At 63.2% G+C, this 45,324-nt stretch carries 36 protein-coding genes, 1 pseudogene and 2 riboswitches (1 of these 39 cut by a window edge); of the genes and pseudogenes, 16 read left to right on the top strand and 21 right to left on the bottom strand.

All coding sequences use genetic code 11. The features are described 5' to 3' along the window. The 3 genes from MON38_RS21965 to MON38_RS21975 form a co-directional block, all read right to left on the bottom strand. Nucleotides 1–39 carry the 5' portion of a DUF5686 and carboxypeptidase-like regulatory domain-containing protein gene (locus MON38_RS21965; protein WP_241938306.1) on the bottom strand. It extends 2,508 nt beyond the left edge of the window, so the window shows 39 of its 2,547 coding nt (coding positions 1–39); its start codon is at nucleotides 37–39; the stop codon falls past the left edge of the window. A gap of 219 nt (nucleotides 40–258) precedes the next feature. Continuing rightward, a complete protein-coding gene (locus MON38_RS21970) occupies nucleotides 259–567 on the bottom strand; it encodes a hypothetical protein (protein WP_241938307.1) in 309 nt (102 codons plus the stop codon). Further along, entirely contained in the window at nucleotides 564–1,157 is a 594-nt protein-coding gene (locus tag MON38_RS21975; RefSeq protein ID WP_241938308.1) for a hypothetical protein, read from the bottom strand. Before MON38_RS21975 ends, MON38_RS21970 begins: the two co-directional genes overlap by 4 nt. Before the next feature lie 665 nt (nucleotides 1,158–1,822). On the opposite strand from MON38_RS21975, the pseudogene MON38_RS23060 reads away from it, so the two are divergent. From MON38_RS23060 to MON38_RS21990, 3 genes and pseudogenes are all read left to right on the top strand, one after another. Beyond that, nucleotides 1,823–2,572 (top strand): annotated as a pseudogene (locus MON38_RS23060) (7TM diverse intracellular signaling domain-containing protein); the annotation flags it as partial. Between the two features lie 997 nt (nucleotides 2,573–3,569). Then, the gene (locus MON38_RS21985; protein ID WP_241938310.1) at nucleotides 3,570–5,069 is read left to right on the top strand and encodes a hypothetical protein; all 1,500 of its coding nucleotides are present in this window, start codon (nucleotides 3,570–3,572) and stop codon (nucleotides 5,067–5,069) included. A 115-nt stretch (nucleotides 5,070–5,184) separates the two neighbouring features. After that, nucleotides 5,185–6,609 (top strand): T9SS type A sorting domain-containing protein, encoded by a 1,425-nt coding sequence (locus MON38_RS21990; RefSeq protein WP_241938311.1) that lies wholly within the window; start codon nucleotides 5,185–5,187, stop codon nucleotides 6,607–6,609. A 126-nt stretch (nucleotides 6,610–6,735) separates the two neighbouring features. On the opposite strand, the gene MON38_RS21995 is transcribed toward MON38_RS21990, so the two are convergent. The 14 genes from MON38_RS21995 to MON38_RS22060 form a co-directional block, all read right to left on the bottom strand. Beyond that, a complete protein-coding gene (locus MON38_RS21995) occupies nucleotides 6,736–8,070 on the bottom strand; it encodes a family 1 glycosylhydrolase (RefSeq protein ID WP_241938312.1) in 1,335 nt (444 codons plus the stop codon). A gap of 97 nt (nucleotides 8,071–8,167) precedes the next feature. Then, nucleotides 8,168–9,850 carry a GMC family oxidoreductase gene (locus MON38_RS22000; protein WP_241938313.1) on the bottom strand — a complete coding sequence of 561 codons (1,683 nt, stop codon included), beginning with the start codon at nucleotides 9,848–9,850 and terminating at the stop codon, nucleotides 8,168–8,170. 124 nt (nucleotides 9,851–9,974) lie between these two features. Further along, entirely contained in the window at nucleotides 9,975–10,580 is a 606-nt protein-coding gene (locus tag MON38_RS22005) for a gluconate 2-dehydrogenase subunit 3 family protein (RefSeq protein ID WP_241938314.1), read from the bottom strand. Nucleotides 10,581–10,752: 172 nt separating this feature from the next. Beyond that, the gene (locus MON38_RS22010) at nucleotides 10,753–10,899 is read right to left on the bottom strand and encodes an MFS transporter small subunit (protein ID WP_241938315.1); all 147 of its coding nucleotides are present in this window, start codon (nucleotides 10,897–10,899) and stop codon (nucleotides 10,753–10,755) included. 34 nt (nucleotides 10,900–10,933) lie between these two features. After that, nucleotides 10,934–12,349 carry an L-lactate MFS transporter gene (locus MON38_RS22015; RefSeq protein ID WP_241938316.1) on the bottom strand — a complete coding sequence of 472 codons (1,416 nt, stop codon included), beginning with the start codon at nucleotides 12,347–12,349 and terminating at the stop codon, nucleotides 10,934–10,936. 310 nt (nucleotides 12,350–12,659) lie between these two features. Continuing rightward, nucleotides 12,660–13,505, bottom strand: coding sequence for an SDR family oxidoreductase (locus tag MON38_RS22020; RefSeq protein ID WP_241938346.1), 846 nt, complete (start codon nucleotides 13,503–13,505; stop codon nucleotides 12,660–12,662). A 203-nt stretch (nucleotides 13,506–13,708) separates the two neighbouring features. Continuing rightward, on the bottom strand, nucleotides 13,709–14,899 hold the full coding sequence (locus tag MON38_RS22025) for a PA14 domain-containing protein (RefSeq protein WP_241938317.1): 1,191 nt from the start codon (nucleotides 14,897–14,899) through the stop codon (nucleotides 13,709–13,711). 68 nt (nucleotides 14,900–14,967) lie between these two features. Beyond that, nucleotides 14,968–15,408, bottom strand: a complete 441-nt coding sequence (locus MON38_RS22030) for a putative signal transducing protein (RefSeq protein WP_241938318.1) — start codon at nucleotides 15,406–15,408, stop codon at nucleotides 14,968–14,970. 94 nt (nucleotides 15,409–15,502) lie between these two features. Further along, nucleotides 15,503–16,066, bottom strand: coding sequence for a hypothetical protein (locus MON38_RS22035; protein WP_241938319.1), 564 nt, complete (start codon nucleotides 16,064–16,066; stop codon nucleotides 15,503–15,505). Nucleotides 16,067–16,125: 59 nt separating this feature from the next. Beyond that, nucleotides 16,126–16,632, bottom strand: coding sequence for an energy transducer TonB (locus MON38_RS22040; protein WP_241938320.1), 507 nt, complete (start codon nucleotides 16,630–16,632; stop codon nucleotides 16,126–16,128). Between the two features lie 683 nt (nucleotides 16,633–17,315). Then, complete coding sequence (metF, locus tag MON38_RS22045) at nucleotides 17,316–18,272, bottom strand: methylenetetrahydrofolate reductase [NAD(P)H] (protein ID WP_241938321.1); 957 nt, start codon at nucleotides 18,270–18,272, stop codon at nucleotides 17,316–17,318. A gap of 94 nt (nucleotides 18,273–18,366) precedes the next feature. Next, on the bottom strand, nucleotides 18,367–22,065 hold the full coding sequence (metH, locus tag MON38_RS22050) for a methionine synthase (protein ID WP_241938322.1): 3,699 nt from the start codon (nucleotides 22,063–22,065) through the stop codon (nucleotides 18,367–18,369). A 72-nt stretch (nucleotides 22,066–22,137) separates the two neighbouring features. Next, a riboswitch (SAM riboswitch) is annotated at nucleotides 22,138–22,246 on the bottom strand. A gap of 375 nt (nucleotides 22,247–22,621) precedes the next feature. Continuing rightward, a complete protein-coding gene (locus MON38_RS22055) occupies nucleotides 22,622–23,851 on the bottom strand; it encodes a molybdopterin molybdotransferase MoeA (protein ID WP_241938323.1) in 1,230 nt (409 codons plus the stop codon). A 160-nt stretch (nucleotides 23,852–24,011) separates the two neighbouring features. Further along, entirely contained in the window at nucleotides 24,012–25,079 is a 1,068-nt protein-coding gene (locus tag MON38_RS22060; protein WP_241938324.1) for an SDR family oxidoreductase, read from the bottom strand. Between the two features lie 278 nt (nucleotides 25,080–25,357). Here MON38_RS22060 and moaC point away from each other — a divergent pair, with 278 nt between their 5' ends. The 4 genes from moaC to MON38_RS22080 all read left to right on the top strand — a co-directional run bounded on the left by moaC (nucleotide 25,358) and on the right by MON38_RS22080 (nucleotide 30,243). Next, nucleotides 25,358–25,849, top strand: a complete 492-nt coding sequence (moaC, locus tag MON38_RS22065) for a cyclic pyranopterin monophosphate synthase MoaC (protein ID WP_241938325.1) — start codon at nucleotides 25,358–25,360, stop codon at nucleotides 25,847–25,849. Nucleotides 25,850–25,857: 8 nt separating this feature from the next. After that, nucleotides 25,858–27,060 (top strand): NTP transferase domain-containing protein, encoded by a 1,203-nt coding sequence (locus MON38_RS22070; RefSeq protein ID WP_241938326.1) that lies wholly within the window; start codon nucleotides 25,858–25,860, stop codon nucleotides 27,058–27,060. A 70-nt stretch (nucleotides 27,061–27,130) separates the two neighbouring features. Further along, a complete protein-coding gene (locus MON38_RS22075; RefSeq protein ID WP_241938327.1) occupies nucleotides 27,131–29,383 on the top strand; it encodes a S41 family peptidase in 2,253 nt (750 codons plus the stop codon). A 167-nt stretch (nucleotides 29,384–29,550) separates the two neighbouring features. Continuing rightward, entirely contained in the window at nucleotides 29,551–30,243 is a 693-nt protein-coding gene (locus MON38_RS22080; RefSeq protein ID WP_241938328.1) for a porin family protein, read from the top strand. Nucleotides 30,244–30,338: 95 nt separating this feature from the next. Here MON38_RS22080 and MON38_RS22085 read toward each other — a convergent pair whose 3' ends face one another. Together MON38_RS22085 and MON38_RS22090 are read right to left on the bottom strand one after the other, a co-directional pair. Further along, nucleotides 30,339–30,761, bottom strand: a complete 423-nt coding sequence (locus MON38_RS22085) for a molybdenum cofactor biosynthesis protein MoaE (RefSeq protein ID WP_198069992.1) — start codon at nucleotides 30,759–30,761, stop codon at nucleotides 30,339–30,341. A 91-nt stretch (nucleotides 30,762–30,852) separates the two neighbouring features. Next, complete coding sequence (locus MON38_RS22090; RefSeq protein ID WP_241938329.1) at nucleotides 30,853–31,095, bottom strand: MoaD/ThiS family protein; 243 nt, start codon at nucleotides 31,093–31,095, stop codon at nucleotides 30,853–30,855. 144 nt (nucleotides 31,096–31,239) lie between these two features. Here MON38_RS22090 and moaA point away from each other — a divergent pair, with 144 nt between their 5' ends. The 8 genes from moaA to MON38_RS22130 all read left to right on the top strand — a co-directional run bounded on the left by moaA (nucleotide 31,240) and on the right by MON38_RS22130 (nucleotide 41,396). After that, nucleotides 31,240–32,277 (top strand): GTP 3',8-cyclase MoaA, encoded by a 1,038-nt coding sequence (moaA, locus tag MON38_RS22095; RefSeq protein WP_241938330.1) that lies wholly within the window; start codon nucleotides 31,240–31,242, stop codon nucleotides 32,275–32,277. Between the two features lie 76 nt (nucleotides 32,278–32,353). Then, nucleotides 32,354–33,148: an alpha/beta hydrolase gene (locus MON38_RS22100; RefSeq protein WP_241938331.1), complete on the top strand. Its 795-nt coding sequence runs from the start codon at nucleotides 32,354–32,356 to the stop codon at nucleotides 33,146–33,148. Between the two features lie 369 nt (nucleotides 33,149–33,517). Then, complete coding sequence (locus MON38_RS22105; protein WP_241938332.1) at nucleotides 33,518–36,094, top strand: hybrid sensor histidine kinase/response regulator; 2,577 nt, start codon at nucleotides 33,518–33,520, stop codon at nucleotides 36,092–36,094. Nucleotides 36,095–36,137: 43 nt separating this feature from the next. Then, nucleotides 36,138–37,301: an MFS transporter gene (locus tag MON38_RS22110; RefSeq protein WP_241938333.1), complete on the top strand. Its 1,164-nt coding sequence runs from the start codon at nucleotides 36,138–36,140 to the stop codon at nucleotides 37,299–37,301. 251 nt (nucleotides 37,302–37,552) lie between these two features. Next, nucleotides 37,553–37,930, top strand: a complete 378-nt coding sequence (locus MON38_RS22115) for a cupin domain-containing protein (RefSeq protein ID WP_241938334.1) — start codon at nucleotides 37,553–37,555, stop codon at nucleotides 37,928–37,930. A 7-nt stretch (nucleotides 37,931–37,937) separates the two neighbouring features. Further along, complete coding sequence (locus tag MON38_RS22120) at nucleotides 37,938–38,729, top strand: SDR family oxidoreductase (RefSeq protein ID WP_241938335.1); 792 nt, start codon at nucleotides 37,938–37,940, stop codon at nucleotides 38,727–38,729. A 148-nt stretch (nucleotides 38,730–38,877) separates the two neighbouring features. Then, a complete protein-coding gene (locus tag MON38_RS22125; RefSeq protein WP_241938336.1) occupies nucleotides 38,878–40,449 on the top strand; it encodes an MDR family MFS transporter in 1,572 nt (523 codons plus the stop codon). A 187-nt stretch (nucleotides 40,450–40,636) separates the two neighbouring features. Further along, nucleotides 40,637–40,861, top strand: a riboswitch (cobalamin riboswitch). Nucleotides 40,862–41,009: 148 nt separating this feature from the next. Beyond that, nucleotides 41,010–41,396, top strand: coding sequence for an acyl-CoA thioesterase (locus MON38_RS22130; protein ID WP_241938337.1), 387 nt, complete (start codon nucleotides 41,010–41,012; stop codon nucleotides 41,394–41,396). Nucleotides 41,397–41,488: 92 nt separating this feature from the next. Here MON38_RS22130 and MON38_RS22135 read toward each other — a convergent pair whose 3' ends face one another. Together MON38_RS22135 and MON38_RS22140 are read right to left on the bottom strand one after the other, a co-directional pair. Next, nucleotides 41,489–42,664, bottom strand: a complete 1,176-nt coding sequence (locus MON38_RS22135) for a putative sulfate/molybdate transporter (protein WP_241938338.1) — start codon at nucleotides 42,662–42,664, stop codon at nucleotides 41,489–41,491. 132 nt (nucleotides 42,665–42,796) lie between these two features. Next, nucleotides 42,797–44,083: a cation:dicarboxylate symporter family transporter gene (locus MON38_RS22140; RefSeq protein WP_241938339.1), complete on the bottom strand. Its 1,287-nt coding sequence runs from the start codon at nucleotides 44,081–44,083 to the stop codon at nucleotides 42,797–42,799. Between the two features lie 187 nt (nucleotides 44,084–44,270). Between MON38_RS22140 and fdhD the strand changes: the two genes are divergently transcribed. After that, complete coding sequence (gene fdhD / locus MON38_RS22145; protein WP_241938340.1) at nucleotides 44,271–45,140, top strand: formate dehydrogenase accessory sulfurtransferase FdhD; 870 nt, start codon at nucleotides 44,271–44,273, stop codon at nucleotides 45,138–45,140. Nucleotides 45,141–45,324 lie beyond the last annotated feature (184 nt).

Below are 45,324 nucleotides of genomic sequence, written 5' to 3' on the forward strand. Positions count from 1 at the left end.
CAACAGGCAAGCCAGGAGCAGCGGAGCAAGAAATTTCATACGAAGTATAAAAGAACCAAATGCCAGAAATAAATAGAGAAGGTCCGGCAATTTACGCAAAGCACAAGATGCTTTAACTAGTTCCGTGCCCTTTTTTTAAAAAATTAACAATGATGATTTTAAACCCTTCGGGGCGGCAATTGTCGCGCCTGGCTGAACGGTGCTTCTTGCACGGTGAATGCTCATTTAACCGCCCTAAACGGTGTGGTGACCAAATACTCACGCTGGCATCGGCCCCGGCCCGGCCAGGCCGATGGTGGTGCCGCGGGGCAGCTCGCGCAAGCCTGCCACGTCGAGGAGCAGGCCGCGCGTTGGGACGTCGTCGTCGGGGCGGCTTACTTCTTCCACGGTGGCGAAACCTGGCTGGCAGGTGCCATCGGGCAGCCGAACAACGACTGCGAGCGCCGTGTGCAGGCCGCAGGCCGCGAGGTAAGGGGTAGGGCCCTCGGGCAGGGCGAGCAAGCCCAGGCCAGGCAGCGGCCAGGCGGCAGCTACGCGCAGTAGAAAGCGTGGGTCGTCGGGATTCATTGTGTAGGGTGGGGGGTAGAATTGTCAGCGAGAAGCGGCCGGGCATCGGGGGTAGCCGCGGGAACTGTGGTGGCAGGCGGCGGGCCGAGGTAGTTGGCGGCGTTGGAAATGACGAAAACCGTGGACACGAAGCCGGCAATTTTCTCCAGTAGCAGCAGCGCCTGCGTGGTGCCGGCCGCCGCCGTCACGGAACCGCCCGAGTTGCTGATGAGGGTGCCCACGCTGTGGTAGAACAATTGCCCGAACACCTCCAGCTCGGAGCCTGGCCGCAGGCCGGCAAAGGCGTGGTCGTTTACGCGGTAGAGGCAGTAAAAATCGAGGGCGAAGGACAGCGCAATCATGCCCAGGTTGAGCGACACAAGCAGCAAAAACTGCTGAAACGTTTCGCGCAAGGCCGCCAGGGCCCGGAAGTTATGCAGCAGAAAGTAGCCGGTTTTGCCCGCCGCCGCCGCCAGCAGCAGGCCGGTAATTACGTCGGAAGGCAGGCCCTCGTGCTTGTCGAGCAAGTAGAGCGCCAGGCCCAGGAGCAGCAGTAGCGCGTGCTGCCACAGCAGGCGGTAGAGCTGGTTTTGGAGGGGATGAGGTTTCATGGCTGCGCAAAGAAACGCGCCGGGGTGTGGCAACCGTGAAGGTGCGGGCCGGCGTAGCGCGTGGGCTCCCGGCAACGCCGGCGTGGTGCGCGGCCCTGAGGGGGGCGCGGCAATGGCCATAAGTAACGGCCAACGAGCCAATAAATAGTATGTATAACCGTCCAGTTACCTTTGTGCCGTCACCGGCGTATGAGCACCTGTTCCCGTGCGCTCGCCAATTTATTTCTTCTGTGCTTCAACGGTTATGCCTGCTGCTGTTTTTCCTGATGACCAGCTTATCGGGCATTGCCGCTCAGCCGCGTGGTGGCATAGGTGAGGCTTCCGCCATTGCGGTGCTTCGGGTGGGGGTGCTGCCCGACCGGGGCTATTCCTGGGACCAAATCCGTACCGACACTACGCTCACCTTTGAGCCGGCCGATTCGCTGCGGCCCGCCCAGGCTAGCCGCTACTGGCTGAAACTGACGGTGCTGAACCGCCGCCGCTACGCCGAAACCTGCCAGCTCACGTTGGCGCCCGGCCTCGACAATACCCTTTTCTATTTTGATGAGAATACCCGCGCCTGGCGAACCCAGCGCGCCGGCCAGGCCGTAGCCACCGACAGCCAGCGGCTGAAGGGGATATTGCGGCTGCGGCTGCCAGTGCACGCCACCACGCTGTACGTGCTGATGAACCTGGACCGCCGGGCCGCCCTGCCAGCCGCTATTTGCCTGGGGGTAAAGCTGGAAAAGGAAGCGGTGGCGCGGGAAGCGGATTTGTTTTACAGTACGGCCTGGGCCGTGTCGCTCACGGCGCTGCTGCTGCTGCTGCTTACCAACCTGCCCACCTACGTGCGCTACCGCGACCGCAGCACGCTGTTTTACCTCTGCTCGCAAGTGGGGGCGGCGCTCTACGTCACCGCCTTTCGGGGGTATTTCAAGGTGCTGTGGCCGGCCCCGGTGTTCAGCCAGCTCGTGCTGGCCGACGGGCGCAGCTATGCCTACACCCTCAACAACGTGGCCATGCACCTGAGCGTGGTGCTAATGCTGGTCGGCTTCGGGCAGATGACCCGCGCCTACCTGCTGCTGCCGGCCCGGCTGCCGCGCCTCGATGCCGCGCTGCGCTACGCCCTGGGGGGCTACGTGGGCTTTACGGTGGTGGTGGGAGCGGTGAACCTGAGCGGCTTCTACCTCAACCAGTACACGCTGCTCTACGACAACCTGCTGGTGCTGGGCGTGGTGGGGCTGTTGCTAGCCATTGGGGTGGTGGCCTACCGGCGGCAGCTGCCGCTGGCCCGGCCCTTTCTGCTGTCCAACGTGCTGCCGCTGGTATGCATTCTGGGTATTGCGGCGTACCACGTCTTCGTCGGCTTCGACAACAACGGCAACCAACTGCTGCCCGACCTGGCCATCCTGGCGCACGCGCTGTGCTTTTCGGTGGCCCTGAGCATTCGCTCGCAGAGCCTGCAGCAAACCCTGCTGGCCAAGGAGCGCGAAGCCGACCATCTGGCCCTCGACATTCGGCAGCAGGAACTGCGCCACCGCGAAATCGTGCTCAAAAACCAGCACATTCAAACCGTGCTGCTGGCGTTGCAACGGCGGCAGCAGGCCCGCGAGCAGCACGCCCAGCAGCTGAGCGAGGATATTCAGCAGCACCAGGCCACCAACCAGGAGTTGCAGGAGCAGCTCGAAGCCAACCAGCGCGAACTGGCCTCTACCACGCTCTATGTGCAGCAGAAGAACGCCCTGCTGGCCGAGCTCAAGCAGCAGATTCAGGAGCTGAGCGCGCAGCGCCCAGGCCAGCAGAAGGAGTTGGCGGGCATCAAATCCATCCTGCAGTCCAACCTGCATTTGGATGAGGACTGGGGCAAATTCAAGCTGCACTTCGAGCAGGTGCACCCGCGCTTTTTCGAGGAGCTGCAGGCCCGCTACCCGGCCCTGACCAGCAACGAGCAGCGGCTGTATTGCTACTTCCACATTCACCTGGCCACGAAGGAAATCGCGGCCCTGCTCAACATCGACCCCGCCAGCGTGCGCCGGGCCAAAACCCGCCTATTCAAAAAGATTGCGGCCGCCGACCTAGCCGCCGGCCGCACCCCGTCCCCCGAGACGCCGGGCGAACTGACGGCCGACGAGTAGGCCGTCGAATACTCCAGCCCGGCTTCGGGTAGAAGAATAACGGGCTATTTATCAGGCATATTATAAAAACTGTCCATACTTTGTCTACGCCCTGTTTTAGGGAAATAGCAGGTAGCATTCGCAGGTTTGTGGCCGTTGGGGCAGGTAGGCCACCGCCCCGGCGCTCCGAACCCTTCGGCCACCGCTCTGCCCCGAGCGGGCGGCGCGCCGGCTCCTGAGGACAGCCCTCGGGGCCGGCGCCGCCGCACGGCGGGGGCGGGGCCATCGCCTTGTTTTCTCCTGCGCACCTATCTATTCTATGCTAACTAAATACCTTCTCGCGCCCCTCGCCGCCCTGCTGCTGGCCGCTCCGCGCCTCGCCCACGCCCAAACCGGCTCCGTCGGCATCGGCACCACCACCCCCGCCGCCTCGGCCGCGCTCGACATCACGAGCACCAGCAAGGGCCTGCTGCTGCCGCGCCTCACGTTGGCCCAGCGCACGGCCCTCACGGCCAGCACCACGGCCCCGCCGGTGGCCGGCCTCGTCATTTATCAGACCGACAACACGCCCGGCCTGTACGCCTACGACGGCGCGGCCTGGGTGCGCCTCGGGGCCGACAACCTGGGCAACCACACTGCCACCCAAACCCTGAACCTGAACGCGCAGCGCCTGCGCGGCGAGGTGAGTACCTCCCTGGGCGACTCCACCGCCCAGGTCGAGCTGAACGCCAGCGTGGGTACGCAGAGCAGCGCGCTCATCACGCGAAGCAACTTTACTAACCGCTATACGCGCACCATCCTTTCGGGCTACGGCAAGCTGCCCGAGGGCACCAACTCGGCCAACGACTTCGGCATCTGGGCCACGGCCTACCGGGGCGGCGGGTGGGCCGGCTTTTTCTCGGCGGGCAGCACCACCGGCACGCCCCTGCGCTGGGTGGGCATCTGCCAGAACCCGGGTTTCACCAACACCGGCTCGGCTATTCGCATCGTCGACGGCACCCAGGGGGCGGGCAAGGTGCTGACATCGGATAGCCAGGGCTACGGCACTTGGCAGACGCCTACGGCATCACCTACGGCGGCCGGCGGCAACTTCGACCTGGGCTCCTACTACCTGGTGGGCAACGGCGGCAGCACGGGCATCGCCATCACCAGCAGCGGCCGGGTGGGCATCGGCACCACCGCCGCCGCGCCCGCCACCCAGGCGCTGGACGTGCGCGGCAACGTGCGCCTGGGCAATGACGCCAGCGGCGGCACCGGCGCGGGCCCGGCCGTGGAGTGGGTGGGCCCCGGCATCAACACCGACCCGGTGGGCCTCTACCGCGTGAACCCGGCCAACGACCAGAGCGAGCTGCGCGTGGTGGTGGGCGATGTGGCCGATGCCAACGACAAGTTTGCGGTGGGCCGCATGGCCGGCACCAGCACCGAGGGCGGCATCCCGGCGGGCACCTTCACGCCCAACTTCACCGTGCGCGCCGACGGCAACGTGGGCATCGGCACCGGCGCGCCCACCAGCACCCTGCAGGTGGCCGGCTCGGTGGCCGCCAGCATCCGCGAGCTGAGCGGCGGCTCCATCGCCGAGACCGACTACACGGTCATCGTCACCGGCAGCGTGAGCCTACCCGCCCCCGACGCCACCAACACCGGCCGTATCTACCATCTCATCAACGGCAACACCAATACCTACACCGTGACCGGTACCTTCCGCGACGCGGGCAGTGGGGGCCGCATCGGCAGCTTCACATTGAATAGCACTGCGGGCACCAAGGGCATCACCGTGCAGAGCGACGGCTCGCAGTGGTGGATTCTCACCCGCGAGTAGCGCCAACTTTTAGTTCGTGCCCCCGACGGATACCCAACGACTTGCAAACAGCGCGGGGACGCGAACTGAAAGCCCGCGCTACTGCCTGCCATCATCCCTTGACTCTCCAAGCTATATGCTACACCATTACCTCCTCACGCCCCTGGCCGCCGTGCTGCTGCCCGCCCTCGCCGCCCAGGCCCAAACCCTCACCAACGACGGGGCCACCCTCACCGTGGGCAGCGGGGCCACGCTCTACGTGGTGGGCGCGGTGCAGAACAACGCCGGCAGCACCCTGAGCAACGCCGGCACCGTGCAGCTCACCGGCGACCTTACCAACGCGGGCACACTGGCTTCGGGCGGCACACTGCTGTTCAGCGGTACGGCCAACCAGACGTTTGCTCCCGGCACGGCCACCGTGGCCACGCTCGTGCTCAATAACACCGGGGCCACTGGCGCCCGCACCCTGAACCTGCCCGCCGACCTCACCGTGGGCACGGCCCTCACGCTGCAAAGCGGCCTGCTGCGCACGGCTCCCACGGCCACCCTCACCCTGCCCGATGGCGCGACCCTGAGCGGCGAAGGCCCCGGGCAGTACGTGCAGGGCAACCTGCGCATCGTGCGGGCCGCCGGCAGCGGCGTGCTCGATTTCGGCCACGGCCTGACTCTGGACCGCACCGGCCTGGGCCAGGTCACGGCCACGCGCACCGCCGGCCTGCTCACGGATAACGTGAGCCGGGGCGTGAATTTCAGCAACGCCGCCTACAAGGGCATCGACCGCATCTGGACCGTGGAAACCACCACCGCCCCCAGTGCCGCCGTGCCCGTGACGCTGCAATGGCTGGCCGATGACGACAACGGCCTCAGCAGCTTTAGCCCGGCCCAGGCCTGGCGGGCCGCGCCGGGCTCGGCCCGCTGGGGCGCGGTGGGCAGCCCGGCCGCTGCTACGGTAGCGGGCAGCAGCCGCAGCTTCTCGTTTGCCACCGCCGCGCTGGGCCGCCTCACTGTCAGCAACGCCGCCAACCCGCTGCCCGTGGAGTTGACGCGCTTCACGGCCGAGCCGCTGGGGGCCGATGCGCTGCTGCGCTGGGCCACGGCCTCGGAGAAAAACAACAGCCATTTCGAAGTAGAAGCCAGCGCCGACGGGCGCACGTTCCACCGCATCGGCCAGGTGGCCGGCCACGGCAGCAGCACCCAACCGCACGAGTATCAGTTCCTGGACCCGGCCATTGCCCGCTACGCCGCCAGCCCCGTGTACTACCGTCTGCGCCAAGTCGATGCCGATGGCACGGCCAGCTACTCGCCGGTGCGCCAAGTGGCGGTAGTCGCCGGCCCGGCTGCACTGGCCCTGTTCCCGAACCCGACTACCGACCGCACGGCTACCCTCACCGGCGCGCAGCCCGGCGCATTGGTGCAGGTGTTTGATGCCATTGGCCGCCAAGTGCTGGCCGCTACGGCCGACGCTGCCGGCACAGCTGCACTGCTGCTGCCCGTGGGGCACGCCACGGGTGTGTATGTGGTGCGCGTGGGTAGCAAAGCGTTGCGCCTTACGGTGGAGTAGGTAGGGAAGCGTTGCCAAAACGCCTGTCATCCTGAGCGCAGCGAAGGACCTTATCACCGACCAACGAGTTACTGGAACGTGATAAGGTCCTTCGCTGCGCTCAGGATGACAGGCATTTTCCTGTAGCTACACTTCCACTTTCAGCGTGGCCGGCGCTTTCGTCACTTCAAACAGCTCGCCGTGGGGCACTATCGTAATCTGGCCGTACTCCTGGAGCAGCATTTTGTAGGCTTCGGCCACGGGGCGGGGCTTGCGGTCGAGGTCGAAGAGGCCGCAGGGGTTCACGGTGCCCACTTTGCGTTCCAGGCCCTTGTCCCAGTCAATCTGGTCGATAAGCGAATACCAGGTGAAGCCCAGCACGGGCACGCCTTCCTTGCGCATTCGCAGGATGTTCACCCACTGCTTCCAGAGCCAGGTGGGGCCGTCTTTGGCTTCGAGCACGTTGGTTTCGGTGTGCATCACCGGCTTTTTGTAGCGCTGGTAGTAGTCGTGGGTAATGTTGTACCAGCCCAGCACGTCCATGCTGGTGCATATTTCGCCGTTGGGCAGCATGATTTTCTCGTTGCGGCCGTAGTAGTCGTTGCCCATTATCTGGTACCCAGGCGGCTCGCCGGCCATGAACCAGTCGTACTCGCGCCGGGTCAGGCCGTTGTCGTAGAGGTAGTTGAGAACATCGCCGTCGGGGTGGTGGCCGTAGAGCAAATCGAGCGAAGCAAAGCGCAGCTTGTTCTGCATCTGCACCTCGTAGGTGTGCTCGGCGCGCAGCTCGTGGGTGAACTCGGCCGACTCGCTCTGCACGATGATGCAGTCGGGCCGGTGCTTAGCAATTTTCTGCGTGCCCATGATGCTGGCCGCCACCAGGTGCTTCAGTGCCGTCACAAAGGCCTTGTCCGATTTCAGTTGCTCGTTCCAGATGCCGTCCTTGGCGCTCATTTTGGCCGTCACGTAAATCTCGTTCACCGGCGTGTAATAGCGCACCCAGGGGTAGCGCTGCACCACCGCCTCGCAGTAGGCCGCGAAGTGCACCGGCAGCTCGGGATTCTGGAAGTTGCCAATGAAATCGGGGACCCCGAAGTGCATCAAATCCAGAATCGGCGTGATTTCCAGGCGCTGCATCTCGGCCATCGCCAGGTCGGCGAACTCCCAGTCGTACTTGTCGGGGCTGAGCTGGATTTTGTAGTAGGGCAGGCCGTAGCGCAGCACCTTCAGGCCCATTTCCTTCACCAGGGCCAGGTCTTCCTTGTAGCGGTTGTAGTGGTCGCACTCGGCCAGCAAATCGCGGCGGGTTTTGCCCCCGTCGATGGTCGGGTAGCTGCACTCGATGCCGGTGGCAAACATGAAATTGTTTGGCAGGCCCGTGGGCAGGCCGTTGCCGTTGTGCCCGCGCGCGCCGCCAAACTCGTCGCCCTCGTAGTTGCCGTTGCCGAAATGGTCGTGAATTTCCGTGAGAAAGGATTTCATTCTTTTAAGCTGTTAGCTAATAGCTGCTAGCTGTTAGCTGTATGATATTAGAAACTGCTTGAACAGAGCTAACAGCTAGCAGCTATTAGCTAACAGCTTATTTAAGGCTCTCCAGAAACTTGTCGGCCGTGCGCAGGCTCAGGGCCATAATGGTCAGGGCCGGGTTCACGCTCAGCGCGCTGGGGAAGGTCGAGTTATCGGAAATGTAGAGGTTGGGCACGTCGAAGGCGCGGCCGTTGGCGTCCACCACCGCATCGTCGCCGCTCTTGCCCATGCGGGCGGTGCCGATGACGTGCGCATAGCGCTGAAATGCCCAGATGTCGGTAGCGCCGGCGGCTTCCCAGATGCCGCGCATGATTTTCTCGGCGTGGGCATTCATGCGCTGCTCGTTTTCCTGGGCCGTGAAGTGCAGGCGCGGCTTGGGCAGGCCGCGGGCGTCCTTCTCCTCGGCCAGCTCCAGAAAGTTGTCGGCGTGGGGCAGACAGTCGCCCAGAATGTTGATGCCGGCAATGTGGTTGTAGTTGCGCATGTAGTCGCGCAGGGGCTGGCCCCAGAGCTTGCGGCCCCGCGCCACCTGCCCGGCAAATGTCACGGGCATTACGCCAATGCTTTGCAGCAAGTAGCCGCCCGCAAAGTCGGCCCCCGCCGGCCGGTGGGTATCCTGCGAAATCAGTCCGCCGGGAATACCCTTATTCGGCCGCACCTCATCGGCAAACGTGCCCCACACCTGCAGGCCGGGGTGGGCCATCAGGTTGCGGCCCACTTGTCCGCTGGTCAAAGCCAATTCATTCAGCAGCAGCAGGCGCGGCGTTTCTACCGAGCCGCCGCACAGGAAGAGGTGGCGGCAGCGCTGGCGCTTCTGCTCGCCGTTCTGCGTGTACACCACGCCCGTCACGTAGCCCCGCGCGTCGCGCTCAATCTCCGTCACAAAGCTGTTGGGCCGGATGTCGGCCCCGTGCTTCACCGCCAGCGGAATGAACGTCACGTCCATGCTCGACTTGGCGCCATTCGAGCAGCCGGCCTGGCAGAAGCCGCGGTTGGTGCAGGCTTCGCGCCAGCCCACGCCCTCCTGGTAGTAGCGCGCCGACAGCGCCGCATTGGCCGCCGGCGAGGTGCGAATGCCCATTTTCTCCGCGCCGCGCACCATCAGTTGCGCCGCGCTATTCAGCGGCAGCGGGGCCAGCGGGTAGCCCTTGCGGCGGGCGGGACCCCAGGGGTAGGGCGTAGGCCCCGAAACGCCAATAAACTGCTCTATCTCTTCGTAGTACGGCGCCAGTTCCTCGTAGCTCACCGGCCAGTCCTCGCCCAACCCGAAATCGCGGCGGATGTGCAGGTCGTCGGGCAGCGGGCGGGGCGTGTAGGCGGTGTAGTGCAGCGTCGAGCCGCCCACGCCGGTGCCGGAGTTGTTTTTGCCCATGGCCAGCGGGTCGCCTCCGGCGGCCAGCCGCTCATCGTTCCAGAACAGAAAATCCTGGGCTTTTTCGTCGGTGGCAAAGTCTTTCTCGGGGTTGTGCCAGGGGCCAGCTTCCAGGGCCACCACCTTCAGGCCGGCCATGGCCAGGCGGGCCAGCAGCGGCGCGCCGCCCGCGCCCAGCCCAATCACCACGCAGTCCACTTCGTCGGCTTCGGGCTCGATGGCCTGGGGCTTTTCCTTAGGAATATCGGCCGCCACAGGGGCGGTAGCGGGCTCATCGGCCACTAGCGCCCGTAGCAGCGGGTCCTGAATTTCGGGCTTGACGGGGTTGAGGACGCCTTCTTCGAGCACTTCTTCGTCGGGCATTTTTGCAATGGGTGAATGGGGTAGAGAATAAAACGTTGTCATCCTGAGCTTGCGAAGGACCTTATCACGCTTGCGCCGATTAACTACAGCACATCGTTCCGCGGTGATAAGGTCCTTCGCAAGCTCAGGATGACAAACCGGGCTCGCGGCTTTCTTTTTCGTTGAGGCCGATTTTCGTCCAAGCCGGCAAATCGGCCATGCCCACGTAGCCGATTTCCTCCTGAGCCAGCGGGTGGGCGTAGTAGGTTTCGGTGAGCTCGGCCAGCATTTCCTCGAAGAAGCGGCCGGCATCCAGCGTGGTCCAGGTGGTGCCGGGCGGCGTGCCACTGGCCAGCGCCTGCAGCACCGCATCTTGCTGCTCGGCATTCAACGCCGTGAAATCGGTTTGAAACTGCGCCTGCGCAATTTCCTGAATGCCGCCTAGGCCCATTCGGTAGGCTTCGCGGTCGGGAGGCAGGGCATCGTAGCGCCAGCCGTCGGCGCGGCCCTCGGCGAGGCGCTGGTCCACGGCCGGGGCCAGCGGGATGGGCTGGTCGGGGCGGTCGGGCTGAGGGAAAATGCGGGCGGCCACGGCCTCGAGCAGGGCGTAGGTTTCGGGGGCCAGAAACTGCGGCGCGTAGGCAGCGGGCGCAGCAAGGCGGGCCTGCAGGGCGGCGCGGGTGGCTTCCGACACGTGCGGCGTGGCGAGCAGCGCGCGCACGGTGCCGCTGGGGTAAGGAGGAACGGACATAAATCGGGCGTGGGCTGGCGCAGCAGCACGGCAACGGCTCAGCTAATAATTGCTTACGAGTGGAACAGGTTGAAAGGGTGCAGGTTTTCAACAGTATTTCTTCAACAGAACCCAGTAAAAAAGCCGCCGGCTTCGAACCGGCGGCTTTTTTGGGCAAGAAAAACCAGGCGCGTTACTTAAACAGCGCCAGTGCTTTAATGAACGTTTGCGACACGCCCCAGGCCAGGGGGATGCCCACAAACAGCCATGCCAGCACTACCGAGCCGCCGGCACCGCTTTCGGCCGGGGCAGAAGTTGAGTTGTTGGGTTGCGGATTCATATCGAATTCGAATTAGTGTTTGAAAGACTGAGACTTAGTGGCCGCCGGCTTCTACCGTTACAGGGCCTTTTTCGTAGTACCGTTCGTTCACGGCCGTCACAATAATGTTGGCCAAGAAGCCCACCACCAGCAGCCCCGCCATGGTGTAGAACACCGTCTGGTACATGGCAGCGCCAGTGAAGCCTTCGGCCTTGCGGCTGTCGGACAGGTAGTGCACGATGAGCGGGCCAAGCACGCCGGCCGTGCTCCACGCCGTGAGCAGGCGGCCGTGGATAGCGCCCACCTGGTACTTGCCAAACAGGTCGGACAAATAGGCCGGGGCCGTGGCAAAACCACCGCCGTACATGCTGATAATCACGCAGGCCACCACCACAAACAGCGTCAGCTGGGCATTGGCGCCCAGCGTAGGGGCCAGCGCATACAGCACCACGCCCAGGCCAAAGTAAATGGCGTACGCCACCTTGCGCCCCAGCTTATCCGAAGCCGACGACCAGAAGAACCGGCCCAGCAGGTTGAACAGGCTGAGCAGTCCCACGAAGCCCGCGCCGGCCGCCGCCAGGGCCGCCGTGTCCATGCCCTTACCCTTCTCGGTGCCGGAAATAACAGCCTGGATGAGCGGCGAAGCGGTTTCGAGCACGCCGATGCCGGCCGTCACGTTGCAGAGCAGCACTACCCACAGCATCCAAAACTGCGGCGTTTTGATGGCGTTGTCGGCCGACACGTTAGCCGTGGTAATCATGTCGTTGTGCTCGGTGCTGGGTACGTAGCCGGCCGGCTTCCAGTCGTCGGCCGGTACACGAATGGTCCACACCCCAAACTGCATGAAAAGCAGGTAAATGATGCCCATTACGATAAACGTTGGGGCCACGCCCTGCGGGGCCGAAGCCTTGAAGTGGTTCATCAGGTTGTTGGCCAGCGGCGAGCCAATCATGGCCCCGCCGCCAAAGCCCATAATGGCCATGCCCGTAGCCACGCCCTTGCGGTCCGGAAACCACTTAATGAGCGTGCTCACCGGCGAAATGTAGCCAATGCCCAGCCCGATGCCGCCCACCACGCCGTAGCCGAAATACAGCAGCCAGATATTGTGCAGGTGAATGCCGAGCGAACCAATCAGGAAGCCGCCGCCGAAGCAGAGCGCCGACGCCAGCATGGCCTTGCGCGGACCCACGCGCTCCAGCCACTTCCCAAAAATGGCCGCCGAAAGGCCCAACAGCACAATGGCGATGGAAAACGTGATGCCAATTTGCAGCGGCGTCCAGTCGTCGGGCGCGGGTTTGGCCGGGTCACCGCTGATGAGCGCGCCCAGCGGCTTGTTAAATACGCTGAACGCGTAGGCCTGCCCAATGGCCAGGTGAATGGCCAGGGCCGCCGGCGGCACCAGCCAGCGGTTGTAGCCCGGCCCCGCAATGGTGCGGCTGCGGTCGAGCAGCGAAGAGGAGTTTTCGGCCATGTAACAAGTGGGAATTGAAGTGAGAGAAGAAGATGGAAAACGCGCCTGCCACTATGCCTAACACACTGAAAGCGGGCCACAAGTGCCAAGGTAACCGGCGGCTTGGCTGGTTGATTGCCGAGGGTGCGAAAATGTTGCTAAACAGGTATAGCTGATTTGATTGTCGGTGCCGCAGTGTGGTTAGAACGTCATGCAGAGCGTAGCGAAGCATCTCGCGTGCCACCACTACCCAATCATTACGATTGAATTGCTGCCACAAGCGAGATGCTTCGCTGCGCTCTGCATGACGTTCGATTAAATTCCGGTCACGTTACTCGTCGCTGCTCAGCTTGCCGCCGGTCACGTGCACGAGCGAGCCCGTCATGAACGAGCCGTCTTGCGAGGCCAGCAGCACGTAGGCGGGCGCCAGTTCCTCGGGCTGGCCGGGGCGCTTGAGGGCGACTTCGTGGCCAAACTTGGCGATTTCCTCGCGCGGCATGGTGCCGGGGATGTTGGGCGTCCAGACCGGGCCGGGCACCACGCAGTTCACCCGAATGCCCTTCTCGCCGAGATATAGCGCCAGCGACTTGGTGAGGGCATGAATACCGGCCTTCGAGCAGGCGTAATCCACCAGCAGCGGAATGCCCGTGATGCCCACGATGCTGCCCGTATTGATGATGCAGTCGTCCTTTTTGAGGTGCGGAATCACCGCCTGCGCCATCCAGATGTAGCCCAGGATATTGGTGTCAAAAGTGCGGCGAATCTGCTCCTCGGGGATGTCCTCAAACTTCTCCTGCGCCATCTGGAAGGCGGCATTGTTCACCAGGATATTCAGCCCGCCCAGCTCGGCCAAGGTGCGGCGCACGGCCTGCTTGCATTGCTCGGGGTCGCGCACATCCAGCTGCAATAGCAGGCACTTGCGCTTCTCCTGCTCCACCAGTTGCTTGGTTTTTTCGGCATCCTCCACGTTTTCGTTGAAGACGACGGCCACGTGCGCGCCCTCCTTGGCGAAGGCAATGGCCACGGCCCGGCCAATGCCCGAGTCGGCCCCGGTGATGATGGCGACTTTGTCCTTGAGCTTGCCGGCGGCCTTGTAGTTAGCCAGGTCCGAGTCGGGCTGCAGCTTCATGTCGGCCTGTTTGGCCGGATAGGGCAGCTTCTGGGCGGCGGCTTTCATGTCTTTGGCCGTCGGGCGGCGCTCGGCTTTGGCAGGAGCAGCTTTTTTGGCGGGAGCGGCGGGCTTTTGGGGGGCGGCGGGAGCGGCAGGGGTTTTCTTCGGAGGCATAGCAGGTAGGAAAACGTGATGCCCCGGCTTACGCGAAAAACCCGCCAATGGCTGGCGCTGGACCGGTTATTTGTCTGCGCCGCTTGGTCTTTGGCTCACAGCCGGCGCAGCACCACGCGGCGGTTGCGCGGGCGCTGGGAGGGGTCGGCGTTGTCGGCCACGGGCTGGGTGCCGCCGTAGCCCATGGGCCGAAGCTGGGCCGTGCCCACGCCGTGCGCCGTGAGGTAGAGGCACACGGCTTCGGCGCGCTGCTGCGAGAGCTGGCGGTTCAGCTCGGCATTGCCCACGTTGTCGGTGTGGCCCTGCACCTCAAAGCGCAACTCCGGCCGGGTGCGCAGGGTGCCAGCCAGCGCATCCAGTGCCGTACGTACAGGCGGCAACAACACAGCCTTGCCCTGGTCGAAATACAGCTCCGGCAACGTCACCGTGCTGCCTACGGCCAGGTCAGTCAGCGAAGCCCCGCTGCCCGAATCGGCCAGAACCAGCGTTGGAGCTGCAGCTGGTGCTGGAACTGCTATTGCTTCGCTGCTGCCAACGGAAGCGGCCGGTTTTGGCAAAGGAGCGGGCTTGCGAACCGGCTTGGGTACCACCGCGGCCGGGCGGACCGGTACTACTGTTGGCGGCGTAGGAATGACGCGGGCCGGTCTTGATTTCGGTGGCCGAACTACTGGCGTGGGGGCCGCCGTGCCGGTGGCGGCCGGTGGCGGGTTGCGGCTGAACAGGTAGCTGGTCGGAATTGGCGCTACCTTCGGCGTTTCGGCTAGTTTGCCCCAGAAGTTGCGCCACGATGCAGTAGGCGGTTGCAGGGGTACGTCGGGCCGCTCCCAAGTGATGAAAATGCGGGTATCCAAGCCATATTGGCAGTAGTCAACCCGCAGGTGGTACGGCTCGCCGGCCCGCAGCTCCGCCGTGGCGGTGTAGTCGCTCAGGGGCTGCCCGCGCCATTCGTTCAGCAGCTGCCGGTCGTTCAGCCACAGCCGGACTCCATCGTCTACGGTAACATGAAAAACGTATTTGCCGCTGACCGGTGGCACCAGCCAGCCCGTCCAGCGCACCGAAAACTGCTCGGCAGGCATCCCCGGTGCGGGCGGCTGGTGGCCCCAGTTGAAATTGATGGTCGCATCGCGACGAGTCAGGACATATTTCTCGAAATTATTCCCTTCGTAGTAGTCGCCTCTGATACCGTCACCGGAAGGCAGGGGCGATTGCGCCAGCGCAGGCACACCCGGCAATACCAATCCAATAAGCAATAGCAGCCCAAGCCACCGGTTGTGTTCGCCAGCCATGCTGCAATAACGACAATCCCGACGCCTTTAGTATTGGCTTTCCGCTTCGATAACTCGCTGCCGGCTACCTACGCAAACTCGTTGCCGCAGTGGAAGCAGTGAAACCGCTTGCCCCGCACCGGAAACCGCAGCAGCACCGAAAGCAACGACTCCCAGAACCCGTAGGTGTTGCGCGTGGCCGGCCCGTACGCCACATCCGACGACCCGCAGCGCGGGCAGCGTGGCGTTACCGGGTCGGGCGCATCGGCTTCGAAGGAAGCCACGTCGGGACCGGTAGCCCGGGGCAGGGGCTCGGCCCGAATGATTGCCAGGGCCGCCTCGGCGTCGGACTGCCGCACGTGCAGCCGCACGCCACCCGTGATGGGGCTGTACAAGGGCAGCAGCCCCACCAGGTTTTCGTTGCTCAGAAAACACGGAATGCCCGCTGCCTCCAGCCGCGTCCGGGCCAGGTTGGCCGCCATCGGCTCGTAGAACGATTCGAGAAAAACGATGGAATCGGGGCCCGGCACGGAAAGAGAGTTAAGAGTCGAAAATTATGAGTTAAGAGCTGAAGCGGCAGAATCCAGAGATTTAACTCACAACTTTCAATCCCTAACTTTTAACTCACTTCGGCTGCTGGCGGGTCGCGGCGTCGATGCCTTTCACGGTGCGGCCGGCCTGCAGGCTCACAAATTCGGCCTGGCGGGCGCGCACGCGCACTTCGTCGCGGGCGGGCATGTCCAGGCGCACTTGTTTCAGCTGGTCGTTCAGGCGCTGGTACACGGCGCGGGCATAGTCCCAGTCGCGGTCGGTCCAGGTAGCGCGCTGGGCGCGGGTTTCGCGCACCAGCTGGCCATAGGCAGCCGGCAGGTCCTGCGGCGTCAGGGAGTTAATCTGGCCGTTGTAGGGGCCGAGCAGCGTGGCCTCCATGGCCAGCTGCTGGCGCGGGTCGAGGGGCCGGGCGCGGCGGGCGCGGTTGGCTGCGTTGTAGGTCGCCGTGGCCTTGCCAATGCGGGCCAGCTTGTGCGTTGCCGTGCGGGCGGCGCTATCCAGCTCGCGGCCGGCCGTGCGGGCGGCGGCCCGGCGTTCATTGGGCGTCGAGTCGCAGCTTGTGAGCAGCAGCGCGGCCAGCAGTACGCTGCCAAAAGATTTCAGGCCCGCTAGCGGATTACGCAATTCACCTTTCATAGCACAAACACAGTAGTGAGGTCGCAAATGTCGGCCATTGCGGCCGCACCAGCCCTCTACTACTGCGCCAGCCGAAAGGTTAGCGTCAACTCGTACTCGGACACGATGTCCTGGCCGGCTATCTGGGCCGGCACCCACTCGTCTGGAATGGTTTTTACCACGCGCAGCGCTTCCTGGTCGCAGCCCGCCCCAATGCCGCGCAGCACGCGGTGGTTGGTGGCCTTGCCCTGCTTATCGACCGAGAAACCAATGGTTACCTGGCCCTGCACGTTGCGGTCCTGGGCCTGTTGGGGGTACTGCAGCTGCGTAGTGAAGGTGGCCAGCGCCGCGTCGCCGCCAATGAACAGCGGCGGGCGGTCCACCATGCGGCGTTTCCACTGGCCGGGGGCCAGCTCGGTATTAAAGGTGAGGTCGCCGGAGGGCCGGTAAAACAGTAGCTGCTTGGCCGAATGGTCATAGCGTTGCACCACCACCATTTCCCGCGAGGCCGTGATGCCATAATATTCCCACACGCCCACTTTGGTGCGCTTGTCCAGCATGCCGCTTTCCCACTTGGTGGTGTGCATTTTCTGGGCGGAAGCCGGTGCAGTCAGAAAAATCAAGCACAAAAAAATTACAGAGTAAATATAATTTTTCATATAAGGCGGGTGGGTTTTGAGGTAGTTAGTTGCTGCAAACGATACTTGAAAACGTTTGCGGGCTCGCAAGTTAATTAAAAGTTCTATTTTGTTATGTCCATTAAAATCTTTTTTGCCACCCATTAGTCAGACAGCCTCTTGCCGTGATTTAGGCTTTATAAATTATGAATAGCATGTATCATATTAATAATCAAAATTTTATTCGATAATAAGGCTGCTATTATTTAGATAAAATATCCGAATTATTGAAGGTTGTGCAGGATGATGAATAATATGAAGCATTATCTGTAAAATTATATTTATTTCGGATGAAACGCCTTTTTTTAGTCGGCTATAATAATCCGTTGGTCGAGAAAATAGCGTCGTTGAGCATACGTTTGCTCAGCCATTTAGCTGACTGTTTCGCAGGTTTTTATTGCATTAATTTGGGCTGGTGTGAGCATCAGAGATGCGTCTAATACCATTTAAGCCGTATAAATTTTTCCAAAAAGCAACGGGTGTGGCTAACGCAAGCGCAAAAAAAAGGCGGGTAGCTCGCAAGCCACCCGCCCATCCACTTATTGCTTACCGCTTGCCAATTATTCAGGCCGACCTGCGGTGTTGCCGTTGCGCTAAAACAGCTCGGCTGCCACGCGCCGGATGCTTTCCGACTTGCCCATGCTGTAGTAGTGCAGGCAGGGCACGCCGTGGGCCATGAGTTCGCGGCTCTGGTTGAGGCACCATTCAATGCCGATGGTGCGGGCCGCTTCGTTGTCGCGGCACTGGCTGATGGCTTCCACCAGCGGCTCGGGCAGGTTGAGGAAAAAAGCCCGCGGCAGCATCGTGAGCTGGCTTTTGGTCGTCAGCGGCTTCAGGCCGGGGATAATGGGCACGGTGATGCCCGCGTCGCGGCACTTCTGCTCGAACTTGAAAAACTCTTCGTTGTCGAAGAACATCTGCGTCACGATGTAGTCGGCTCCCCGGTCCACTTTGTGCTTCAGGTAGCGGATATCGGAGGCGTAGTTGGGCGCTTCGAAGTGCTTCTCGGGATAGCCGGCCGTGCCGATGCAGAAGTTGGTGGCCCAGGTATCATCCTGTTCCTCATCCAGATACTCGCCCTTGTTCAAATTGGCTACCTGGCCAATGAGGTCGCAGGCATAGGCGTGCCCGTCGGGCTCGGCCTTGAACACGCCTTCCGATTTGATGGGGTCGCCGCGCAGCGCCAGCACCGAATCGATGCCCAGGAAGTGCAGGTCAATCAGCGCGTTCTCGGTTTCCTCCTTCGTGAAGCCACCGCAGATGAGGTGAGGCACGGTATCGACATCGAAGCGGTTTTTGATGGCCGCGCAAATGCCCACGGTGCCGGGGCGGCGGCGCACAGTTTTCTTTTCCAGCAGGCCGTTGGGGTGGTGGCGGTACACGTATTCCTCGCGGTGGTACGTCACGTCGATGAACGGCGGCTTGAACTCCATCAGCGGCTCGATATTCGAAAAGAGCGTGTGGATATTTTCGCCCTTTTTGGGCGGTAGCACCTCAAAGGAAAAGAGGGTTTTGCCCTTGGCCTGGGCGAGGTGGTCGGTAACTCTCATTTCTTAAGCTGTTAGCCTTTAGCTGCTAGCTATTAGCTCTTGTTCTTAGGATGTCGTCGGTAAAAGCTAATAGCTAGCAGCTAAAAGCTAACGGCTAATTTTTCGGTTCGTAGTTCAGGTTGGGCATCAGCCAACGCTCCAGCTCGGCTAGCGGCATGTGCTTGCGCTGGGCAATGTCGGCCACCTGGTCCACGCCAATGCGGCCGAGGCCGAAGTAGCGCGAATCGGGGTGGGCGTAGTACATGCCGCTCACTGAAGAGGCCGGGTACATGGCCAGGTTTTCGGTGAGGGTGATGCCGGTTTTCGCGCCCGCGTCGAGCAGCTGGAAGAGGGTGATTTTCTCGGTGTGGTCGGGGCAGCCGGGGTAGCCGGGAGCGGGGCGCACGCCGCGGTATTTCTCCTGCACCAGCTCTTCGCCTGTGAGGTGCTCGTCGGGCGCATAGCCCCAAAACTCGCGGCGCACCCGCTCGTGCAGGCGCTCGGCGAAGGCTTCGGCCAGGCGGTCGGCCAGGGCCTTCACCATGATGCTGGAGTAGTCGTCGTGGTCGGCCTCGTACTGCTCAATCAGCTTTTCGATGCCGATGCCGGCCGTCACGGCGAAGCCGCCCATATAGTCGGCCCGGCCGGATTCCTTCGGGGCCAAGAAGTCGGAGAAGGCAATGTTCGGGATTTTCGGACCCTTTTCGCCCTGCTGGCGCAGCGTGAAAAACTCGGTGGCTACGGCCTCGCGGGTATCGTCGGCGTAGATTTCAATGGTGTCGTAATCCTTCGTATTGGCCGGCCAGAAGCCCAGCACGGCGCGGGCCGTGAGCAATTTGCCGTCGATGATTTTGGCGAGCATGGCCTGCGCATCGGCAAATAGCTTGGTGGCCGCTTCGCCCAGCGTTTCGTCTTCCAGAATGCGCGGGTAGCGGCCTTTCAACTCCCAGGTGTGGAAGAAGGGCGTCCAGTCGATGTAGCGGGCCAGCTCGGCGAGGTCGTAATCCTCCAGAACTTTGGTGCCGAGGAAGCTCGGTTTGGTGATGCTCACCGTGTTCCAGTCGGATTTGAAGCCGTTGGCGCGGGCGGCTTCGATGGTCAAATAGCTTTTGTCGCGCTGGCGGCTGGCGTAGTCGGCGCGCAGGGCGGCGTAATCGTCGGCAACGGTCTGGGCGTAGGCTTTTTCGCCCGAGCCGAGCAGGCCCGCCGCCACGCCCACCGAGCGGGAGGCGTCGTTCACGTGCACCACCGCGCCGCTGTACGACGGGGCAATTTTCACGGCCGTGTGCAGGCGCGAGGTGGTGGCGCCGCCGATGAGCAGGGGCACTTTCATGCCGCGCTTTTCCATGGCCTGGGCCACGTATACCATCTCATCGAGCGAGGGCGTGATGAGGCCGGAGAGGCCAATAACATCCACGTTTTGCTTCTGGGCTTCGTCGAGAATCTTTTCGAGCGGCACCATTACACCGAGGTCGATGATGTCGAAGTTGTTGCAGGCCAGTACCACGCCCACGATGTTCTTGCCGATGTCGTGTACGTCGCCTTTCACCGTCGCCATCAGGATTTTGCCGGCCGTCTGGCGGTCGGAGCCCTGCTTGTCGGCCAGCAAATAAGGCTCCAAATAGGCCACGGCCTTTTTCATTACGCGGGCCGATTTTACCACCTGCGGCAGGAACATTTTACCGGCCCCAAACAGGTCGCCCACCACGTTCATGCCGGCCATCAAAGGGCCTTCAATTACGTTGAGCGGACGGTCCAGTTCCAGGCGGGCGGCCTCGGTGTCTTCGTCGATAAATTCGGTGATGCCCTTTACCAGCGCGTGCGACAGGCGCTCCTGCACCGGCAGGCTGCGCCACTCGTCGGCTTTCACTTCGGCCTTGTCCTTTTGCTTCACCGTGTCGGCGAATTCCACGAGGCGCTCGGTGGCATCGGCGCGGCGGTTCAGGAGCACGTCTTCGGCTAGTTCGAGCAGGTGCGGCTCGATTTCATCGTACACACCGAGCTGACCGGGGTTCACGATGCCCATGTCCAGGCCGGCCCGGATGGCGTGGTAGAGGAAAGCCGTGTGCATGGCCTCGCGCACCACATCGTTGCCGCGGAAGGAGAAGCTGATGTTGCTGATGCCACCGCTGGTGAGCGCGCCGGGCAGGTTGCCCTTAATCCAGCGCACGGTTTCGATGAAGTCGAGCGCGTAGTTGCGGTGCTCGTCCATGCCCGTGCCTACGGTCAGGATGTTGGGGTCGAAAATGATGTCGGACGGGTCGAAGCCCACTTCCTTCACCAGAATGTCGTAGCTGCGCTGGCAGATTTCGATGCGGCGTTCCAGCGAGTCGGCCTGACCGTTTTCGTCGAAGGCCATCACCACCACGGCCGCGCCGTACTGGCGCACCGTGTGAGCCCGCTCGCGGAAGGCTTCCTCGCCTTCCTTCAGCGAAATCGAGTTCACGATGGACTTGCCTTGCACGCATTTCAGGCCGGCTTCCAGCACGCTCCACTTCGAGGAATCAATCATGACGGGTACCCGCGCAATGTCGGGCTCCGAGGCGATGAGGTGCAGAAACGTCGTCATCACCTGCTCCGAATCGAGCATGCCCTCGTCCATGTTGATGTCGAGCACCTGCGCGCCTTCTTCCACTTGCAGGCGGGCCACGGCCAGGGCTTCCTCGTACGCGCCGGTGCGGATGAGGCGGGCGAAAGCGCGCGAGCCCGTCACGTTGCAGCGCTCGCCCACGTTCACGAAGAGGCTTTCCTCTTTGATGGTAAACGGCTCCAGACCGCTCAGGCGCGTGGATGGCGTGTGTTCGGAAGGCAGCTGACGGGGCTTGTACCGCTCGGCCAGCTTGCTCAGCTCGGCGATGTGCTGGGGTGTGGTGCCGCAGCAGCCGCCCACCACCGTCACGATGCCTTCTTTTAGGTACTCCTCCACCAAAGCCGCGAATTCCTGGGCCGATTCGTCGTAGCCACCGAAGGCGTTGGGCAGGCCGGCGTTGGGGTAGGCGGAGATGTGCACGTCGGAAATGCGGCTCAGCTCCTGCACGTACTGGCGGAGCTGGTCGGCCCCGAGGGCGCAGTTCAGGCCCACGCTCAGCAGCGGCAGGTGGCGGATGCTATTCCAGAATGCCTCCACCGTCTGCCCGCTCAAGGTGCGACCCGAGGCATCGGTGATGGTGCCGGAAATCATCACGGGCACCACGCGGCCGCCTTCGTCGAAGAACTTCTGCACGGCGTAGAGCGCGGCTTTTGCGTTCAGCGTATCGAAGATGGTTTCGATGAGCAGCGTGTCCACGCCACCGTCCACGAGGCCGCGCACCTGCTCCAGGTAGGCGGTGGCGAGCTCATCGAAGGTCACGGCGCGGAAGCCGGGCCGGTTGACATCGGGCGAGAGCGAGGCGGTGCGGTTGGTGGGGCCCACGGCACCGGCCACGAAGCGCGGCCGCTCGGGCGTGCTGTACTCGTCGGCCGCTTCGCGGGCCAGGCGGGCCGACTCGTAGTTCAATTCATACACCACGTGCTCCAGGCCGTAGTCGGCCTGCGCGATGGTAGTGCCCGAAAAGGTGTTGGTTTCCACCATGTCGGCCCCGGCGGCGAAATACTCGGCGTGGATGCCCTTGATGATATCGGGCCGGGTGATGCTCAGCAGGTCGTTGTTGCCGCGCAGGGGTTTGGGGTGGTCGGCAAAGCGGGTGCCCCGAAAATCTTCCTCCGTAAGCGGGTGGCGCTGAATCATGGTGCCCATGGCACCGTCGAGAATCAGCAAGCGCTGGCGGAGTAGTTCGGGGAGCGGGGAAGGGGCGGCGAGGGTGGCGGTGGACATTTCTTTCGGGTCGATATAGCAGCGTAAGGCGCGTATCCAGAAAGAAACCCGTGCGGCGAAGCACGGTTCCGGCTGTCATCTTCTTTCACCAAAAAATACGGTGAAACGGGAGTTGGCACCTACTCGCGGTAGGTTGCCAAGACGTCATCGGGCCCGGTCCCTCGGTCTTTCTGGATAGCAGCGTAGGGCGAAGATACGACGCAAGTATAAAAATGACTTCGTGCCGGGCCCAAGCCGTAAAAACAAGGCCCCGGCTCGTACCTGCGGAGGTACAAGCCGGGGCCAACTAGCAACGCTCAAGGATGGCGCTAATCTTTTTTTACGCAGTTCGGGACGGTTTTACCGTCTTTTTTCTTGGTGCCTTCTTGCTCGTAGCCTTTCCAGCAGGGGTCTTTTTTGGCGGTGCTTGCTTTCTTCGTCGGCATAATCGGGGCGGGTTGCGATGAGAAAAAAGACAGTGGCCAATGCGCCGGGCCACTATCAACACGCAGCCGCTGGCGCTGCGGCTCGGATGGCTGTACGTAGTCTGTGCCCGCAGGTTGAAGAGAATCCGGGCCTATAGTGTCCAGACGGGCCACACGCTGCCCGCTGCAAACACGGCCGGCTCGGGCGGCAGCTCCAGAAACGCGGTGGCGCCCACCAGCCCCATCATGTCGCCGGAGCCGCCCACGCGGAGCGGCGTGGCCAGGCGGCGGCCTTCGGCGTCCACGGTCAGGCGGACGGGTACGAAGTGCGTGAGCTGAGGCTTGAAATTGATGTCGACGGTGAGCACGGCTGGCTGCGGGCCGGCCTCGGCAGCGGCAGGAGTTGCGGCCGAAGCTCCCGCGGGCTGCTGCACGGCGCGCAGCCAGGGCCGCACGTAGCGGCAGGCCGTGATGAACGTGGACACTGGGTTGCCGGGCAGCCCGAACACCACCGGCCCGCCGGCCCGCGCCCCAAACCACAACGGTTTGCCGGGCCGTTGCTGCACTTCGTGGAATATTTCCTCGACGTGCAGCTCACGCAGCAGGCCCGGTAGATGGTCGGCGCGGCCCTTGCTCACAGCCCCGCTCAATACCACGGCGTCGAAGCAGGCGGACAGAATGTTGGTGAGGCCCACGCGCAGCTCCTCCACGTTGTCGGTGAGGTGAAACAGCGAAACATCGGCCCCGGCCTGGGCAAACAACGCTTGCAGGGCATACACGTTGGAGCGCCGAATCTGGTGCGCCAGCGGGGTAGCGCCGATGCCCACCAGCTCGTCGCCGGTACTCACCACGGCTACCAGCGGGGCGCGCAGCACGGCTATTTCGGCCGCGCCCACGGTGGCGGCCACGGCCAGCTCGGCGGGGCCCAGGCGGGTGCCGGAACGCAGCAGCGCGTCGCCCGCGTGGCGGTCGGCGGCCTGGTGGTGGATGTTGACGCCGGGTGCGGCAGGCGGCGGAATCTGGATGCGGGCGCGGTTGTTTTCGAGCAGAATGTCCTCGTAGCGCACCACCACATCGGCCCCGGGCGGCAGCACCGCGCCGGTCATCACCTCCACGGCCTGCTGCGGGCTGAGCAACGGGCGGGCGGGCTCACCGGCGTATTGGGTGTGCTGAATCTCGAATTCCGACTGGCCACCAGCCCAGGTAGCAAAACTCACCGCGATGCCGTCCATGGCTACCCGGTTGAAGGGCGGGAAGTCGCGGTCGGCCGTGAGCGTTTCGGCCAGGACGCGGCCGGCGGCGTGGGGCAGGGTCACGGTTTCGGGCGGCAAAGGGCGGGCGGTGGCGAGGACGCGGGCGGTGGCTTCGGCGGGGGATAGCATGGGGGGAGTTAAAAGTTTGGCGTGAACACGACTGTCATCCTGAGCGCAGCGAAGGACCTTATCTCACCTGCGCCGATTGAGTTACGACAACGCGTTCTAACGTGATGAGGTCCTTCGCTGCGCTCAGGATGACAGTCATGTCCAGTTTTGAAGCGCAGCCCTACGGAATAAGCCGGTCTTCGCGCAGCTTGGCAAATAAATCGAAGAACGAGTCCTCCGTGCTCTGGAACACGGTGAAGCCGCGCTTGCGGCTGTTGGCCATGTCCGTCATTACTTCGATGGGCCGGCCCAGGTCCAAATCGGTATGCCAGGGCGAAGCCAGGCGACTCAAATCGGCTTCGGCCAGGCCATTCTTCGTGGCGATTTCGCGCCATAATTCCGCGTCGCCGGCCATTTCGGCTTCCAGCGGGTGAATGCTGCCATCGAAGCCCACGGCTCCCACGCCAAACCACTCGGCCAGGCGGCCCCAGAGCTGGCTCCAGCGGAAAACGTCGCCGTTCACCACGTTGTAGGCCTCGTTGCGGGCCGCCTCGGTGGTGGCGGCCCACACCAGCTGCTTGGCAATGACGCGGGCATCGGTCACATCCGACAAGCCTTTCCACTGCGCCTTGGAGCCGGGCCAGCGGAAGGGCCGCCCCGTAGCCTTGCAGATGCTGGCGTACACGGCCAGCGTGGTGCCTAAATTCATCAGGTTGCCCACCGCCTTGCCGATGATGGTGTGCGGCCGGTGAATGCTCCAGGTGAAGCCGTCGCGCGCGGCGGCAGCATACACCTCGTCTTCCTGGGCGTAGTAAAAGTTGTCGAGGGCCAGCCGGGGCTGCGACTCGCGCAGCGGCGTGGGCGGTGCCACGCCGCCGCTCACGTAGGCTTCAAATGGCCCCAGATAGTGCTTCAGGCCCGTTACCAGCGCTACGTGCTGCACCGAATGTTTCGGGCCGAGGACGGCCAGCAGGTTGCGCACCATGGCGCTGTTCACGCGGATGTTCTCGGCCTCGGTGTCGTTGCGCATCCAGCTGGTGATGAACACATGCGTGGGCCGAAGGTCGGCCAGCGCGGTTTCGAGGCTGGCCACGTCCATCAGGTCGGCGGCTACGGGTTGCAGGCCGGCGATGCTGGTGTCGGGGCGGCGGGCCAGGCCGTAGGTGGGCCAGCCGTGGGCCAGCAGCTCCTGGGCCAGGTTGCTGCCGATGATGCCGCTGGCACCAACGACTAATGCGGTATTGCTCATAATGAAATTCAAGGGAAAGGAAGCGGCTCACATGAGCCGGTGCGGCGGGTTTTGCCGGGGCTGCCGGGGGGATTTTGGCCCGGTGCTGGGTTGAAAACGGCTGATTGGCCCAATAGTTTGCGATAAAACAATTCGCCGCTGAGTTGGCTAGATGAAACGTAGCGCGGACTTTTAGTCCGCGACACCACGCCGTCCGGTTGTTATTGCGAGTCGCGGACTAAAAGTCCGCGCTACAATCCGTCCAACGATTCGGCGCATTCACACGTCTCTACACTTCTATGCTGACCAAAAATTTCACCCACGTCAACGCCGCCAACCAGCCCACGATGGTGGATGTTGGCCAGAAAATGCCCACCCGCCGCGTGGCCCGCGCCCACTGCCGCGTGGTGCTGGGCGAGGAACTGCTGAGCCGCGTGCAGGCCGGCGAAATGCCCTCGTACAAGGGCCCGGTCATCCACACGGCCATTCTGGCGGGCATCATGGGGGCCAAAAAAACTGCCGACCTCATCCCGCTCTGCCACCCACTGGGGCTCGATGATTGCAGCATTACCATCGAGCCCGACGGTGCCGACGCCCTGCGCGTGGTATGCACCGCCGTGGTCACCGGCCGCACCGGCGTGGAGATGGAGGCCCTGACCGGAGCCAGCGTGGCCGCTCTCACCATTTACGACATGTGCAAGGCGTTTTCGCACGACATCAGCATCGAAGGCGTGCAGCTGATTGAGAAAACCGGCGGCAAAAAAGACTTTCACCGCGCCGAAAATTCGTAAATTCCGATATGGATAGTCTACCAAACTCCGCCGCGAAACGAACCAAGCACGCCGCCCTGGCCCGCCCCGATGTGGGCGAATTCGGCCGGCACGAGCTGGCCATTCTAGGCGCGCCCTGCGGCGATATTCAAGCGCTGGTGGCCCGGCTGCTGCCGCATTTGGCCCCGCAACTGCGCGTGGCCTATGTGGATGCCGACCACGCCGCCGGCGACTCGGCCGCCGCCGAAGAAACAGCAGGTGCCGTCGCTAAGCCGGTGCCATATGTGGCCGAAAATGGTCTTTCGGCCGAACTAGTTGATAAAATCACCTACCGCCAACTCAACCTCACGCGGGCGCTGGACCGGTTCACCCAGCCCGAGCTGCTGGCGCACGAAAGCGTGGTGCTGGTGAATGGCAACCACTTCCGCGCCCGCCAGCAGGTCGTCATCGTCGACCCGCGCAAGCCACTCGAAAAGAAGCTCGACCGCCTCACCGACGTACGCCTGATTCTCCTCGCCGAAGGCCAGACGGAGTTGCCCGCCGTGCTGCTGGAGCACCTCAGTGCCGCGCCGCTGCCGCCCGTGCTGCCGCTGGCCGACGTGGCCGGTATCGCCGCTTTCATCAGGCAGTGGTACCAGCTGGCGGTGCCGGTGCTACGTGGCCTCGTGCTGGCCGGCGGCCGCAGCGAGCGCATGCAAACCGACAAGGGAACCTTGCACTACCACGGCCTCGACCAGCGCCAGCACACCGCCGCGCTGCTGGCCGAGTTTTGCCCCGACGTGCGCGTATCGGTACGCCCCGACCAGGCGGCCGAACTGCCCACCGGCCTCACCGCTCTGCCCGATACTTTCCTGAACCTGGGGCCGCTGGGCGGCATCCTGTCGGCCTTGCAGGCCGACCCGAACGCGGCCTGGCTGGTGCTGGCCTGCGACCTGCCCTTCCTCACCCGCGACACGCTGGAATACCTCGTGAGCAGCCGGCAGCCGGCCCGCATGGCCACCTCGTTCCGCAGCCCGTGGGATGCGTTTCCGGAGCCGCTGGTCAGCATCTGGGAGCCGCGCAGCTACGGGCAGCTGCTGCGGTTTCTGGGGTTGGGCTACTCCTGCCCGCGTAAGGCGCTGATTAACTCCGATATTGAGCTGCTGGCTCCGCCCGCGCCCGGCGAGCTGCGCAACGTGAACACTCCCGAGGAGCGCGCCGCCGCCACGCGCGAGCTGGAGCCGCGCCGGTAACCGGCGGCCGGAGTTCGGAATAAAAGTGGGCGGCAGGCAACGTTGGGGCCGTGTAGGCCATCTTCGGGGCATGAAAAACTCCTTCCTTTCATTGGCCCTGCTGCTGGCTGCCCCGGCAGTAGCCCAGGCCCAGGCTCCGGCCACTGCGCTCAACCTGGACCTTGAGCGCGTTAATCATCAGACCAACTCACCCGTTGGGTGGACTAGCGCGCCCCGGCCCGAATACCAGGTCGCCATCGATTCACTCACGCGCCACGACGGGCGCTACGCGCTGCGTATGCAGTCGACCACCGCCAATTGGGATGGCAAAGCCTTTGGGGTTAGCACGCTGCGAATCCCGGTGAGCTTCCAGGGCAAAACCGTGAAGCTCACTGGCTACCTCAAAACCGAGAAGGTGGACAAGGGCTACGCCGGCCTGTGGCTGCGCGTCGATGGCGAAGATGGCATGCTGGGGCTCAATAACATGAGCAAAGAAAACGTGCACGGCACCACTGACTGGAAAGCGTACACCATTTCGCTGCCCCTCGGCGACCAGGCCCAAACCATCTATGTGGGCGGCCTGCTGCCCGGCTCCGGCACCATGTGGCTCGACCAATTGAGCCTGACCGTGGACGACCAACCCCTGGCCCAGGCCCCGCCCAAAGCGGTGAAACACTACAAGGCTGAGCAGGATACCGCCTTCCGCCACGGCTCGGGCATTGCGCTCGACAACCTTAGTAAGGCCCAAATCGAGAACCTCGCCGTGCTGGGCCGGGTCTGGGGCTTTGTGAAATACTACCACCCGGCCGTGGCCCGGGGCGACTACAACTGGGATGCGGAAATGCTGCGCATCCTGCCTAAGGTGCTTGCTGCTAAGACGACGGCCGAGCGCAACGCCGTGCTCAGCGCCTGGCTCACTGGCCTGGGCCCGGTGCCGGCCTGTGCCACCTGCCGCGAGCCCAAGGCTGACGAGGTACGCCTGCAAGCTGATTTGGCCTGGCTGACGGATAAGAGCCAGCTTGGTCCCGCCCTCAGCCAGCAGCTCACCTACCTGCGCCAGAACCGCAACCAGGACTCGAACTACTACGTGCGCAGCGCCCCCAACGTGGGCAACCCGCTTTTTGTGCACGAAGAGGTATATGCGCAGCCCGCCACGCCCGATGCCGGCCTGCGCCTGCTGGCGCTGTACCGCTACTGGAACATGATTGAGTATTTCTTTCCCTACCGCTACGCCATTGGGGAAGACTGGCAGAAGGTGCTGCCCGAGTTCATTCCGCAATTTGCCGCCGCCCGCACCGACGAGCAGTACCGGCTGGCGGCGCTGGTCATCATCGCCCGCATCCACGACACGCACGCCAACGTGTATGGCAGCGACAAAATCCTGGCTGCCTACAAAGGCACGCTGCACGCGCCAGTGCAGGTGCGTTTCGTAGAAGGCCAAGCCGTGGTGACGGACTATTTCCACGAAACCCTGGGCCCGGCCACCGGCCTGCAAAAAGGCGACGTGGTGCTGGCTGTGGATGGGGTGAAAGTCACCGACCTGATAAAGGCCCGCCAGCCGCTGACGCCCGCCTCCAACGAGCCCACCCAGCTGCGCAACATGGCCCGCGACCTGCTGCGCGGCAACACCGACAAAACCACGCTGCTTATTCGCCGCGCCGGCCGCGACTTCCCCGTCACCATCGGCCGCGTGCCCGCCGCCCAGCTCAACCTGGGCCTGAACAACGGCACGCCCGACCCCAAAGCCCCGTTCTGGAAACTGCTGCCCGACAACGTGGGCTACCTCTCGCTCGGCACCATCAGGCAGGCCGAACTGCCCGAGGCCATGGCCAAGCTAAAAAACACCAAAGGCCTCGTTATCGATATTCGCAACTACCCGGCCGAGTTCGTGGTGTTTTCGCTTACCAAATACCTGTCAGGCAAGCCCGTGCCCTTCGTGCGGTTCAGTGAGCCGCAACCTGACTACCCGGGCGTATTTCTCAGCACGCCGGTGACGTCGGTGCCGGGCACCCAGGACGCGCCGTATGCGGGCAAGGTCGTGATTCTGGTAAACGAATTGAGCCAGAGCCAGTCGGAGTACACCACCATGGCCCTGCGCGCCGTGCCGGGGGCCAAAGTGGTGGGCAGCACCACCGCCGGCGCCGACGGCAACGTCTCGACCATCATGCTGCCCGGCAACATCACGACGATGATTAGCGGCATCGGCGTGTACTACCCCGACGGCCGCGAAACCCAGCGCGTGGGCATCGTGCCCGATGTGGTAGTGCAGCCCACCATTGCCGGCATCCAGGCCGGGCGCGATGAGGTGCTGGAACGCGCCGTGCAGCTGATTGAAGCGAAGTAGCCGGCCGCCGCGTCAGCTTCGCTCAGAAAATAACCGCCGGCCCGGCGGTTATTTTTTTGCCCTTACGGTTCAGACTATTATCTGCTCAGTGCGCGTTAAAGGCCCGCGTTGGCACGTTTTTGATGGATGCGCCGACGACACGTCTTATCAACTAACCCTATTTCATCATGAAAAAGACTGCAATTGTAGCTGCCGCGCTTCTGGCCACGGCCGCTGTTTCATCGGCCCAGGCCCAGAGCGTGCGTCTCGGCCTGCGCGCCGGCGCCAACTATTCCAACCTGGCCGGCAACATTCAGAATCAGGATACTTACAACAACAAAGTTGGCTTTCTGGGCGGCGTGATGCTCAACGTGCCCATCATTCAGGACGGCTTTCTGTCGCTGCAGCCCGAAATCCTGTATTCGCAAAAAGGCTTTGAAAACAAGCCCACCGAATACACCACGTTGCTCGGTGCCAAGCAAAAGCGCGAAGGCAGCGTGAACTACAACTACCTCGACGTGCCGGTGCTGCTGAAAGTGCGCGCCTCGGGCCTCGTGTTCGAAGCCGGCCCGCAATACTCCTATCTGCTCAGCGCCAACAACCAGACGAAAGTGACCACCACGCCCGCCCTGGGCGGCACGCCCAGCACCGCCGAGTCGCAGAACAAAACCGACGTGAGCGGCCTCAACCGCAACGAGCTGGGCTACCTGGCCGGTGTGGGCTACGAAGCCGAAAACGGCCTCAGCCTGAACCTGCGCTACACCGGCGCCTTCAGCGACTTCGTGAAATCCGACAACAGCACCTACTTCAATGGCGACCTGAAAAACGCCCGCCACTCGGCGTTCCAACTCTCACTGGGGTATCTGATTCCGAGCAAGTAAAAACCTGTTCTGTCATGCTGAACGCAGTGAAGCATCTGATGAAAGCTGTTTGCCGGCTTTTGTCAGATGCTTCACTGCGTTCAGCATGACAGTTCTTACGGATGCGCCGCCACCCACTCCGTGCCGTCTTCATACTCCTCGCGCTTCCAGATGGTGACCACCTGCTTCAGCGTATCGATGATGAACTGGCAGGCGGCAAAGCTCTCGGCGCGGTGCGGCGTAGCCACGGCCACCACCACGGCCACATCGCCCAGTTCCAGGGTGCCTTTGCGGTGCACTACGGCCACTTCCTGGAGCATGGGCCACTTTTCGTAAGCCTGCGCCACCACGTGGCCCAGCTGCGTGAGGGCCATGCTGTCGTACGACTCGTAGTGCAACCGGCGCACCGGCCGGCCACCCGACTGGTTGCGCACCGTACCGATAAAGGAATTGACCGCCCCGGCAGTGTCGGTTTGTACGGCCGCAAGAGCGGCGGCAATGTCAATGGGCTGGTCGGTAATGGCGAGGTGTGGGGTCATGAAAGCAGTAGCGCGGACTTGTAGTCCGCGAGTCAGAGGATTTAGAGTTGAGCGGTTCCCACGCGGACTATAAAGTCCACGCCACGAAAAATCAGCCGCCGGCTACGGGCGGGATGAGGGCAATTTCGTCGACCGTGTGCAGGGGCGTGTCGGCGCTGGCGTACTCGTTATTGACAGCCACGGCGCAGCTGCGCAGCTCGCCGAGCGCCGGGTACTGGCGGCGCATTTCGGCCAGCAGCTCGGCCACGGTGGTGGGAGCGGGGGCCGGCAATTCAATCACCGACGTGCCCACGATGTCGCGGGTAATGCCGAAGAGGGCGACTTTTAATGACATATCTTGGGCGGAATTTGTGGGGAAAACCAGCGCGGCGCGGCCGTTTGGGGCGGGCCCGGCTCGCGGCCTGAACACCTTTCGCTTGTCGGAGGTTTACCACAAGCCGGCAGTCTTACGTACAGCCGGGCAAAATTGGTGATAAACGTGCTTCCATCTATCCTCGCCCCGGCCGCGCCGGCCGTCACGCCCCTCTTCGACCAGCACGGCCGGCCGCTGGAATACCTGCGCCTGGCCGTGACGGACCGTTGCAACCTGCGCTGTTTCTACTGCATGCCCGAGGAAGGCATTAAGTACATGCCCAAGCACGAGCTGCTGAGCTACGAAGAGATGCTGCGCCTCACGGGCCTGCTGGCCGGCCTGGGCGTGCGCAAAGTGCGCCTGACCGGCGGCGAACCTTTCGTGCGGCGCGACCTGGTGCCCTTCATGGAGCGCCTAGCCCAGCTGCCGGGTATCGACGACATCAGCCTGACTACCAACGGGGTGCTCACTGCGCCGCACGTGCCCGCCCTGGCCCGCCTGGGCGTGAAAGCCGTGAACCTCAGCCTCGACACGCTCGACCGTGAGCGGTTCTTCCAAATCACGCGGCGCGACGAGCTGCCCAAGGTGCTGGAAACCTTCCACGCCCTGCTCGACGCCGGTATCCAGGTAAAAATCAACGCCGTGGTGATGGACGGCCAGAACATCGACGCCCTCGTGCCGCTGGCCGCCCTCAGCCGCGACCTGCCTGTGGACGTGCGCTTCATCGAAGAAATGCCCTTCAACGGTGGCAGCCACGAAGCCGGCCCCGCCTCACTGCCCTGGAACCACGTCCGCATCCGCCAGCATCTGGAGAACCATTTCGGGGCGCTGCTGCCGGTGAGTATGGCGGCCGGGGCCACGGCTTCGGAATACCGCATATCGGGGCACCAAGGCACGGTGGGCATCATCGCGGCCTACTCGCGCACTTTCTGCGGCACCTGCAACCGCCTGCGCCTCACGGCCGAGGGCGGTATTAAAACCTGCCTCTACGACCAGGGCGTGCTCGACACCCGCGCCCTGCTGCGCGGCGGCAAGTCCGATGAGGAGATTGTGGCGGCGCTGTCAGCTGCCTTCCGCCACCGCGCGGCCAACGGCTTCGAGGCCGAGCGGCAGCGGCCATTGCACCAGCTCAGCTTCGAGAGCATGGCCACGATAGGGGGGTAGCGGGCGGTTTTGCCCGGGTGGGTTTTACCTTGGCTGCCCGGGAAGCAGGTGCTTTTCCGGCAACAGCCGGTAGCTCATGAAAGTGGTGCTTATTGTAGTGAGCGTGGTGGCGGCACTGTACGTGCTGCTGTGCGGCATACTGTATTTCAAGCAGGAAAAACTGCTGTTTGCGCCCACGCATTTGCCGGCCGGCTATCAATTTCACTTCCCGGGGCAGGTTGAGGAGCGGTGGACCACCGCCGCCGATGGTACGCAGCTGCACGGCCTGCTGTTCAAAGTGCCCGAGCCGAAAGGCCTGATATTTTACCTGCACGGCAATGGCGGCGCGCTCGACAGCTGGGGCGATGCAGCGGCTACGTACACGGCCCTGCATTACGACATGTTCCTGCTCGACTACCGCGGCTACGGCAAAAGCGGCGGCAGCATCAGCAACCAGGGCCAGATGCTGGCCGATGTGGACACGGTTTATCGGCAGCTGTTGCCCGAATATCCCGAAAATCGCACGGTTATTCTGGGCTACTCGCTGGGCACCGGGCCGGCTACCTGGCTGGCTGCCCGCCATCACCCCAAGCTATTGGTATTGCAGGCTCCTTACTTCAGCATGCGCGACATGGCGGCGCGGCTCTACCCCTTTGTGCCCGGTTTTCTGCTGCGCTACCCCATGCCTACAAACGAGCTGATAACGCAGGTGAGCGCGCCCATTGTGTTGTTTCACGGCGACCGCGACGAAGTGATTGATTACAACTCCACCCTGCGCCTCAAAGCCCTGCTCAAACCCACCGATAGGCTCGTTGTGCTGCCCGGCGCGCGTCATAACGGCATGACGGACAACTCCGACTACCGGCGGGAAATTGCCCAACTGCTAAAATAGCCGCAGTCGCTGACCAGTGTCTGTCGGTTGCTGAAGTAGCCGACGGCGAGCCCTGAAAGCTACCTGCACGCTGGAAATTCGGCTGAAAAAACAGGTGTGGAATCTTTTTGATGATTCAGTTCCGGGCTGCGTGCAGGCCAAATCAGGGCAGTTGAATTGGCTGGAACAAGGACGGATATTGAATGTGAACCACTTGCCGACAATGGCTGGAAAGCCCACGGCTTATCACGCGTAAATTCAATTCGATTTGTTCAAAAATAACTCTGATAAGTTAAATATAATGGCTTCTTAATAGCAAGAAAATAAGGAGGTTAGCTTTATAAATTGGAGTATCTTTGTCAGCAGTCTAAAATAATAAAAATATAATAAATGGGCGTTTTTTACAATTTATTAGATTCCTCCGATAATTCCTCCGAACTGAACCCGCCGCTGCCGGATGCCATTGCCCCGGCGGCCGAGCAGATTGCGGCCTTGCGGCAGGCCCTGGCCGCGGCCCAGGCTGCACTGCGTGCCCAGCAGCAGCGCCTGGCCGAGCAGCAGGACTATTACCTCACCGTGCTCAACCACTTGCAGGTTGAAGTGGTGGTTTTTGATGCTGAGCACCGCTACCAGTTGGCCAACAACCAATGCTTTGCCGACGACGGCATGCGGGCCTGGATAATCGGCAAAGATGATTTTGAGTACTGCGCCAAGCGGGAACGCCCCCGCGAGCTGGCCGAAAACCGCCGCCGCATTTTCGAGCAGGCCGTGGCCACCCGCACCGAAGTGATGTGGGAAGAAACCATGGCTTCGCCTGACGGCCCGCAGTTGATGCGCCGCTACATGACCCCCGTGCTGGCCGCCGATGGCACCTTCCGCATGATGGTGGGCACCAGCGGCAACGTGACGCAGCGCCAGCAAGCTGAGCGAAAACTCGCCGAGCAGCGCGAGTTCTACGAGCGCGCCCTGAGCCATATCCCCTGCGACATCGGCGTGTTCGACCCCCAGGGACGCTACCTCTATGTGAATGCCACCGGCATCAAGGACCCGGCCAAGCGGGAATGGGTGATTGGACGCGACAACCTGGAATATTTTGCCCAGTACGGGCACCCGCGGGCCATGGCCGAGGAGCGCCACGAGCGCATCATGAGTGCGTTTCGGGGTGGGGAGTTGGTGACGTTTGAGGAGTCGTTTGACCGCCCCGGCGGCATGCGGCACCAGATGCGCTGCCTGCAGCCCGTGTTCAACCCCGACGGTACGCCGCACCTGCTGGTGGCCTACGGCCTCGATATTACCGACCGCGTGAACACCGAGCGGCAGCTGCGCCACGCCAAGCTGGCGGCCGAATCGGCGGTGCGGGCGCGCGAGCTGTTTCTGGCCAACATGAGCCACGAAATTCGCACGCCGATGAACGCCATTCTGGGCATGAGCCAGCTGCTGGCCAAAACCCCGCTCGTGCCCGAGCAGGACAGCTACCGCCAGGCCATTACCACCTCGGCCGAGCATTTGCTGGTGATTATCAACGATATTCTGGATTTGAGCAAGCTCGAAGCCGGCAAGATGACGCTGGAGGAAGTCGGCTTCACGCCCCGCCACCTGCTGGCCGAAGTGGAGCAGACCCTGCATTACAAAGCCGTGGAAAAAGGCCTGACGTTGACCGCGACCGTGGCCGACGACCTGCCGCCCGTGCTCCTCGGCGACCCCTACCGCATTCGGCAGGTGCTGCTGAATTTGGCCGGCAACGCCATCAAGTTCACCGAAACCGGCAGCGTGGCGGTGACTTGCGCACTGGCGGGCACCGGCCCCGATGGCCGCGCCGCCATCGAGTTTCGGGTGGCCGATACGGGCATTGGCATCGAGCCGGAGTTCGTGCGCAGCCTGTTTCAGGAATTCAGCCAGGAAGATTCGTCCGTCACGCGCAAGTACGGCGGCACGGGCCTGGGCCTGAGCATCAGCCGCAACCTGCTGCGCTTGATGGGCTGCGATGTGGAGGCCACCAGCGTGAAAGGCCAGGGCACGGTGATGCGCTTCGTGCTGCCGCTGCCCGTGGGCACGCCCGCCGACCTGGCCCCCAAAGACGCCTTGCCGCCCAACAGCCGCCTGCTGCCCGACCTGCGTGCCAAGCGCGTGCTGCTGGTGGAGGACAACCGCTTCAACCGCCAAATCGCCAAAACCTTTCTGCACCACGCCTTTGTAGAGGTGACGGAGGCCGAAAACGGCGCCGTGGCGGTGGAACTGGCCGGCACTAAGGACTTCGACCTGATTCTGATGGATATCCAGATGCCGGTGATGGATGGCTACGCCGCCACCGCACTGCTGCGCCAGCAGCTGGGGCTGGCCACACCCATTGTGGCCCTCACGGCCAATGCCATCAAAGGCGAGCGCGAAAAGTGCCTGGCCGCGGGCATGGACGACTACCTCACCAAGCCCTTTAAAGAAGACGAGCTGCTGCGCAAGGTGAGCCGCTGGGTGCTGTGCCCGTCGCTGGAACCAGCCGAAGGCGAGCCTACCGTTGAAGCCGCACCAACGCCGGAAGCTGCCGTACCAGCCGCCGCGCCGGAGTCGGGAGCCGCAACGGATACTGCCGACACGCCGCTGTATCAGACCGACGAGCTGCTGCACGTGGGGCAGGGCGACTTGGAGTTCGTGCGCTTCATGCTGGAAACTTTCGTGGAGAGCTGCGACGAAGCCATTGCCGGTTTCAGCCAGGCAGTGCAGGCGGCCGACGCCAGCCAGCTGCGCGGCACCGCCCACACCCTACGCCCCAACCTGACGCACCTGCGCGCCCTGCACATTCTGCCTCCGGTTGAGCTGCTGAACAAGTGGCCCGAGCCCTTCGAGCTGGCCGCCGTGCAACCGGTGGTGGAGGAAACCATCGGCCTGCTGCGGCAGGTGAGTGCCCGCATCGTGGCCGATTTGGCGGCCGAAACCTGCCCCGCTCCGGCCGGCCGTGCCGAACTTGCGTAAAAATCAGGGCCGCCCGCTCAGATAGAGGGGCGGCCGCTTGCGCATGATGACGTTGGATAGTGTTTCGCCGCGCGGCAAATCGCGCAAGGCCCACCGCGTGGCGGTGGGCGCTTTGTTTTTCTTGTTGGGCTTGTGCTTTGCCAGCTGGGCGTCGCGCATTCCGAGCGTGCAGCAAAAGATGGGCATCTCGGAGGCGGCGCTGGGTGGCGTGCTGCTGACTATTCCGCTGGGGCAGCTGGTGTCGCTGCCGCTGGCGGGCTGGCTGGTGGCCAAGCAGGGCAGCCGGCGCGTGGTATTGTGGGCCGTGGTGCTGTATGCCACGGCGCTGCTGGGGCTGGGCTGGGCCAATAGCCTGTGGCAGTTGCTGCCCTGCCTGATGGTGTTCGGTATCGGCGGCAATCTTACCAACATTTCGGTGAACACCCAGGCCGTGGGCGTGGAGCGGCTGTATAAGCACAAGCCTATCATGGCCTCTTTTCATGGGCTGTGGAGCCTGGCCGGGTTCGTGGCGGCCGCCATCGGCTCGTTTATGATTGGGCACGCGGTGCCGCCGGGCGTGCACTTCCTGGGCATCGCGGCCTTCATTCTAACTGGTTTGGTTGTGGCGGCGGGCTCCACGGTGCGCGAAGATTCGGGCGTGGACCCTGACCAGCCCATCTTCGTGAAACCGGATAAGGAGCTGCTGGGCCTGGGGGCCATTGCCTTCTGCGCGCTCATCTGCGAAGGGGCGATGTTCGACTGGAGCGGGGTGTATTTCAAGAAGGTGGTGGGTGCCGACCCGGCCTGGGTGGGGGCGGGCTACACGGCCTTTATGAGTACGATGGCGGCCGGCCGTTTCGGGGCCGACTGGCTGGCCCACCGCCTCGGGGCCAAGCGCGTGATTCAGCTCAGCGGCCTGCTTACGGCGGTGGGGCTGAGCGTGGCCGTGGCCTTGCCCACGCTGCCTACAGCGCTGCTGGGCTTTTTGCTGGTGGGGTTCGGCACGTCGGCGGTGGTGCCGCTCGTGTACTCGGCAGCGGGCAAGTCCACTACGATGTCGGCGGGCATGGCGCTGGCGGCGGTGTCCACCATCGGCTTCTTCGGGTTTCTGCTGGGGCCGCCGGTGATTGGCTTCGTGGCCGGGGCTACGAGCTTGCGGGTGTCGTTTGCCCTGATTGCCTTTATGGGCCTGTGCGTATCGGCAGTGGCGAGCCGGGTACGGGTGTAGGTTTTGGGGATGGGGGACGGAGAGTGGGTTTGCAGGCATTGCAGCGGCTGAACGGCGTAGGGGCGGGGCCTGCCCCCGCCCATCGTTGAGCGGCCGCGAGTCAATGGTGCGACCGGGCGGGCGGGGGCAGGCCCCGCCCCTACATCCAACGACTCGGCAATGGAGCCAACATTTAAGTTAGTTACACGGTAAAGATGCTTCGCTGCGCTCTGCATGACGGATGCGTTGGCGACCCACTCAAAACCCACCCCATGCCCGACAACCCCACCGCCACCAAATACACCTGGGACGCCATGCCCGTGGAGCAGGTGACCGACCAGCTCTCGCGCCGCCTCATCACCGGCGACAAGATGATGCTGGCCCACGTCTACCTCAAAAAAGGCACCATCGTGCCTCTGCACCAGCACCACAACGAGCAGATTACCTACATTCTGGAAGGCGCGCTGCGCTTCTGGATTGGGTCTGAAGATGCTGAGCCCATTGTGGTAGGAGTAGGCGAGGTGCTGCACATCCCCGGCAACGTGTGGCACAAGGCCGAAGCCATTGAAGACACGCTCGACGTGGACATTTTCAGCCCGCCCCGCCAGGACTGGCTCGACAAATCGGACGACTACCTGCGCCTGAAATAGCCCGGTTATGGACCTCGGACTGAAAGGAAAAATTGCCCTAGTGGCCGCCGCCAGCCAGGGCCTGGGCCGCGCCGTGGCCGAAGAACTGGCCGCCGAAGGCGCGTCGCTCATCCTCTGTGCCCGCCACGATGTAGCCCTGCAGGAAACCTGCGCCGCCATCGAACAAGCCCACGGCACGCCCGTGCTGGGCCTGGCCACCGACGTGGCCGACCCCGCCGCCGTGGCCCGCCTCGTGGCCGCCGGCCTGGCCCGCTTCGGCCGCATCGATATTCTGGTGACCAACGCCGGCGGCCCGCCCGCCGGCACGTTCGACACGCTGAGCGCCGAGCAGTGGCAGGCTGCCACGCAGCTCCTGCTCACCAGCGTGGTGGAGCTGACGCGGGCCGTGCTGCCCGGCATGCAGGCGCGCGGCTGGGGCCGCATCCTCAACATCACCTCCATTTCGGTGAAGCAGCCGGTGGCCAACCTGATGCTTTCGAATAGCCTGCGGGCGGCCGTGACGGGCATGGCCCGCACCTTGGCTACCGAAGTGGCGGCGCAAGGCATTACCGTGAATAACATCCTGCCCGGCTACACCCGCACCGAGCGCGTGGTGGGCCTGGCCGATGCTACGGCCGCCCGTGAGGGCATCTCCGCCACCGAGGCCACGGCCCGCTGGGAAGCCGAAATCCCGATGCGCCGGCTGGGCGAGCCGCGTGAATTTGCGGCGCTGGCGGCGTTTCTGTGCTCGGAGCGGGCCAGCTACATCACCGGCACGTCGGTGCCGGTGGATGGCGGTTGGATTCGCTCGCTACTGTAATCCGAATAGAAAAACGCGTCATGCAGAGCGCAGCGAAGCATCTTGCCCGCAGTCACTAGCTCATTGGCAAGAAAAAGAGTAGTAGTGGCGGTCAAGATGCTTCGCTGCGCTCTGCATGACGTTCAACGAATGTTCAAATCTCCCTCCCTTGACCGAAACCCTCACCCACCGCCAGAAGATGCTCACCTTTGCCGGCATCCTGCTGGCCATGTTTCTGGGGGCCCTCGACCAGACCATTGTAAGCACGGCCCTGCCCCGCATTGTGGCCGACCTCGACGGGCTCGACCGCTTTACGTGGGTGGCGACGGCCTATTTGGTGGCCAGCACGGCGCTGGTGCCCATCTACGGCAAGCTGGCCGACATGTACTCGCGGCGCACCATTGAGATTGTGGCGGTGAGTATTTTTCTGGTGGGCTCGGGGCTGTGCGGGCTGGCGGGCGAGTTTGGCACACTGCCCGTGCTGGGCGATGGCATGACGCAATTGGTGGTGTTCCGGGCTATCCAGGGCTTTGGCGGGGCGGGGCTGTTTGCGATGGCCTTCATCATCATTGCCGACCTGTTTGCGCCCGCCGAGCGGGGGCGCTACCAGGGCTTCACGGGGGCGGTGTTTGGCACATCGTCGGTGCTGGGGCCGCTGCTGGGCGGCTTTCTCACCGATAAAGGCACCGACCTGATTCCCGGCGTGGCGGGCTGGCGGCTGGTGTTCTACGTGAACCTGCCGCTGGGCCTGCTGGCCCTCTGGTTCATCATCGCCCAGATGCCGCCGCTGCGCCCGCGCACCGAACCCAAGCCGTTCGACTTTATTTCGGCCGCGCTGCTGATGACCGGGCTGGGGCCGCTGGTGGTAGCCTTGCAGCTCAACCGGGCGCTGTATCCGTGGTCGGGCGCGCTCACGCTGGGGCTGCTGGCCGGAGCGGTGGTGGCGCTGGCGCTGTTTGTGGTGCGCAGCCTGCGGCACGAGAACCCCATTCTCAACTTCGGTTTGTTCAAAAACCCGGTGTTCCGCACGGCCAATGCGGCGCTGTTCTGCATGGGCGGGGCATTTCTGGGGGTTATCATTTTCGAGCCGCTGTTTATGGTGAACGTGCTGGGCGAGTCGGCCACGCGGGCCGGGGCCAGCCTGATGCCGCTGTCGCTGGGCGTGGTCACGGGCTCGATGCTGGCCGGCCAGATGGTGTCGCGCTTCGGCCACTACAAGCGCTGGATGCTGGGCGGGCTGGTGTTGCTACTCGTTGGCCTGAGCCTGCTGGCCACCATGCCGCCCACGGTGCAATACCACCAAGTGCTTATTTACCTGGCCATTTGCGGCCTGGGACTAGGGCCCACGATGCCGCTCTACACCCTGGCTGTGCAAAATGCCACCGAGCCCGCCCTCATGGGCCAGGCCACCTCAGCCAGCCAGTTTTTTCGGCAGATTGGCGGGGCGCTGGCGGCCTCAGCCTTGGGCGCGGTGCTCACCTTCACGCTGGCGCACGAGCTGCCGGCCGCTGCGCAAGCGCCCGTTGCCGCCCGCTCGGCCGTGGTAGCGGAAGGCCCGGCCGTGCCCGCCACCACGGCCGGCGCGGCCGACCCGGTGGTGCGGGCGGCCTTCGCCATGGCCATCCGGCGGGTGTATATGGTCGATATCCTGTTAGTGGTAAGCGGCCTGCTGCTCACGCTGCTGGTGCCGGAGCTGCCGCTGCGCAAGGCCAATGAAGCCGTGCCCGTGGCGGTAGAGTAGGGGATAGATGCAGCGCCAGTTGCCCGTCATGCAGAGCGTAGCGAAGCATCTTTAACGCAGTAGAAAATGAATGCGTTGAGCGGTAAAGATGCTTCGCTGCGCTCTGCATGACGTTCCTTTTTCCTCCTTCAGCCGCCAAACCCGCCCCGCCGCGCCGTACCTTCGCCGCGTTGGTTCTCGGTTTGATTTCCTTCAATCAGCGGACGGTTTTTCACCCGGGCTTCGGCTGGGGTAAAGATTAAAAGGGAATCGGGTGCAACTCCCGAACAGACGCGCTACTGTGAGTTTCCCAGCCCGATTGGGCTGGAGCCGGTGGCCCCATTGCAAGCCCATTGGCCCGCGGAAAACGGGCTGAGAAGGGCGGGGCCGGCCCGAAACAAGTCAGGAGACCTGCCGGCCGCCGAGTGATGCTGCCCTCGCGCTTTGGGGCTGGCATCGGCGGTGCCGTGCCGCTGCGCTCAAGGCGCGGCCGGGGTGTGGTGCGGCCGGTGGTTGGCTTAATGAGAACGGGGGCTGAATGCAAATGGAGGCCGTTTATCCACCTCTTATCCCCGTTGCTCATGCTCCTTGCCGACCGCATTGCCCGCGCCGAAACTCGCATCTTCAAAGCCGTATTCCCCAACACCACCAACCACTACGACACCCTGTTCGGCGGCACCACGCTGCTGCTCATGGACGAGGTAGCCTTCATCGCGGCCACCCGCTTTTCGCGCCTGAAAATGGTGACCGTGTCTTCCGAGCGGGTCGATTTCACGCACCCCATCCCCGGTGGCTCGCTGGTGGAGCTGGTGGCCAACATCGAGCACGTAGGCCGCACCAGCCTCAAAGTGCGCGTCGAGTTATTCGTGGAGCAGATGTACTCGGAAGACCGCCACAAGGCCGTAACCGGCCTGTTCACCTTCGTGGCCGTGGATGAGCACAAGCAGCCCGTCCGCATTCTGGCTTAGCTGTCGGTTTTTAGTTGTTAGTTGTTCGTTATCAGTTGTTAGTAACAGTTCGGATGTGCTCAGCCTAACAACTGACAACTACTAACGAGCAACTAAAACTTCCCCAGCCCCACCCAGCCGCGCTGCATGGCGTAGTAGATGGCCGTGCCTACAATCAACCCCACCAGGTAGCCATACGGCAGCCCGGCGCAGAGCAGCCCCACCAGCAGCGCCACCAATAAATCGGCGCGGCTGCCACTCACGTCGCGCAGCAGCGTAGCCAATGACAGCGCCTCGAACAGTAGCAGCACCCCCAGCACCGGCAGCGGGAATATCTGCACTACATCGGCGAAGCCCTGGCTGAAGAACAGCCCCATCACCAGGAAAATGCTGCCGTAAATGACCACCGAGCCGCCCGTGCGCGCCCCAAACGCATAGTGCCCCACCATGCCGCCCGAACCGTGGCACACCGGAAACCCGCCGAAAAATGGGTTCGCCAGGTTCATTAGCGCATAAGTGAAGCTGATTTTTTTGATGGTCAGCGGCTCCCGCTCGGGGAATAAATCGTGCGCTACCTGCTTGGTGGCCAGGATTGAGTTGCCCAGCGACAGCGGAATCTGGGGCAGCGCCAGCAGCACTGCGCCGGTCAGAATATCGGCTGATTGCGGCAGGTGCCAGGAGGGCAGATGTAGGCCCACGGCCTTCTGGGCCGTGGCCAAATCGAGTTTGAAAACCAGTGCGTACGCCACACCCAGGGCAATGACGATGAGCGCCGCCGGCCAGCGCCGGTTGCCAAACAGCACCACCGTGACCACGAATGCCGCTGCCGCCAGCGCGTAGCCCGCCGCTCCATCCGAGCCCACGTACTTGGTGAGGGCCAGCGTAGCCAGCTGCAAGGCCAGCCCGAACTGAATGCCGCGCACCACCGCCTTGGGCACCAGCCTCGCCAGCCCATCAATGAGCCCGGTTATCGACAGGAAAAACATGCTGACCCCAATGGCCAGCCCCCCGCCAAAAATGATTCGCCCCGGGATTTTCTGAGCAATCACCAGCGCCGCGAAGGCCTTGAGCGGCTGCACCGGCATGGGCATGCGGTACCACAGCCCGGTGAACACCTGCATCAGCCCGAACAGGATGAGCACCGAGGCGCTGTCGATGCCCGAGGCGGCGATGACGCCGATGAGCAGCGGCAGGTCGGTGCCGAGGTCGCCAAACGCGCCGGCCACCTCGTTGCGGTCGAAACGGATGGGTGGGCGGGCGGGGGCGGGCGGCGGAAGCGTAGGCTGCATAGTGGCAAAGTTCGGACTGTAGCGTGGACTCTGCGAGTCCGCGCTTAAACTGGGCGAAACCAACAAAACGGAACCGACGGAACGCGGACTCGCAGAGCTCCAGAGTTCCTTCGGATACGACCACGCTACAAGCTACTCAGCCGCTTTCTCGGCTACTTCGCCCAGATACTCGCCGCTGGTGAGACCGCGCCGGAAGCGCAACGGGCGCAGCCGCTTGCCCAGCGCTTCTACGGCCATTTCGTGGTCGAGGGCGTCTTCGGTGTGGGCCAGGAAAATGGTGGCCACCCCGTTGCCTATGAAGTTGGTGATGCTACGGGCCTCCGACATAAACCGGTCCACGCCCAGCAACAGGGCCAGACCCTCTACCGGAATCACCTTCATGGCCGTGAGCGTGCTGGCCAGCACCACAAAGCCGCTGCCCGCCACGCCCGCCGCGCCCTTCGAGGTCACCATGAGAATGCCCATCATGGTCAGAATCTGCGCGCCCGAAAGCTCGATGTGGAACACCTGGGCCAGAAACAGGGTGGAAAGCGAGAGGTAAATCGTGGTGCCGTCGAGGTTGAAGGAGTAGCCCGTGGGCACCACCAGCCCTACTACCGGCTGGGCGCAGCCCATGCCCTCCAGCTTCTCCATCAGGCCCGGCAGACCGGCTTCGGACGAGGACGTGCCCAGCACAATCAGCAGCTCGGCCTTGATGTACTTCAGAAACGACCACATGCCGATGCGGCAGTACCGCAGAATGACCCCGAGCACCAGAAACACGAACAAGCCCATCGTGAGGTACACGGTCACCATCAGCTTGCCCAGCGGCAGCAACGTGGCAATGCCATACTTGCCAATGGTGAAGGCCATGCCCCCAAACGCTCCGATGGGCGCGAGCAGCATCACCAGGTGCAACCCCCGGAACACGTATTTCGAGCACGCCTTCAGGAAATGAATGACGGGCTTGCGGCCGGCGTACTTGCTAAGCCCGATGCCCAGTACAATGGCCACCAGCAGCACCTGCAAGGTCAGGTTATCGGCCAGGAAGTGGCCCCACGAGAACTCCGTGGCCCGTTTCGTGAACTCGCCCACCTTCCCGGTATCGAGCCGGCCGGTGCTCACGCCGTCGCCCGGCCGCACCAGCGCCGCCACGCCCACGCCAATCAGCAGCGCCAGCGTGGTCACAATCTCAAAGTACAGCAGCGCCTTGCCCCCGATGCGCCCCACCTTCTTCAAGTCGCCCATCGTGCTGATGCCAAGCGTGATGGTGAGGAAGATAATCGGGTTGATGAATAGCTTCACCACGTCGATGAAGCGCTTGCCTAGTGGCTCCATCTGCACGGCCAGGGCTGGCCGGAAATGGCCCAGCAGCGCCCCGGCCACAATGGCCAGCAGCACCCAAAAGGTGAGGTTGCGGGTGAGGCGTTGGATTTTCATAGGCAGCGGTGAGGAAGGATTAGGCCACAAGAACGGCACGCGAAAAAGAACGTCATGCAGCGCGCAGCGAAGCATCTTGCCCGCCGCCACTAATCCTTTTGGTTTAACGATTGGTTTACTGTCTGCGGGCAAGATGCTTCGCTGCGCGCTGCATGACGTTCTACTGCCCTCGCCCGCCATCCTGCTTATGAACCCCGCCATCCTGCTCCCCGCCGCCAGCTATACCTTCGCCACCATCCAAAAGGTGAGCGGCGCCGGCCCACCCGTGCCCGCCTCCGACCAGCTCGCCGCCGAGGAGCCGCTCGAAATCCGCATCGGCTACGAGGTAGCTGGCGCGCGGGAGCACCGCACGCTTTCCGTAACGATGCGCACACCCGGCCACGACGAGGAACTGGCCGCCGGCTTCCTGCTTACGGAGGGCATTATTCACAATAAGGCCGACCTGCTGGGCATCATCCCTTGCCCCGATGTGCAGAAGGAAGAAGAAGCTGGCAACGTCGTCCGCGCCGAGCTGGCTGCCCACGTCAAAGTCGATTTCCAAGCCATGGAACGACATTTCTACACCAGTTCCAGCTGCGGCGTGTGCGGCAAAACCAGCATCGATGCCGTGCGCACCGCCTCCTGCCCCGTGCTGTCCGCAGCCGGCCCGCACCTCAGCGCCGCCACGGTGCACCAGCTGCCGGAGAAGTTGCGCGCCGCCCAGGCCGGCTTCGAGCAAACCGGCGGGCAGCACGCCTCGGCGCTATTTTCGCCTGAGGGCGAATTGCTGCTGCTGCGCGAAGACGTAGGCCGCCACAATGCGCTGGACAAGGTGATTGGCGCGGCGCTGCTGGCCGGCTGGCTGCCGCTACACCAGCACGTGCTGCTGGTGAGTGGCCGCGTCAGCTTCGAACTGGTGCAGAAGGCGGCGGCGGCGGGCATTGGCGTGCTGGCGGCCGTGGGCGCGCCCAGCAGCCTGGCCATTCAGGCCGCCGAGAGCTTTGGGATGACGGTGCTGGGCTTCGTGCGCAACGAGCGTTTCAACATCTACTGCCACGGCTGGCGGCTGATAGCCTGACGCCGAAAGCAACAAACTTGCTTAACAGCTATAGTTCGGCAACGCCTTCCGATGCCAGCCGTTTAACTCGTATGATTGTCATGCCTTTCTGCGAAAGGTAGCCGGAGCAGGAAGCAGGGTCACCACGTTTAACTAAACGCGAAGCTGCGGCCTCGACGTTGCTCAAAAGAAAGCGTGCCCTGTT

Source organism: Hymenobacter cyanobacteriorum (assembly GCF_022631375.1).
Lineage (GTDB): Bacteria > Bacteroidota > Bacteroidia > Cytophagales > Hymenobacteraceae > Hymenobacter > Hymenobacter cyanobacteriorum.

Coding starts and splice junctions, on each gene's coding strand:
- metF (WP_241938321.1), bottom strand. CDS start 18,272: ATGAGAGTTACCGACCACCTCGCCCAGGCCAAGGGCAAAACCCTCTTT.
- MON38_RS22135 (WP_241938338.1), bottom strand. CDS start 42,664: ATGCAGCCTACGCTTCCGCCGCCCGCCCCCGCCCGCCCACCCATCCGT.
- MON38_RS22080 (WP_241938328.1), top strand. CDS start 29,551: ATGAAAAAGACTGCAATTGTAGCTGCCGCGCTTCTGGCCACGGCCGCT.
- MON38_RS22000 (WP_241938313.1), bottom strand. CDS start 9,850: ATGCCCGACGAAGAAGTGCTCGAAGAAGGCGTCCTCAACCCCGTCAAG.
- MON38_RS22005 (WP_241938314.1), bottom strand. CDS start 10,580: ATGTCCGTTCCTCCTTACCCCAGCGGCACCGTGCGCGCGCTGCTCGCC.
- MON38_RS22110 (WP_241938333.1), top strand. CDS start 36,138: ATGATGACGTTGGATAGTGTTTCGCCGCGCGGCAAATCGCGCAAGGCC.
- MON38_RS22025 (WP_241938317.1), bottom strand. CDS start 14,899: ATGGCTGGCGAACACAACCGGTGGCTTGGGCTGCTATTGCTTATTGGA.
- MON38_RS21990 (WP_241938311.1), top strand. CDS start 5,185: ATGCTACACCATTACCTCCTCACGCCCCTGGCCGCCGTGCTGCTGCCC.
- MON38_RS22085 (WP_198069992.1), bottom strand. CDS start 30,761: ATGACCCCACACCTCGCCATTACCGACCAGCCCATTGACATTGCCGCC.
- MON38_RS21970 (WP_241938307.1), bottom strand. CDS start 567: ATGAATCCCGACGACCCACGCTTTCTACTGCGCGTAGCTGCCGCCTGG.
- MON38_RS22060 (WP_241938324.1), bottom strand. CDS start 25,079: ATGAGCAATACCGCATTAGTCGTTGGTGCCAGCGGCATCATCGGCAGC.
- MON38_RS22105 (WP_241938332.1), top strand. CDS start 33,518: ATGGGCGTTTTTTACAATTTATTAGATTCCTCCGATAATTCCTCCGAA.
- fdhD (WP_241938340.1), top strand. CDS start 44,271: ATGAACCCCGCCATCCTGCTCCCCGCCGCCAGCTATACCTTCGCCACC.
- MON38_RS21975 (WP_241938308.1), bottom strand. CDS start 1,157: ATGAAACCTCATCCCCTCCAAAACCAGCTCTACCGCCTGCTGTGGCAG.
- MON38_RS22035 (WP_241938319.1), bottom strand. CDS start 16,066: ATGAAAGGTGAATTGCGTAATCCGCTAGCGGGCCTGAAATCTTTTGGC.
- MON38_RS22010 (WP_241938315.1), bottom strand. CDS start 10,899: ATGAATCCGCAACCCAACAACTCAACTTCTGCCCCGGCCGAAAGCGGT.
- MON38_RS22100 (WP_241938331.1), top strand. CDS start 32,354: ATGAAAGTGGTGCTTATTGTAGTGAGCGTGGTGGCGGCACTGTACGTG.
- MON38_RS21995 (WP_241938312.1), bottom strand. CDS start 8,070: ATGAAATCCTTTCTCACGGAAATTCACGACCATTTCGGCAACGGCAAC.
- metH (WP_241938322.1), bottom strand. CDS start 22,065: ATGTCCACCGCCACCCTCGCCGCCCCTTCCCCGCTCCCCGAACTACTC.
- moaC (WP_241938325.1), top strand. CDS start 25,358: ATGCTGACCAAAAATTTCACCCACGTCAACGCCGCCAACCAGCCCACG.
- MON38_RS22115 (WP_241938334.1), top strand. CDS start 37,553: ATGCCCGACAACCCCACCGCCACCAAATACACCTGGGACGCCATGCCC.
- MON38_RS22015 (WP_241938316.1), bottom strand. CDS start 12,349: ATGGCCGAAAACTCCTCTTCGCTGCTCGACCGCAGCCGCACCATTGCG.
- MON38_RS22055 (WP_241938323.1), bottom strand. CDS start 23,851: ATGCTATCCCCCGCCGAAGCCACCGCCCGCGTCCTCGCCACCGCCCGC.
- MON38_RS22040 (WP_241938320.1), bottom strand. CDS start 16,632: ATGCACACCACCAAGTGGGAAAGCGGCATGCTGGACAAGCGCACCAAA.
- MON38_RS22090 (WP_241938329.1), bottom strand. CDS start 31,095: ATGTCATTAAAAGTCGCCCTCTTCGGCATTACCCGCGACATCGTGGGC.
- MON38_RS22130 (WP_241938337.1), top strand. CDS start 41,010: ATGCTCCTTGCCGACCGCATTGCCCGCGCCGAAACTCGCATCTTCAAA.
- MON38_RS22120 (WP_241938335.1), top strand. CDS start 37,938: ATGGACCTCGGACTGAAAGGAAAAATTGCCCTAGTGGCCGCCGCCAGC.
- MON38_RS22140 (WP_241938339.1), bottom strand. CDS start 44,083: ATGAAAATCCAACGCCTCACCCGCAACCTCACCTTTTGGGTGCTGCTG.
- MON38_RS22070 (WP_241938326.1), top strand. CDS start 25,858: ATGGATAGTCTACCAAACTCCGCCGCGAAACGAACCAAGCACGCCGCC.
- MON38_RS22075 (WP_241938327.1), top strand. CDS start 27,131: ATGAAAAACTCCTTCCTTTCATTGGCCCTGCTGCTGGCTGCCCCGGCA.
- MON38_RS21985 (WP_241938310.1), top strand. CDS start 3,570: ATGCTAACTAAATACCTTCTCGCGCCCCTCGCCGCCCTGCTGCTGGCC.
- MON38_RS22020 (WP_241938346.1), bottom strand. CDS start 13,505: ATGAAAGCCGCCGCCCAGAAGCTGCCCTATCCGGCCAAACAGGCCGAC.